This window comes from Rahnella rivi (assembly GCF_019049655.1).
Classification (GTDB): domain Bacteria; phylum Pseudomonadota; class Gammaproteobacteria; order Enterobacterales; family Enterobacteriaceae; genus Rahnella; species Rahnella rivi.
Genome location: NZ_JAFMOX010000059.1, coordinates 1 through 57,671 on the forward strand (window position 1 = coordinate 1; position 57,671 = coordinate 57,671).

The window sequence follows — 57,671 nt, forward strand, 5'->3', positions numbered from 1 at the left end:
CATTACTGCTGCAGCATATTTACTTAGCTTATTGCCGATAATTTCATCATCAAACTTGGCATTTTTTGGTTCGTTTTACCAAGAACAAGTTTTGATGATTTTCATTCCACTATTTATATTATCTACTTTTAAAGATAACATTCTCAATATTCTAATAGCATTTATTAGCATTACCGTCATTGCTTGTAGTAAGAGCCAGTTTTTCTACATCCCAATAATTGCTATCGCCTATTATTGCTTATTCAATAGAGGTCAGATTTTTATTAAGCTTCCACTAATGATTATATCTTTAGTTATGGCTATCTTCTGCATTATTGCAGCGACTTCTACCGTAACTTACAATAAATATCATTCTGAATATTTCGGCATTTACGAATATGAAAGATTAAATGGCATAGTTTTACCTGACGGCGTTGATGAATCCTGCGTAGGGATTGATGCGTGGGGAAATCGGTTTGATACAAGTAAAGGAGTAACTCAAACCGATATAGGTGAAAAATGCTTTAACCAACACGTTGATGCCAACTTTAAAAATAGTCTGTCTGAATTCATTAAGCACCCTTCAATAATATTCATGCTCCCATTTGATTCTGGAGTAAAAAGCCAATTAACTGAAAATTATTTTCATGTATACAAAGCCATGGATTTAATAATTAACAACAAAGGCTTTTACTATCAGTTAACATTGATGAAGGATTACTTATTCAAAGATTATAGGTTTTTAATTTTATTAGCCTCGCTCATACTTTCACTTTCATTCAGAAAAAATGAACTCTCTGGTTTACTTTTCATTGTCTCAACTATTGGGTGCTCTCAATTTTATATGGCTTTCTTTGGTGAAGGGTATAGAGACATGTCAAAGCATCTTTTCGGGATGAACTTCAGCTTTGACCTACTTTTATTCGTTTCAATAATATATATATTCAGATTTTCATGTAAGTCAAAATGAAGTGTTGCCACTCTTTTTGAGTGGCATTACCAATCAGAACATACAATTAAATCTCGAAGAAATTTCCTGTAATATGGGTATTAATCACCCATATTTACTATGCCCAATATCAAGTAATCTTCTGATGAATTAGGAGACGCATCAAAAATTAATCACTTTATTACCATCCGTAATGTTGTTGTGTTACCACCATCATTCGTCGTAAAAAAGCTGAATACCCCTGATACTCATCCAATTATGTTGACGTATTCCAGATTACATCGAACGTGCTGTCTGACTTTTAAAATTATTAGCTGACGAGGAAATGGCCCTCGAAAGACAATGCCACTGCAATCAGATTATGTGATTGTGGTAATTCGGTCTGAGTTGCTCGTAACTATAATAATACGAACAGGGTATGCTTTCGAAGCAATATAAGGAGCTCATGTACTCTTATATTTGATTGGTATCTTCTCAACCAAAAAATGTTGGCGGCCAATTTCCATCAGTATGAGTTCCACTAAAGATATAATTTTCTGTCACTTTAAAGCCTGAGCTATTGCGACTTCTGTCAAATGTACACTCTTCAATTGGATCTTGGCCTTTAGATTACGTAATTAAACATTTCAACACTGTACTTAACTGCGGTGATAGCTGTAGTTCCTGAAGATCTTGCTAACACACCTACACCGACATATTCATCACATCCTGATACGCCGCCACCAGTTTATTTCTGACCTGCACGCCCAGCTGTAATGAAATAGAGGATTTTTGCAGATCGACCATCACATCGTTGAGGCTGACGCCCGGCACGCCCATCTCGAGTTTTTCAGCCTGCAGTTTGGCGCTGTTTTGCGTCTCACTGATCTTGCCTAATGCCGCTTTCAGTTCGCTGGCAAAACCGGCTTCTGACGTGGTGTCGGTCTGCTTAACCGCGCCTGCCTGCACTGCAGTGGCCTGCATTTGCTGTAAAACACTCTCAATGCCTTGAATTGACATGCTTTCTCCGCTTAACGCTCTGTCGGTGACCAATGGGGTTCTTTCATGGAATGACACCCTATCACATCAGTTTTTTCCTAAACGCCATAATTGACCGCAAAAACCATGGCTTATCGGGCCATTAACTTTGCCCTGCGCGACAAATAATGGCTCACCTAGAAAATAGGCCTGCCTGTGTGGGGGTTTGAAAAATGTCACGCTTCACCGATTGCGCACCTGGGAGTCTGTTTTGTTAAGAGACAACATGAACACCACCGTCCAACAGCTAAATAGGGATCTTGTATGAGTTCCGCAATAGCCGGCGCAGAAAACCCTGGAAGCGGTTTCACTGCTCTGCTTAATCGCCTGCGCGCCAACCCAAAAGTTCCTATCGCCATTGCTGCTGCGGCAGCCGTGGCTATTGTTGTTGTTATGATGTTGTGGGCTAAGCAGCCTACTTATAAGGTGCTGTTTAGCAACCTCAACGACAAAGATGGTGGCGCGGTCGTCACCCAACTGACGCAAATGAATATCCCTTATCAGTTTTCTGATAACGGTGGCGCAGTCCTTATTCCCGCTGACAAAGTGTATGAAACACGTCTGAAACTGGCTGCGGCCGGTTTGCCGAAAGGCGGCGCCGTAGGTTTTGAACTGATGGATCAGGAGAAGTTTGGGATCAGCCAGTTCAGCGAGCAGATCAACTATCAGCGCGCACTGGAAGGTGAACTCTCCCGCACCATCGAAACGCTGGGCCCGGTCTCGAGCGCCCGCGTGCATTTAGCCATTCCGAAACCTTCTTTATTCGTACGCGAACAGAAAAACCCTTCCGCTTCCGTCACCCTGAATCTGCAACCGGGCCGCGCCCTTGATGATGGCCAGATCAACGCCATCGTTTATATGGTGTCGAGCAGCGTTTCCGGTTTGCCTCCGGCCAACGTCACCGTGGTCGATCAGAGCGGGCATTTACTGACGCAGTCAGACAGCAATGGCCGCGACCTCAATGCGTCACAGCTGAAATACGCCAACGAAGTGGAAGGCCGCCTGCAGCGCCGCATCGAAGCGATTCTGCAACCGGTGGTCGGCAACGGCAACGTGCACGCACAAATCACCGCGCAGATTGATTACGCCACCCGCGAACAAACTGACGAAAATTACCAGCCGAACGGTGCTGCGGATAAAGCCGCCGTACGTTCCCGCCAGCTCAGCACCAGCGATCAGATTGGCGGCTCTTCAGTGGGCGGCGTACCGGGTGCGCTGAGCAATCAGCCCGCACCGGCAGCGACTGCACCGGTGACCACACCGCCTGCGGCCAACACGGCTCAGAATCAGAATCAGAATCAGGCGGGCAACGCTCAGAACGGCGCACAAAACAGCACGGCGAACCGTTCAACGGTGCCATCGAACAGCCGTCGTGATGAAACCACTAACTATGAAGTGGATCGCACCATCACCCACACCCAGCACAGCGCCGGTGCGGTACAGCGCCTGTCTGCGGCAGTGGTCGTCAACTATCAGGTGGGAACGGATGGCAAATCCAAACCGCTGACCGATGAACAGTTGAAGAAGATCGACGATCTGGTTCGCGAAGCGATGGGCTTCTCTACCGAACGTGGCGATACGCTGAACGTGGTGAATACACCGTTCAACGAAGCCGCGGATGACACCGCAGAGTTGCCGTTCTGGAAACAACAGGCGTTCTTCGACCAACTGATCGATGCCGGTCGCTGGTTACTGGTGCTGATTGTGGCCTGGATACTGTGGCGCAAGATTGTTCGTCCGATGCTGCGCAAACAGCAGGCCGAGAAAGAAGCCATTGCCGCCGCTGCCCTTGCCGCTTCCATGCCACAACCTGAAGGCAGCAAACCGGTCAAACTCAGCACCGACGAGCTGGAGAAACGTAAACGTTCACAGCAGCGCGTCAGCGTCGAAGTACAGACTCAACGAGTACAGGAGCTGGCCGATAAAGATCCGCGTATCGTCGCCCTGGTTATCCGCCAATGGATGAGTACCGAACAACCATGACTATGACCGGAACTGAAAAAAGCGCCATTTTGATGATAACCCTGGGCGAAGACCGTGCGGTGGAGGTGTTCAAACACCTCTCCCCGCGTGAAGTTCAGCAAATCAGTGGCGCGATGGCGAATATCCATCAGATCTCCAACAAGCAGCTGGCCGAGGTCCTGAATGAATTCGAGGACGAATCCGAGCAGTATGCTGCGCTGAGTGTGAACACCAGCGAATACCTGCGTTCAGTGCTGACCAAGGCGCTGGGCGAAGAGCGTGCCTCGAGCTTGCTGGAAGACATTCTCGAATCGCGCGAAACCACCAGCGGTATGGAAACGCTCAACTTCATGGAGCCGGTGATTGCCGCCGATCTGATCCGCGACGAACATCCGCAGATCATCGCCACTATCCTGGTGCACCTGAAACGGGGCCAGGCGGCCGATATTCTGGCGCTGTTCGACGAGCGTCTGCGCAACGACGTCATGCTGCGTATCGCCACCTTCGGCGGTGTCCAGCCAGCGGCGCTGGCCGAGCTGACCGAAGTGCTGAACAACCTGCTCGACGGCCAGAACCTCAAACGTTCGAAGATGGGCGGTGTTCGTACGGCGGCAGAAATCATCAACCTGATGAAAACCCAGCAGGAAGAAGCGGTTATCGAAGCGGTGCGTGGTTACGACGGCGAACTGGCACAAAAAATTATCGACGAGATGTTCCTGTTCGAAAACCTGGTGGACGTGGACGACCGCAGTATCCAGCGCCTGTTGCAGGAAATCGAAGGCGAATCGTTACTGGTGGCATTGAAAGGTGCCGAGCAGCCACTGCGCGAGAAGTTCCTGCGCAACATGTCGCAGCGTGCTGCCGACATCCTGCGCGACGATCTGGCCAACCGTGGCCCGATGCGTATGTCTCTGGTCGAGAACGAACAGAAAGCCATCCTGCAAACGGTTCGCCGTCTGGCAGAGTCTGGCGAAATGGTAGTCGGCGGCGGCGAGGATTCTTATGTCTGATCCAATGAATGACCAGCCGGTGCCGGAAAAGAAAACCGCTGAAGAGCGGCAGACCGAGCGTCTTAACGCCCTGCCGTGGCAGCCGTGGCGGCCGGGCGATCTGGCGATGCCCTCTTTCGCCAGCCCGCTTGAGCCCTTGTTTCAGGAAGGTGAAGAAGAGCAGGACGACGGCCAGCCCAAGGTGCAGGTCGATCAGAATGAGCTGCTGAACCTGCAACGCCGCGCCGAACAGCAGGGTTTTCAGCAAGGTCTTGAAGCCGGTCAGAAACAGGGTTATGCCGCCGGATTTCAGTCCGGTCAGGAAGCCGGGCAACAGCAGGGTTTACTGGAAGGTCAGCAACAGCAGGCCGTTCTCACTGAACACTGGCAGCTTCTGGTGGCCGATTTCCAGCAAACGCTCGACGCGCTGGACAGCGTGATCGCCTCGCGCCTGATGCAAATGGCGCTGACCGCTGCCAAACAGATTTTAGGTCAGGCCCCGATTTGTGACGGTTCCGCCCTGCTCACGCAGATCCAGCAGCTGATCCAGCTGGAGCCGATGTTTAAAGGCAAACCGCAGCTGCGCGTTAACCCGGCTGATTTCGAGCGGGTCGAAGTGCAACTCGGCGCCAGCCTCAGTATGCACGGCTGGCGTTTGCTGGCAGATAATCAGATCCACAGCGGTGGCTGTAAAGTCAGTGCGGAAGATGGCGATATGGATGCCTCGATTGCCACGCGCTGGCATGAACTGTGCCGCCTCGCCGCGCCGGGAGATCTCGGATGACCGCCCGCCTGAGCCGCCTGCTGAAATCCCTCGACGATGCGGAAAAACGCATGAGCCGCACGCCTACCGTGCGCCGTTATGGCCGTCTGACCCGCGCGACGGGGCTGATCCTCGAAGCCACCGGCCTGCAGATGCCGCTCGGCTCCACCTGTCTGATTGAACGTCATGACGGCAAAGTGGTGCAGGAAGTAGAAAGCGAAGTGGTGGGTTTTAACGGCCAGAATCTGTTTCTGATGCCACTGGAAGAAGTCGAAGGTATTTTGCCGGGCGCCCGCGTTTACGCGCGTATTTCTCCCGACGGCCACATGGCCGGCAAGCAGCTTCCGCTCGGCCCGCAACTGCTGGGCCGCGTGCTTGACGGCAGCGCCAAACCGCTGGATGGCTTACCGCCACCGGACACCGGCTATCGCGCCGCGCTTATCACCCCGCCGTTTAACCCGTTGCAACGTACGCCGATCACCGACGTACTGGACGTGGGCGTGCGGGCCATCAACGCACTGCTGACCGTCGGTCGCGGCCAGCGTATGGGGCTGTTTGCCGGTTCCGGCGTGGGTAAATCCGTTCTGCTCGGCATGATGGCCCGCTACACCCAGGCCGATGTGATCGTGGTCGGGCTGATTGGTGAACGTGGACGTGAAGTCAAAGACTTCATCGAGAACATTTTAGGTGACGAAGGCCGCGCCCGTTCCGTGGTCATCGCAGCACCGGCCGACGTTTCGCCGCTCCTGCGTATGCAGGGAGCCGCCTACGCCACGCGCATTGCAGAAGATTTCCGTGACCGTGGGCAGCACGTACTGCTGATCATGGATTCCCTGACCCGCTACGCCATGGCCCAGCGTGAAATCGCCCTTGCCATCGGTGAGCCACCGGCAACCAAAGGTTATCCGCCTTCCGTTTTCGCCAAACTGCCTGCGCTGGTTGAACGCGCAGGGAACGGCATCAGCGGCGGCGGTTCGATTACCGCCTTCTATACCGTGCTGACCGAAGGGGATGACCAACAGGATCCGATCGCCGACGCCGCCCGCGCCATTCTTGATGGTCACGTGGTGTTATCGCGCCGTCTGGCGGAGTCCGGCCACTATCCGGCCATTGATATAGAAGCGTCGATCAGCCGTGCCATGACATCGCTTATCGACGACAACCAGTATTCCCGTGTACGAAATTTCAAACAACTGTTGTCCAGCTACCAGCGTAACCGTGATCTGGTCAGCGTCGGTGCCTACGCGGCAGGCAGCGATCCGATGCTCGATCGCGCCATCCGCTTGTACCCGCAAATGGAGAACTTTCTCCAGCAGGACATCATGGAACGCAGCACGTATGAAGACGCCTGTCTGGAACTGAACATGTTGTTCCCTGGCTAAGACATTACACACAGAACTATATCCATCAGCGTGCGCGCCGTATCAGGGCAAACAATGAAGGGTATGAGGAATATCGAATGGAAAGTTCATCACCATTGATCACCCTTTGTTCTCTGGCGCAAAAAGCGCTGGATCAGGCGACCAATCATTTGGGGCAAATCCGGCAATCGCATTCTCAGGCTCAGGAACAGCTCACCATGCTGCTCAACTATCAGCGTGAGTACCGCGAAAAACTGAACACCACCATGACCGGCGGAATTGCGGCCAATACCTGGCAGAACTACCAGCAGTTTATCGGCACGCTGGAAGTGGCGATTGAACAGCATCGCAAGCAGTTGCAGCAATGGGATCAGCGGCTCAATGCCGCCGTCAATCAGTGGCAGGATAAACAACAGCGACTGAATGCGTATCAGACCCTGCAAACCCGTGCCAGTGAACAGCAGCGTTCGCATGAGAACAAGATGGATCAAAAGCAGAACGATGAATTTGCCCAACGCAGCGCTTACAGGAAAAAAACGCTATGAATCTGAATATCTTGCCTGCGGCCGTCACCTCGGCGAAAACCACCGTTTCCGCCGCCTCCGCCAGCACGGCGTCGGATGCTGTCGCCACCGGTGATGTTTCCACGACCGGCGCCACCGCAGATTTTGCCAGCCAGTTGCAGGCGCAGCTGGGCGAAAAACTCGATCCTAAACTCGCCAGCCAGTTATCTCAGCTCGGCCAGAAAATCAGTGCCAAAGGCCAGATTCTGGACAAAGCCACGCTGACTCAGGCCGTGACCACCGGCGAAGAAGACGGCAGCCTGGCGCTGGACGACAGCGACCTGAGCAAAATGATTGCGGCGATCCAGTTGTTGCCCAACGGCAGCCTGAAAGGCACCGACCCTTCTGCGGTCAAAAATATCGCGCTCACCGATAAAGACAAAGACACTCAGGCTGACGACGCCACCTCCCTGCCGGTGCAGGCGCTGTTTGCCCAGCTCGCCGCGCAACAACAACCGGCGCAGCCACTGACCACCGCGACGGCGGCTTCGGCGCAGTCCGCCTTGTCCTCAGACACCGCCGATGCCGATAAAAAGAGTGCATTACTTGCCGGGCTGACCACCACCGCCTCTTCACTGCTGGCCGATGACGGTAAAACCGCCGTGACCGACAGCAGTGCACCGGCCACGGCCAGTACCGCCACCGCGCACGCGACAGGCAAAAATACCTCCGCCGCCAGCCCTGATTTTTCCAGCGCGCTTGCCGCGATGACCGCGGCTAACGGCAATGTCGCCGTGGCGGCACAGACCGACAGCCGCACGCCGGACAGCGCCCTGAACCTGGTGAACAACGCCGCGGTGGCCGTCTCTTCAGCGCCGGTGTCAACCACGCCGACCACCACCAGCGCCGTGACCGCGCCGTCCACGCCGTTGCTCAACGCGCAGCTGGGGACGCCGGAGTGGCAACAGCAACTCGGTCAGCAGGTGATGATGTTCAACCGTCAGGGGCAGCAGACCGCCGAGTTGCGCCTGCATCCGCAGGATCTGGGTTCCATCCAGATCAGCATGAAGATTGAAAACAACCAGGCGCAGTTGCACTTTGTCTCAGGCCACAGTGCGGTGCGTTCCGCCATTGAAGCCGCGATGCCTGATCTGAAAACGGCGCTGGCGGATAATGGCATCAGCCTCGGTCAGAGCAGCGTCGGCAGCGACAGCTCGCAGTGGCAACAGGCGCAACAGCAAAGTTCACAATCCGGTTCGCAGCAGGGGAACGCCTCAAGCTGGGCGGCCTTTAATGCCGGTGGCGTGAATGCCGCGGCAGACGCCCTGCCGGTGCCGGTGTCGCTCGCGCAGCGTCTTGGCGGTAACAACAGCGTCGATATCTTTGCGTAATTGTTCGCAAAATTGTTTCAGGTAGTTGCTGACGGTCAGTGTTCACTTAATTCAAACGGCAGAGCTGACCTTATTTTTCCCGCCTATTCTGACTATTGAACAACAGGATAAGCGGGATAATCATTTTCAGAATTGATCCGGCAGGTTGGGCTTCCCTCAGCTTATCTGCCCATACTTACAGGAAATCGCCTCATCCATGTCTGACTCCGCTCTCTCGGCCTCGCGCAAAAAAAAGCGACCGCTTTTAATGATTCTGCTTTTACTGGTGGCCCTTGGTGCTTGTGGTGCGGCGGGTTACGCCTGGTGGATGTTGCACAAACAGCAGTCAGCACCGGGTTCGCAGACCGCTGAAGTGAAAAAGAATGAGCCGCCGGTGCCGCCGATTTTCCTGGCGCTGGACACCTTCACCGTCAACCTGCAAACACCGGATAACGATCCTGACCGTGTGCTTTACATCGGCCTGACCCTGCGTCTGCCGGATGAAAAAAACCGCGCCATCCTGAATGAGTATCTGCCTGAAGTCCGCAGCCGCTTGCTGCTGTTACTTTCACGCCAGAAAACGTCGGATTTAGTCAGTGAAACCGGCAAGCAGCAACTGGTGCAGGAAATCAAACAAGTTCTGGACGTGCCACTGGTCAAAGGTCAGCCCCCACAGGCGATCAACGACGTGCTTTTCACTGCTTTCATACTGCGATAAACAAATTATGGGCGACAGCATTCTTTCACAGGCCGAGATCGACGCACTGCTCAACGGTGACAGCAGCGACAGCGCGGCTGAAACCACAAAAGCGAAAACGCTGGCGTCCGACGACGGCGTTAAACCTTTTGACCCCACGACTCAGCGCCGCGTTGTCCGCGAGCGTCTGCAGGCGCTGGAAATCATTAACGAGCGTTTTGCCCGTCATTTCCGTATGGGGCTATTTAACCTGTTGCGCCGCAGCCCGGACATCACCGTCGGGCCGATCAAAATTCAGCCTTATCACGATTTTGCCCGCAACCTGCCGGTACCGACCAACCTCAACCTGATCCACCTCAAACCCTTGCGCGGCACGGCCTTATTTGTGTTCGCCCCGAGCCTGGTGTTTATCGCGGTGGATAACCTGTTTGGCGGCGATGGCCGTTTCCCGACCAAAGTAGAAGGTCGTGAATTCACCCACACCGAACAGCGCGTGATTAAACGCATGCTGACGCTGGCGCTGGATGCTTATGAAGATGCCTGGAGCGGCGTTTACAAACTGAGCGTCGAGTACGTCCGTGCGGAATTGCAGATCAAATTCACCAACATCACCTCTTCCCCGAACGATATCGTGATCACCACGCCGTTCCACGTGGAAATCGGTGCGCTGAGCGGTGATTTCAACATCTGTATTCCCTTTAGCATGATTGAACCGATCCGTGAGTTGCTGACCAATCCGCCGGTCGAGAACTCCCGTCATGAAGAAAGCCAGTGGCGCGAAAATCTGGTGACCCAGGTTCAGCAATCCGAACTGGAGCTGGTGGCAAACTTCGTCGAAATTCCGCTGCGTTTATCTCAGATCCTGAAACTGCAACCGGGCGATGTGCTGCCGATTGAAAAGCCGGATCGCCTGATTGCCCACGTCGACGGCGTGCCGGTCCTGACCAGCAAATACGGCACCTTAAACGAACAATACGCTCTGCGCGTTGAACATTTGATCAACCCAATTTTAAATTCTCTAGATGAGGAACAGCCCCATGAGTGACACCAATAAACCGTCTGACGCCGGATCGGATAACGTTGACGATTTATGGGCTGATGCGTTTAACGAACAACAATCTGCGGGCAGCGCCAAAGCGTCAACCGAGGGTGTTTTCGCCGCGCTGGGCGCCCAGGAAGGAGCAGGCAGCTTGCAGGATATCGATATGATCCTCGATATTCCGGTCAAGCTGACCGTGGAGTTAGGCCGCACCAAGATGACCATTAAAGAGCTGCTGCGCCTGTCGCAGGGTTCCGTGGTTTCCCTTGACGGTCTGGCCGGTGAGCCGCTGGATATTCTGATCAACGGTTATCTGATTGCTCAGGGTGAAGTGGTGGTCGTGGCCGATAAATACGGCGTGCGCATCACCGATATCATCACGCCATCAGAACGTATGCGTCGTCTGAGCCGCTGATGAGCCAGACTGCCGCGACGGATTCCCCGTACCTTTCCGGGGCGGTGACGCCCGCCACTGCCCATGCCTCCGCGCCGGTAGTACCCGCCAGTTCCGTGCTGACGCAAGTCAGCTCCGTGCTCGGCGGTATTCTGCTGCTGATTCTGTTTATCGGCTGGGTGGCGAAACGGACCGGTCTGGCACCGCAGGCAAAAAATAACAGGCTGCTGAAAATCACGTCCAGCTGTCAGGTCGGGCGCAGTGAAAAAGTGGTGATTGTGGAAGTGGACAATACCTGGCTGGTGCTGGGCGTGACTGCCCACAACATCACACCGCTGCATACCCTGAGCGCGCCACCGGCCGATATCACGCCGGGCGCTGCTGCCGACAAGCCCGCTGATTTTCGTCAGCTGATGCAAAAAATGTTGAAACGTCCGGGAAAGCAGGCATGACCTTCTTGAGTTCCGTAGTTAACGCTGTCCGTCAGCGTCCTGTTCGCTTGCTTACCCGTTGTCTGCCGCTGCTGCTGCTCGCCAGCCCCGCCGCGTTTGCGCAATTACCGGGCATCATCAGCCAGCAAATGGCGAACGGTGCGCAAAACTGGTCATTGCCGATCCAGACGCTGGTCTTCATCACCACGCTGACCCTGCTGCCCGCGATGCTGCTGATGTGTACCAGCTTTACCCGCATTATCATCGTGCTGGGTTTACTGCGAAACGCCCTCGGCACGCCGTCTGCACCGCCGAACCAGGTTCTGCTCGGCCTCGGGCTGTTTCTGACCTTCTTCGTCATGGCGCCGGTTTTCGACAAGATTTACACCGACGCTTATCAGCCGTTCACTGAAAACAAAATCAGCATGCAGGATGCCATGGACAAAGGCGCTCAGCCGTTGCGTGAATTCATGCTGCGCCAGACCCGTGAAAGTGACCTCGCGCTGTACGCCCGCCTCGCCAACCTGCCGCCGCTGGCAGGCCCGGAAGCAGTGCCGATGCGTATTTTGTTACCGGCTTACGTCACCAGCGAACTGAAAACGGCTTTCCAGATTGGCTTCACGGTCTTTATCCCGTTCATGATTATCGATCTGGTGGTGGCCAGCGTGCTGATGGCGCTGGGAATGATGATGGTGCCGCCTGCCACTATCTCACTGCCCTTCAAACTGATGCTGTTCGTGCTGGTGGATGGCTGGCAGTTGCTGCTCGGATCGCTGGCGCAGAGTTTCTACAGTTAATTCATGCCGTTGCCTGATTTTATGGGCGTCAGCGTCGCCGCCAGTGCGGGCACTGCCGGCGGACAAAATGACACGTAAGCCCGCCCACGCAGGTTCACATTTAAAGAGAGATTTATGACTCCTGAATCGGTAATGGCGATTGGCAATGAAGCGATGAAAGTCGCACTTGCGGTCGCTGCCCCGCTGCTGCTGGCTGCGCTGGTCACCGGTCTTATCGTCAGCCTGTTGCAGGCGGCGACGCAAATCAACGAACAAACGCTGTCCTTCATTCCGAAGATCCTGGCGGTGGTAGCGACCATCGTCATCGCGGGTCCGTGGATGCTCAATCTGCTGCTTGATTACATGCGCACGCTGTTTTCCAGCCTGCCGTACATCATCGGTTAACCTATGGTTTCTTTCGACAGCACCCAGTTAGCCGGATGGCTGAGCATGTATTTCTGGCCGATGCTGCGCATTCTGGCGCTGATCAGCACCGCGCCGATCACCAGCGAAAAACAGGTGCCAAAAAAGGTTAAAATTGGCCTCGCGGCGATGATCACCTTTCTGATCGCCCCGGCACTGCCGGTTGTCGACACCCCGATTTTCTCCACCCCTGCGCTGTGGCTGACCATGCAGCAAATTATGATTGGTACCGCGCTCGGCCTGACCATGCAGCTGGCGTTCGCCGCGATCCGCATGGCCGGTGAAATCATGGGCCTGCAAATGGGCATCTCCTTCGCCACGTTCTACGACCCCAGCAACCGCCTGAACTCTCCGCTGCTGGCACAATTTCTCAACCTGCTGGCGGTGCTGCTGTTTCTGAGTTTCAACGGTCATCTGTGGCTGATTTCCCTGCTCGCCGACAGTTTCCACACCTTGCCGATAAGCCCCAATCCGGTGAATGCTCAGGGATTCATGGCCGTTGCTCAGGCGGGCAGCATCGTGTTCAGCGGCGGCCTGATGCTCGCCCTGCCAATTGTCACCCTGCTGCTGACCCTCAACATGGCGCTCGGCATACTCAACCGCGTGGCACCGCAGCTTTCCGTTTTCGTCATCGGTTTCCCGCTGACACTCAGCATCGGTATTCTCTCCATCGGTATGATGATGCCGCTGCTTGCGCCATTCAGTGAGCATTTGTTCAGTGAAGTGTTCGATAAACTGGTGTTAGTCATGAACCAGCTGGCGACCGGACGTTAATATGTATTTCGCGATGTCCGCGGGTGCTGAGGGTGTATTTATAAAGATTTGCAGCGTATATTCATGTGCCGGGTCATTTCGTGCCCATGGCTTACTTATTTAATTAAGATAAAAAGAAAATACAGGGATCAATTTTCTATGACGACTGAAATGGAAAATGACTTCACCTCAACGAATAAAGCCCTGCATTTTTACCGTGATGATGAGATGGACACGCTTAAGCTCCGTAAATTTTTAACGTCTCTGAATGCCAGTATTAAAATGCCGCTCCTCAGAGCAGAAGACGTATTATTTTACTTTGATGATACGGTGTTTGGCAGTGGCGATCGCGGCGTTGTTATTACCCGGAATGAAATGATTTGTGACTTAGGAAAAGCATACAAATGTTTCCGTCTTGAATTAAGCGATATAAAAGCCCTGTCGATAAGCGGCAGCCTGAATAAGACCATTAAAATTTTGACGCATCATTCAGCACAGCATAAGTTTACCCTGACTCAGTCCAATAAAGGCGCTGAAAAACTTTTCTATGTGTTGAACACGCTGATACCATAATCGAAATAAACGCAACAGAGTCCTCCCTGTTGCGCTTATTTTATCTGACGTTACATCATGCAAACTGTTTCAACCTAATTCCCTTTCCCTTTCTCCACATAATGCATGTCCCCGATTTTACCGACCGTAAACTTACCGTCTTTATACGTGATCACCGTGACGCTGGCGTTCTGTAATGGCGCACGCAGGTTTTCTTCAGGCGTCATCCCTTCGAGCATCGCCAGAATGGCCATGCCGTGAGAGACGATCAGCACATTGCCGCCGCCCTGTGCGCTGACTTTGCGGGCGATATCTGTCAGTGCGGCCTGCATACGCTGATGGACCTGCGCCGCGTTTTCGGTGGTGTGCGACAGATCAACCTCAGCCAGCGTATTCATCATGGTTTTCAGCGTCACCTGACCGTTATTCAGCGCCTGCGTCAGGGCAGCGAAATCTTTATAGCCGAGTTTTTTCGCCACCGGCTCCCACATCAGTAATTCATGTTCCCCTTCAAACGGGCCGAAGAAGGTTTCGCGCAGGCGCTGATCTTCGCTGACCGGCAGGGGTTGCCCGGCTGAGGCTAAGGCAATTTTTGCCGTCTGGCGCGCACGGCCAGCATCACTGGAAAAGGCAGCGGCAAAGTGAATGTCTTTCAGGCCACGGCCAAGTTGCTCTGCCACTTCCACCCCGGCGGAGGTCAGCGGCGTGTCTGACCAGCCCTGCGCCCGGTGCGCGGCGTTGAACAAGGTTTTACCATGACGGGTAACGTAAAAAGTCACTTCTCCCTTTTCACCGGCGGCCTGAACCTCAGGCGTCGCCGCCGACACCGTTACGCTGCTCAGGAACAGCGGCAGGCTGAAAGCCAGTAAAGAGAACAGCGTTTTCGTTAAGCTATTTTTCATAACAGCATCCTTATCGTTGAGGTTAATTAAAAGATTTTAAATTTGTAGTCCAGACGGAATTCCGCCGCAAAACTGTCAGTATTTTTAATATTGCCGTGGTGATCGACAATCGGGGCGGTGCCTTTATGTTCATACGTCCGGCCAGGGCCAATCAGGACGAAGAGAGACAAATCTTTCAGCTTTTTCGATGCCGGTTTCCAGACGGAATACAGGTTGAATTCCCCCTCCTGCACCGATTGCCCCTGATAATCGAAGAAACCGTAGTGGGTATTAATGCCGACTAACACCTCCCGAGTGAGCTTGTAACCGACGTCCAGCGACAGCACTTTTTCTTCGTCACGCATGTAATCGAGCCCCGCAGTGGTCATCGAGTTAAAGGTGCCGCGTGAATTTTTGCTCATGTGCCTCGGATACATGCCGATACCGCCGTCTTTGTTGGCGTCGGTATACGCCAGCCCGCCTTTGGTGACCCAGCCGTTGTGTTTCCAGGTCACATCGGTGGCGTAGTGATTCGCACGGGTGTCGAAATCTTTTTTGCTGTTCGCCATGCTGTTCCATTTATCCAGCCCTTCGGTCATGTATATCTGCACGCCATAAGACAGCGCTTTATTTTGTGTTATTTTCAGCTCGAGGCCATTTCTGCGCAGATAATCTTCACTCTCGCCATAGAAATACAGCGCGGTCAGATTGTCGGTTTTGACCTGAATATCACCGGTATAAATGGCGTTTATCGACTTTGAATCGCTGGTCTGAAAATCCACTTTATCCGGTGAGTCACGGTTTGATGACCGGGTGACGTAACCCAGACGTAACCGGTAGGCGTCGTAGGTAATATCCCCGCTCCAGCCCTGATACGTATTAGGCGCGGCACGCATCGATGTGGTTAATACGCCAAGTTTAAGCAGTTTCCAGCCGCCGTAGAGATTGGCATCCACTCCGCCTTCAGATAATTTTGCCTTGCCATAAATCTGACCGAGTTTATTGAAACCTTTCGCCTTACCTTCGTCGTTATACAAAATACCTCTCGACGCGAAATTATCGGCGGCGGCGAGTTTGATTACGCCATAATAAGACGCATCGACACCGATAATGTCGGAGAGATATCCCGACGTGTAATCCAGTGACAGCCCCTGCCCCCATGCCGAGTGAACGTAGCGTTTATCCGTTTCGCCTTCATTCAGGTATTTCCAGATATTGTGCGTACCGAATTCCAGCGAACTTTTTTTGATAAAATCCGTTTCTGCAATATCGTCGATCCCGGCACATGCCAGTGCGGGAACACAGAGAAGCCCCAATGCCAGTGCCCGTGCGTGCTTTTCCATAGCCTGTTTTTCCATTGCGTCATAACCCGAGGTAGAGTGATTTTTCTGGGTGCATTTATGACAGGCAAAAAAAAACCTGAACAGAAATCCCCCGAGGCGCGCGAGATTTCAGTTCAGGTTTTGCCTGCTGATGCAGTAACAATCCGGAGGCAAACATAGCGGGTTTACGAATCTAAAAACATGAAGACAATCCGCTTTTACGGATTAAAAAAAGGATTTGTGAACTCAGTCATGATTATTCCCCCCGCGTTAAATCAATAACCTCTCTGCCGGTAGCACGGAAGTAACCGATATATTTACACGTTTTTTTACCAGGGGCCGGGAATAACACCTGACGCTGTCAGGTTAATTACCGCGAAGCGTCATGACGAATTAATAACGCCATCACTTCATAGTGCGCGGTGTGCGGGAACATGTCGAAAAGCTGGACGCGCGCGATGCGGTATTCCGGCAGCAGCGCCAGATCTTTCGCCATCGTCTGCGCGTTGCAGCTGGAGTAAAGCACGGTGGAGGGCGCCATGCGGCTCAGATAATCACACAAGGTTTTACCGATACCGCGACGCGGCGGGTTCACCAGCACCAGATCGGGCACCTCGCCCTTTCCGGTGGCGAAACCGGTGGAATCGAGCGCCTGAAACTCAACGTTTTGCAGCCCCAGCCGCGCCGCCGATTCTTTCGCGCAGGAAATGGCTTCAGCACTGATTTCAATACCGGTCAGTTTCATCTGCGGCGTCGCGCAGTGCAGACCGAAACCGCCCACACCGCAGAATAAATCCCACATGCTGGCGATGTTACCGCACTCGCGCACCCAGTCGCGTGCCGTGGCATAGAGTTTTTCAGCCACCTGCGGATTGGTCTGGAAGAAACTTTGCGGGCGGATAAACAGCGGCACCTGGTTGAAATCCTCTTCCAGCCGCTGAACGTCGGTCAGCGCAATTTCCGTGTCGCCTTCGAGAATAGCCATGTGCACCGGCTGAAGATTGGCAGATATCACTTTCAGCTGCGGCAATTGCTGTTGCAGCCACGGCAGTGCGGCCCGCAGTTGCGCCAGTTTGGTGTCCGAGCGCAGAACAAAACGCAGCATCATGCCGCCGTCTTTCTGGCTTTCTGTCAGTAACAGGAATTTCAGTTCGCCGCGCTTAAGGGCGACGTTATACGGCGTCAGCCCGGCGCGGGCGATAAAGGTTTTGAGAACGGAAAATACCGCCGGAAAACTGGCCGGATAGAGGGGGCAATCGCATAAATCGACCGGCGTGCCGTCGCGGTGCAGCATGCCAAGCAACGGGCGTTCAACGCTGCCGCTGACCACCATTTTGGCTTTATTTCGAAAAGCGCGCTCTTCTCCGGTCACCGGTTCACACCATTCGCCCACCGGCAGCCCGCTCAGCAGATCGTGCAGATCTTGCTGTTTATCAGCCAGCTGGCGGGAATAGGGTTTGTCGAGCCACTGGCAGGAACGGCAGGTTCCTGCGGTGTAGAGTGCGCAATGCATGAAAGAAGTCCGGTCATCAGATGCTGAAAAAAACTGGCGCGCAGTGTACCACCACGCGGCCCGAAAGGCTCACTGGCAGCCGGACTTATTTATTTTCAGCCTTACGTCTGGAAAAGTAGCGCCGGCTGCTGGCAGGCAGAAAGAGCAACAACAGGATCGCCATATCGGGGATTTTTTGCTCCAGCAGCGCTAACAAGAATTCGCCCTGCGTTTCAACGTTAAAACGAAAGATACGTGGCCCGAACCAGTCAAATGACGCCAGCAACATATAGCTGACCACGATGGCCTGACAGCCGATAAACGCCCAGCGCCCCCAGCGGCGTGCACGCATCATGGCGTAAGCGGCACGGCATTCCACCAGAATAATCACCAGGCTGGCGAGCATGATGAAGCAATTGAGCCAGGATTCGGCGCTGACTTCGATAAAACTCATCAGCCCTGAAAAACCCATGGCATCGAGTAACAGAATGAATTCCAGGCAGCGCGTCGCCACAATGGCCGACGCGCCTATCATTACCGGAACGGGGATAAAAGAGAGTCTCATACTTCCTTGTTGTTTCCTTTTCTTATGGTATTCAACTGCTAATCCCCTGAATCATGGGTGTTGCGTCAAGGCGTTAACCTCGCGCAGCGCGCTGGATCTCCTTCACTCTTTGCTTTTCAGCCCGCGACATAAACCACCAGGCAACCATGCCGATGATGCCAACCACCAGCAGGATCAGCGTCGCCAGTGCGTTGATTTCAGGGTTGACGCCCATGCGCACGCTGGCAAAGACCAGCATCGGCAAGGTGGTCGCGCCCGGCCCGGCGACGAAACTGGCGATCACCAGATCGTCGAGCGACAGCGTAAACGCCAGCAGCCAGCCGGAAATCAGCGCCGGAAGGATCATCGGCAAGGTGATGATGAAAAACACCTTCAGCGGCGTTGCTCCTAAATCCATCGCGGCCTCTTCGATTGAGCGGTCCAGCTCGCGCAAGCGCGCAGACACCACCACGGCGACGTAAGCGCTACAAAACGTCACGTGCGCCAGCCAGATGGTGAACATGCCGCGCTCGGCGGGCCAGCCAAAGGCGTGCCCCATCGCCACAAACAGCAGCAGCAGCGCCAGCCCGGTGATCACATCCGGCATAACCAGCGGTGCGGTCAGCATAAAAGCAAAGCCGGTCGAACCGCGAAAACGCCTGAAACGCACCATCACCACCGCCGCCAGTGTGCCGACAATCACCGCCATGGTGGCCGCTGCCGTGGCAATCGTCAGGCTCATGCCCACGGCGTTGATCATCGCGGTGTCATGGAAAAGCTGAGTATACCAGCGGGTAGACCAGCCCGCCCAGACCGTCACGAGCTTGGAGCTGTTGAACGAGTAAATAACCAGCATCAGCATCGGTGCGTACAAAAACGTAAAGCCGATGATCAGAATAAGAATTCGCCACGGCGAACGGACAACCGGTAACTTATTCATTCTTTGTCTCCCAGCTCTTTGTTTTGATATTTGTGGAACCACAGGATCGGCATGATCAGCAGTAACAGCATGATCACCGCCACCGCAGAGGCCACCGGCCAGTCGCGGTTATTAAAGAATTCCTGCCACAAAATGCGGCCGATCATGATGCTGTCCGGCCCGCCAAGCAGTTCAGGGATCACGTACTCACCGACCGCCGGGATAAACACCAACATCGAACCGGCAATAATCCCGCCTTTGGTCAGCGGCATGATCACTTTAAAGAAGGTTTTCAGCGGACGCGCCCCCAGATCCAGCGACGCTTCCACCAGCGAATAATCCATGCGGGTCAGCGCCGTGTAAATCGGCAACACCATAAACGGCAGATAGGAATACACAATGCCGATGTACACCGCCAGATTGGTGTGCAGGATCACCAGCGGCTGATCGATAACGTGCAGCCACATCAGCACATTGTTCAGCACGCCGTTGTCTTTCAGAATGCCCATCCAGGCATACACGCGGATCAGGAACGACGTCCATGAGGGCAGGATCACCAGCAACAGCAGAATGTTGCGCGTCGAGACTTTACTGTGCGCCACCGCCCACGCCAGCGGGTAGCCAATCACCAGACATAGCGCCGTGGACACCGCCGCGACCTGAATGGATTGCAGATAAGCTTCGATATACAGCGGATCGTCGGTAAGCGAAATGTAATTGCCGATGTTGAGCGCGATATCCAGCATACCGTCCGAAAAGGTCACCAGATCGGTATAAGGCGGAATGGCGCGCGCCATTTCGGCAAAACTGATTTTAAAGACAATCAGAAACGGCAGTAAAAACAGCAGCAGGAACCACACCAGCGGCAGCAGGATCACCAGCTTGCGGCCATGACGTTGTTGCAGACGGCCCATCAGCGCGTTAAAGCCACCCGGAGGTTTACTGACCGGTTGTTCAGAGATTAAAGACATATTCAGCCCCTCTTAAACGGTCAGCACGACGCAGCTGTCGGCTTCCCAGCACAGGCGCACTTCATCGCCCCAGGTTGGCATGCCTTTGCGGAAACGGTGGCCGTTCTGCAACTGCGCGGTAATCATCTGTCCGCTGTGTAATCTGACGTGATAAATCGACAGATCCCCCAGATACGCGATGTTCACCACTTCACCGACCGCAAAGTTGCTGCCATCTTCCGGCACCTCTTCACAGAGCATGATTTTTTCAGGACGCAGCGCCACATACACTGGCACGCCGTCGGTCACCGACACATCCACGTCCACTTTCAGCGGATGCACCAGCCCCGGAGAGGTCAGGATCAACGCATCGTCCAGACGCTCTTTGAGTACGCCTTCGAACACGTTGACCGAGCCGATAAACTCCGCGCTGAAACGGCTGGTCGGATGCTCATAAATCTCTTCCGGCTCGCCGATTTGCACGAACTTACCGCGGTTCATGATGGCGATTCGCCCGGCCATGGTCATGGCTTCTTCCTGATCGTGCGTCACCATGACGCAGGTCGCACCCACGCGCTCAAGAATATCCACCACTTCCAGCTGCATCCGGTCGCGCAATTTTTTATCCAGCGCGCCCATCGGTTCATCGAGCAGCAATAATTTCGGACGTTTCGCCAGGCTGCGGGCCAGTGCCACGCGCTGACGCTGACCGCCGGAAAGCTGATGCGGCTTACGTTTGGCGAATTCCTGCATGTGCACCAGCGTCAGCATTTCTGCCACACGGCTTTTGATTTCCGCCGAGGGTAATTTGTCCTGCTTGAGCCCGAACGCAATGTTTTGTTCCACGGTCATGTGCGGGAACAATGCGTACGACTGGAACATCATGTTGATCGGTCGCTGATAAGGCGGCACCTGCGAGAGATCCACGCCATCCAGGACAATCTGCCCCTGCGTCGGCTGCTCGAAACCGGCCAGCATGCGCAGCAGCGTCGATTTGCCACAGCCGGATGCGCCCAGCAGAGCAAAAATCTCGCCTTTGTAGATGGTCAGACTGACATCATCCACAGCGGCCTGGCCGTCAAAAGACTTGGTTAAATTGCGGATCTCCAGTAAAGGCGTGAAACCTTTCTGGGACTTAGGCTGCGGGCGGGGAATAGCGTCGTTCACTCAGAGAAATCTCCGGTATCAGGTTAAAGCAGATTCAAATAAGCATAACAGTCAGGGGAAAAAGTGCCTGACCGCTACGCTCAAAATAGGGCCGGAAGCAAAACGTCAGCGGCCCCGCCATGAACAGGCGGAGCCGCTGAGAAGTCTTCCTGACTTTTAAACGGTATTATTTGCCCGTCTTAACCTTTGTCCATGATCTTGTGATCACGCGGTCAATCTTCGGATCCTGAACTTTCAGGCTGAAGAGTTTGGCCTGCACATCCGCTGGCGGATAAATGCCTGGGTTATTACGCACATCTTCGTTGACCAGCGGCGTGGCTGCTTTGTTGCCACTCGCGTAATACACGGTGTTACTGATTTGCGCGATGACTTTCGGCTCCATCAGGTAGTTGAGGAACTGATAGGCTTCGTCGAGATTTTTCGCATCCGCAGGGATTGCAAACACGTCGAAGAAGGCCAGCGCCCCCTCTTTCGGAATGCTGTACGCCACGTTCACGCCATTTTTAGCCTCTTTCGCGCGGTTAGACGCCTGCATCACATCGCCAGCCCAGCCAATCGCCACACAAATGTCGCCGTTCGCCAGATCGTTAATGTATTGAGAAGAGTGGAAATAACGGATGTTAGGACGCAATTTCAGCAACAGATCGTTCGCCGCACCGGTGTAATCAGAGGCTTTGGTGCTGTTCGGATCCAGATGCAGGTAATTGAGCACCGTGGCATAAATTTCTGCCGGGGCGTCTAAGAAGGAGACACCGCAGCTTTTCAGCTTCTCTAAGTTTTCTGGTTTGAGCACCAGATCCCAGCTGTCCACCGGCGCATCTTTACCCAGCACCGCTTTCACTTTTTCGACGTTATAACCGATACCGGTGGTCGCCCACAGGTAAGGAATCGCGTACTTGTTACCCGGATCGTGTTGCGCGACCATTTTCAACAAGTCTGGATCGAGGTTTTTATAGTTAGGCAGTTTGCTTTTATCCAGCGGCTGGAACACGCCCGCGGTCAGCTGGCGCTCAAGGAAACTGGCTGAAGGCACCACTAAATCAAAACCGGTGCTGCCTGCCATCAGTTTGCCTTCCAGCACTTCGTTGGAATCAAAGACGTCGTAAACCACTTTGATGCCGGTTTCCTTCTGGAAATCAGGCACGGTGTTTGGCGCGATATAATCGGACCAGTTATAGATATGCAGCGTTTTCTCTTCCGCAGACGCTGTGACGGACGCGGCCATTACCAGACCGGCGACAACACCCGATAACCACTTTTTACGCAGGGTGAACATCCGTTACTACCTCCAAGCCAGGGGAATATGTCATTGAATTTGCATCACTGAAATGGATACAAAACCCTTCACTACCAAGCCAACTGCCGGGCACGAAAATATGCATAGGCATTCAATGTTGGCGAATACGCTGCCTGCGAATTAACCGTTTGGTTTTACGACGTAATCACGCTTGATGCAGAGTCAGAAGCATAGCGCCTGCAACCCGCGTGTACCAGCCTCCTGAGACAAAACCGGCGTTTATCGATTAATTATGCAAATTTGATGTACAGCGTCTGGCATTTTAGCCATTAACAAAGTGAAATATAGGGCAACATCGGGTAAACAGCAGCATAACTTATCGCGAAAGCGAATAAAGGCAGCGGAGCCGTGGTTGTTACGGCTCGCAGGAAAGGATCTTTAAAGGAGAGAAAAAATTAAAAAAGGGATCAGTGCAGTAACGGCAGATTGACCGACGTGGCAGGTGCGCCGTCTTCTTCTTCATCACCGATAAACAGCAAGTCATTGGCATGAGCTTCGAGAATGATCATCGACATTTGCTCTTCTGCCTGTTGCAGGAAGAAGGAGAACTGCTCATGGGTCACGCCTACTGCTATTGTCAGCGACTGACAAACAATCAGCTTCGGTAAATTATCGTCCTGAATATCCACGAAGGCTTTGATGGTCAGCGAGCTGGCATTGATCGAGCTTAAATCAGCCACCAACGGGATCAGCGCCGTCGGCTTCACTTCGGCCAGCGCCGAGAACAAAATCACGTTGTCCACAATGTCGAGCTTGGCATCAAAAATGCCATCGAAATTCTGCATATGCGGCAGATGGAGAGCCTGACAGGAATCACACTCGAAAAAAGAAATGCCCAGCTGATCAAGCCAGCGCCGCAACAGCGCTAAATCAGGGACGATGAGCGAATCCATAGAATGCCTCACGAGTTCAACAACGAAAATAACCCCTTCCGTAATGCGCAGGGCCTTACGAAGGGGCGATAGCTTACGGAATTATGCCGGCCAGCGCTACGATCAAAACCGCCTTGATCAACATTAGGCCGATCAATTGAGAATTAGCCGCCGGATTTTAAGCGAAAACCCGGTTTCGCACGCTGTTCGATGTAATCGATCATCATCCCGGCGATGTCCAGACCGGTGGTCGTCTCGATACCTTCAAGCCCCGGTGATGCGTTGACTTCCATCACCAGCGGCCCGCGATGTGCCCGCAGAATATCTACCCCGGCGATATCCAGCCCCAGCGTCTGCGCGGCTTTCACCGCAATGTCTTTCTCCTGCGGGGTAATTTTGACTTTTTTCGCCGTGCCGCCGCGATGAAGATTAGAACGGAAATCACCCGATTTGGCCTGACGCTCAATGGCCGCGACCACGCGCTTTCCCACGACCAGACAACGAATGTCCCGCCCTTCTGCTTCGCGAATATATTCTTGCACCAGAATATGCGCATTCAGCCCGCGAAACGCGTCAATCACGCTTTCTGCTGCCTGACGGGTTTCCGCCAGCACCACGCCGATCCCCTGCGTGCCTTCCACCAGTTTCACCACCAGCGGCGCACCGCCGACCAGCGCGATGAGATCTGAGGTGTCGTCCGGCGCATTGGCAAAGCCGGTGATCGGCAGATCAATGCCTTCGCGCGCGAGGATCTGCATTGATCGCAATTTGTCGCGCGCGCGGGTGATCGCCACCGATTCATTGAGCGGAAAACTGCCGAGCATTTCAAACTGACGCAGCACGGCGGTGCCGTAGAAGGTGATCGCCGAGCCGATGCGCGGGATCACGGCCTGGTAAATATCGAGCTGCCGTCCGCGATAATGCACGCTGGGCGCGGCGGGATTAATGTTCATATAACAAGACAAAGGATCGATGATGTCGATCTCATGCCCCCTGCTCTGCGCCGCTTCCCGCAGACGTTTGCACGAATACAAAGACCCGTCACGGGAAAGAATAGCAATCTTCATCCGACACTCCGTCGCCGTTTAGCGCGTTGCCCAACCTTGCTTATGCAATGCGTCCAGCATAAACGGACGCTGTTCCTTTTTCAGGGTACGAACGATCAAATCACTCCAGGTATCACGGCGTGCATTGCTGTCACGCTGCAAATAATACTGACTCAGCGCTTCGTCATATTCCGCCAGCACCTCTTTGTCCAGCGGCTGATAGCTGTTTTCATGCACCAGCATTGACTGCGGCATACGTGGCTTCACCTGATGATCCTGCGCCGGTGTACCGATGCAAAAACCAAACAGCGGCATGACAAATTTAGGCAGTTTCAGCAGCGCCACAACATCTTCAACCTGATTACGAATGCCGCCGATAAACACGCCGCCCAGCCCAAGTGACTCAGCCGCCGTCATCGCATTTTGCGCCATCAGCGCGGTATCCACACACCCCAGCAGCAGTTGCTCGGCAAGGCCCAGCTCAGCCTGCGGATTGATTTGCTGGTTACGGTTGAAATCAGCGCAGAACACCCAAAATTCAGCGGCGCTGGCAACGTATTTCTGACCTCCGGTATAGCCCACCAGCTTTTCACGCAGTACCGGATCGGTGATACGAATAATTGAAGAGCACTGCAAAAAGCTGGATGTCGATGCGCCCTGTGCCGCCGCAATGATGGCTTTACGCTGTTCATCTGACACAGGCTGATCGGTAAAAGCACGGATGGAACGGTGGGAACGCAGGAGATCGATAGTCGGTGTCATGAAAAATCCTTGGACTAAAAAATAAAATACATCAGCGCTCAATGATTGATGCTGCGCACGCCCTTTGCAAGTCTGGCGGCATCAATTGCTTTAACAATGTGCTGTCGTAAAAAATGGCTTTCTGTTCATTTGGATAGGTCAAAGGTATCGGACTGACAGGTAATTCCTGCTTTTTTTTATGGTTTGCAACAGGCATAGTAGCGACATCAAAAAGGTGATGTAGTTAACAAAACGAATCGTTTCCTTTTCATTCATTTTTAAAATCAAACAAAGGAGTCTCCATGTTTGCAGTAATTTTCGGGCGTCCTGGCTGTCCTTATTGTGTCCGTGCAAAAGAGTTGGCTGAAAAACTGACTGAAGAACGTGATGATTTCAACTTCCGCTACATCGATATCCATGCAGAAGGCATCACCAAAGCCGATCTGGAAAAAACTGTCGGCAAACCGGTTGAAACGGTTCCACAGATCTTCCTCGACCAGCAACACATTGGCGGCTTCACTGATTTTGAAGCTTATGCGAAAGAGCATCTGGCATTGTTCAGCAACTGATCCGGCGTTATCAGACGATCAGTCAAAAAAAATAAGATGACACACAGCATAAAGGCGCTCACTGAGCGCCTTTTCTTTTGGCTTTTACTTACCGCCAGCTCAGGAATGTCTGAACTGGCGGTAAGCCGTCATCAGCAAATGGATCAGCATCGCACCCAGCACGCACCAGAAAATGGCGCTGGTGGCATAAGCCAGCTCCTGCACCGGCGGGCGTATGCGGGGGAAGAACGCCCAGCGCAGCAGAAAACATAAAGGTATAGAAGTCAGTCCGCCGACAAAAGACGAGAATATCGGCGACTCCCTGGCGATCATTGCCGTTAACATGCCGGGCAGCAAAAATAAAAGCAGGCCGTATTCAGGACCAGGCCCGGTGTTTCTGACCACGACCCAGCTATTTTTTAAAGAAATAAAAATCACGATAAAACAGAGACAACACAGAACCGGGGCTCTGACCTTGCGCCAAAGTGCCATTTTACTTCCTCCATAAAGTTGGCGAGTTTTCACAGGCTTTGATGAATTGCATTTGATGCGGTTTTTTACCTGACAGAGCCTTCTGGCTCACTTCCCTGACGCGCCACGCAATCCCGCGTAACACAAATTAGGCGTTTACATCATTTTATCCGGGCTTTTCTCTGGCTGAAGAGACGTTCTATGATTAAAATGACGCCCGAACCCTGCTTTTCCCCGTCGTCTGCACTGTGCACACGCGGAGTAAACACGCAGGAATGTTCTCTTTCTGAATTTATCCTTTACATTCTCCCATATCAAGAATTTGTTGGTAAACAATAAGTTATCCTTGTGAATATAAACGTCGCTAGTTTGTTAAACGGGAATTACATCCTGTTATTATTTGTAGTTTTGGCGCTCGGTCTGTGCCTCGGAAAAGTGCGTCTGGGCTCCGTTCAGCTGGGAAATTCTATTGGCGTATTAGTGGTTTCCCTGCTTTTAGGCCAGCAGCATTTCAGCATTAATACCGAAGCGCTCAATCTTGGTTTTATGCTGTTTATTTTCTGCGTGGGCGTCGAAGCCGGACCCAACTTTTTTTCGATTTTCTTTCGCGACGGCAAAAATTATTTCATGCTGGCGCTGGTAATGGTCGGCACCGCGATGCTGCTTGCGCTCGGCCTTGGACGGCTGTTTGGCTGGGACATCGGCCTTACCGCCGGTATGCTCGCCGGCTCCATGACCTCCACGCCGGTGCTGGTGGGTGCGGGAGACACGCTGCGCAATACCATGGGCGGCAACAAAATGCTCGGCCCGGAACTCGACAATCTGAGCCTCGGCTATGCACTGACTTATCTGATCGGGCTGGTCAGCCTGATTTTCGGCGCACGCTATCTGCCAAAACTGCAACATCAGGATTTACCGACCAGTGCGCAGCAAATCGCCCGCGAACGCGGTCTGGATACTGACAGCAAACGCAAAGTGTATTTACCGGTAATCCGTGCCTATCGCGTCGGGCAGGAGCTGGTGGCCTGGGCGGATGGCAAAAATCTGCGTGAACTGGGGATCTACCGCCAGACCGGTTGCTATATCGAGCGTATCCGTCGTAACGGGATTTTAGCGACACCTGACGGCGACGCGGTATTGCAGGTCGGCGATGAAATCTCACTGGTCGGCTACCCTGACGCGCATTCCCGGCTCGATCCGAGTTTCAGAAACGGCAAAGAAGTCTTCGACCGCGATCTGCTGGATATGCGCATCGTGACTGAAGAAGTGGTGGTGAAAAATAACCACGCGGTGGGTAAACGCCTCAGTCAGCTCAATCTGACCGATCAGGGCTGTTTCCTGAACCGCGTCATCCGCAGCCAGATAGAAATGCCGATAGACGACAGCATTGTGCTTAACAAGGGTGACGTGTTGCAGGTCAGCGGCGATGCGCGCCGTGTCAAGAGCGTGGCAGACCGCATCGGGTTTATCTCGGTACACAGTCAGGTCACGGATTTGCTGGCCTTTTGTGCATTCTTTATTGTCGGCCTGATGATTGGCCTGATCACATTCCAGTTTAAGAACTTCACCTTCGGTATCGGTAACGCGGCAGGTCTGTTGTTCGCCGGTATCCTGCTCGGCTTCCTGCGCGCCAACCACCCTACTTTCGGCTACATCCCGCAGGGGGCGCTGAACATGGTGAAAGAGTTTGGCCTGATGGTGTTTATGGCAGGCGTCGGCCTGAGCGCAGGCGCGGGCATCAACAACGGTCTGGGGGCTATCGGCGGGCAGATGCTGATTTCGGGGCTGATCGTCAGCCTGGTACCGGTGATTATCTGCTTTATCTTTGGTGCGTATGTTCTGCGCATGAACCGCGCCTTGCTGTTCGGCGCAATCATGGGGGCGCGAACCTGCGCGCCTGCGATGGAAATCATCAGCGACACCGCCCGCAGCAACATTCCTGCACTGGGTTACGCCGGAACCTATGCTATCGCTAACGTATTACTGACGCTGGCCGGGACACTGATTGTTATCATCTGGCCGGGGGCGTGACGTAAGTTATTGATGCGTAATGTGGAAAAAGAAAATCAATAATTTTTTTAAAATTTTGCCACATGAAACGAACTTTTATAGTGGGAAGCAGTCTTAATTAGTGCCACTGCTTTTCTTTGAAGTCCCCAAATTTGGAGAGCCCGTCAATCCCGCCTCGTTAGGTTCAAGATTGATGGGTTTTTTCTTTTCTGCTTTAAAATCAATTATTTACCATCAGATAACGCCCTGCTTCGTTGCCTTGGAGACAGGTAAACTTCGCCTTTCAGGCGTTTCTATGACGGCCCGTCGCTCAGTCATACCCCTCTTTTCCCATTGAGATAAGCCACACCCCTTTCCTCCCTACCGGCCAGATTGGAGACACTGGAATACCCTGCTGTACAAAATCCTTTTTCATGTTGAGGCTTACAACTCTCGTCATGAGATAGATCACCGCACTGCAAATTTTCAACGAACGAATAAAAAACGTCTTTGGCAGCTTTTGCTCTGCCATCAATAAATCTACACAGCGCTGCGTGCGACTAACGCGGGTTAGTGTAGGCAAAAAAAACGGCTTCCAGTCGAGGAAACCGTACGTTGTTAAGCTCTAAGTAGGGCTATACGCAAACAATTCGATAGAGGGGATATATTCGATCCCATCAGAGGTATATAAGACTGAATTTGTAAAGTCGTAAATTCTTCCAGTGATTCTTACTGTTACCAGACGGCCAATTTTAGTCACTTTTGCTTCGCTGCTATCTGATGTAAGAAACGGAGACATTTCCCCCAAGGCTTTTAAGGGATTCTCAGCTATCTTTCCCGACAAATAGTAGCGATAGACTTCGGAAACGGTAGCACCTCCACCCTGATATTTCGTTACGTAGAGCCACGTATTTTCGTTTAATTTCTGCGATTTAAATAGTGCATCGTCATAGGGCGGACCAGTGTAATGCTGATAAGCCACATAGCTTGCCACTAGCAGTAATAAAACAACGGTTACTACACGATGAACCCATTTAATAACCATGCTGTTTGGCATAATCAATACCTTGTTTAATCCATCTTTGATCAACCGGATCATCTCCATATGGCGCTACGCCATGCCAACTGCTCCATTCTTTTCTAGAGGTACCCGCCATACTTTGTGCAAATCCACCGCCCATTAGTAAAATATCTGGTGGGATACCTGCAACATATCCTGTAGCGCCATAATTAAAATTACCAAAATCAGACAGTTTTCTGTTCTGTTGCTTATAGTCCCATGGACCTCGGTTTCTTACCTTTTGATAAAACCAGTAATAAGTTGCCGGGGTTGCCATTCCCTTGCTCATGCCACGCGCTTTTGCTTCCATAATATTTTTATTCAGAAGACTAAACCCAGCATTTGGCATTATAGGAATAATAGCCATAAAGAGTTTCCCTACGCTGTTTTACGCTCATTCCATGAGTCAGAAAAAATGAGATTTCCGTCGCAGTGTTTCCATGTGATTTTTTCGTAACGGAATTCTATCTGCTCCAAGTGATTTTGATGGAGGGCAGCAGGGTCTTTACAATCGTGCATCACGGGCGCAACTGATACCACACGTACATTTTCTAACAGCATGTTGAAGTATTCGACCTCCTGTCCTGCATCATTGATGTTGTACCATTTGAGTTCCGCAGATTTAAGCGTCTGACCGGTAGCAACAGCCTTATACAAATATGTTGAGGAACTATCAAATCCCTTTTTAAGAATAAATGCACCATGAATACGATTGCCTGTTATTTTTCCCGTATTATTATCAGTCGGGGTATATAGCCGATGACTGAATGCAATCACCTCTACGCTACCTTCTCGCCCAACTACATCTACAGACCCTTTAATACGTGCTCCGCCATCATCTTTCAAAAACAAATAAGCTGGAATAGCCATTATAGAACATCCTTTTTCATTTAAAAAACTGCGGTTATTGTAAATCCAATTTAATCAGTTTTAAAACTTTCTAGGGAAAAATAAACTGCCGCGCGCCAATTAGCAGAGCACTCACTGAACAGAGAGTCGCACAGAAGGGAGAGCTGTTATGAGTGAAGGGTTTTTATTTTTCTGTTCTGAATCACCCGAAATCAATTTCTTAATACCTGGCAGCCGGTTAAATGGCGGCAGAAAAATGCCGCATTTCATCTCTTTCCGTCAGCCGTTCTTTGGCTCACCATGTCGCCGCGTCCATTCATCCGCCACGTCACCCAGGCTTTTGGGTGTGTCATTACGGATCCACGCCATGAAATCCCGATCAAAGGTAAAATCCTCACCGCATTCCTTTTTTAGAAAGCGTCTGACATTTTGGGTGTTCTTATAGCTCTCATTCACGCGAGTCTGACGTGTTAATGGCTCACTGTGCCAGTCAAATACCATGCTTGTCTCCTGCGGGAGTTGCTCCCTTTCAATTCTCGATCACCCTGATAAGCGAACCGTCGATATCAATCATTACGCCCATTTTCATGCCCCATGACTGGGTTTCTGGCAGATGAACGCACGGGCGTGAATGGGGATCTTCGCCAATACCGGCAGCCTTGAAGGCAGCAAACATTTCATCGACATTATCCACACGCAGGCAACAACTGAACCAGCTGGTTTGCGGATCAAGATCGGTATGCAGGAAAAACTCCAGCGTGATGCCGCCGCGAACCATGATAAGCCAGCTGTCATCGACGTAGGTCGTCGTAAAACCCACACTGCCGTAGAATTGTTGGGTGTGTTCGAAGTTACGGGAAGGAAGATTGGGTGTCGCGTGATCGGTCATGGCGGCCTCGGCTAATGACAGGTTTATCAAAGGATAAGCCATGATGCCTCAGGTCGCGCGGGAATTAAACGCTTAAGAGAAACGCTGAATGCCATAAAACAAAAAACCCTTCCCGACCGGGAAGGGAATCAGACACAGCAGACTAACAGGCCCGAATTAAATCTGGGCAAAAGGGTTTATCAGAACTGATAAACCAAACCTACCGCCACAATGTCATCGGTGTTGATGCCAGCGTTGCGGGTAAAGCGGGTGTCATCCATCAGGTTGATTTTGTAATCAACGTAAGTGAGCATATTTTTGTTGAAGAAGTAAGACGCGCCGACATCAACATATTTGGTCAGGTTCTGGTTGCCATAACCCTGGATGTCTTTGGCGTGAGACTGCACGTATGCCAGGGATGGACGCAGACCGAAATCAAACTGGTACTGTGCAACGGCTTCGAAGTTCTGCGCTTTGTCTGCATAACCGTAAGCGGTGCTGCCTGCTTTACCGAAACGGTTGGCGTTGTAGCTCTGGGTGTACATCGCTGCCAGGTAAACGTTGTTGGCATCGTATTTCAGGCCGCCGCTGTAAGCCGTTGCTTTATCGCCGTCACCGAGGATCGCCGGGTTGTTACGGCCATTTTGTTCGTTAGTACGGTCTGACGCCATCATTGCTGCAGCAGCACTGAAGCCTTCGCCCAGATCATAGGTCACGGACATGCCGTAGCCGTCGCCGTTTTGTGCCAGTACATCACGGCCATTGTTGGTTTCAGTCGCGCTGCCGTTTTTACCCTGATATTGCACTGCAACATCCAGGCCATCGACCAGGCCGAAGAAGTTCTGGTTACGGTAAGTCAGCACACCGTTCGCACGCTGGAACATGAAGTTGTCTGCGCCGTAGGTATCGCCACCGAATTCTGGCAGAACGTCAGTCCATGCTGCGACGTCATACATCACGCCGTAGTTGCGGCCATAATCCAGTGAACCAAACTCGGCGAATTTCAGACCCGCGAAGCCGACACGTGTGTAGTTATTAGCATCTTCGCTTTCTGCTTTGTTCAGTGCAGCCTGATATTCCCACTGGCCGTAACCGGTCAGTTCGTTGTTAATTTGTGTCTCACCACGCAGACCAAAACGCATATAAGACTGGTCACCGTCTGAGCCATTATCGCTGGAGAAATAGTGGAGGCCATCAATTTTGCCGTAAAGGTCAAGTTTGTTGCCGTCTTTATTATAAATCTCTGCAGCGCCTGCAGTGCCGGCCATCATCAGAGCGGGAACAACCAGAGAAAGTACGCGTAATTTCATCATCAATATCCTTGATTAATTTATAAACTATAATTTTTGCCATCGGGCAGTATTAATTACTCGCTACTGTGAAGCTTTATATCTTCTTCAGGTCCTGAGCAGATGGACGTCAAATTAAACGAGGATAAGTTCCGTTGCAACCAGAAAATATTTGAAATAAATTCCGTTTAGGAATGATTTAAAAATATAACGACTGACCTCAATGTTATTAACATCGGCTGTTATATGAGTGGATAATTTATATAAGACTTTTCCAAACCACCCATTAAAACACTTTACTATCAGTAAGATAAAACCAAATAAGTCCCTCTTTTTTATTATTACATTTTGCAAACACCTGGCGAAATAAATGCTAATTATCTTAATCAGATTATTATTACCTGCCACAAGTATTGTCAGGCAACTTATTAGAAGTGTAAGTTTTTGTATAGATCCGGGGCTGACCTTAACGTTATTATTGCGATTCAAACTAAAATAATTTACCAAAATGAATACAGTGATCCGGTGAAATAATCATTATTCACTTTCAACGCCAGGGTTACGGAATTAAAAAAACCACCTTGCCGGTGGTTTTTTAGACTCTTTCTGCCCTGTCAGAGATTACATAATACGAACGAGGTGCTTATCTTTGCCCCCTAAACGTCCGTCAGTCTGATTCCATTCTTTTTCATACGCCTGATAGGCAAATACAAAAGCCTGATGTCCGTCTTCAAAATTCTGATCGGGACGTTTGTGCCAGCCAGAATAAGCGTCGTAGCGTAAAATTTCATACACGCCTTCCACCGGACGAATAAGGTAGGTGTAATGCTCACAAAACTCCGGCGCATAGGGAATATCTTCCCCTGCTTCCAGAGTGATGAACAGACCGCCGAGACGTAACTTAATCATTGATTTCCTTTTTCATGATCCACAACCGGGTGGTTTGCGTGGCGGTCACATAGGTATTCTCCGTCACCTGATGCATCCCCTGACGCTGATAAAACCCGATAGCGGGCAGATTGCTTTGCAATACATCCAGCCACAATACCGGCTGCCGGTGCGCTCTGGCAGCGGCTTCTGCCGCGGCAAAAAGCTGGCTACCGAGTCCCCGCGAACGGCTGTCCGGCGTGAAATAAAGTTTGCAGAGTTTCGCTCCCCGGCCTTCTGCCTGATCCAGCGGTTGATCGAAATGCAGTTTCGCAAAACCTGCAACGGCGCCCTTTTCCACCGCCATAAGCCAGCAGTGGCCGGGGTCGTCTAAACTGCCCAGCATCTCTTCATCGCCAAAATCCTGCGCCAGAAAGGCTTCCAGCTCGTCGCTATTGTGCCACAAACTGCCGAAATAGTGGCGGTACGTCTCCCTGCCCAGCGTCTGCAGGGTGATCAAATCCTCAATACCCGCCTGGCGGATCTCCATCAGGTTGCTCTCCCTTATCTGCTTGTCTGTATGCGGTTCACGCCAAAATTGACGGGCAATAAGGCGTATTTTTATAGGAGTCATTCCCATGACGCAAAACATTTACGTTGGTCAGGGTTTCTGACCTGCTTAAGGTTTCATTAAGTTCCCGCTCATAGAATCACCGGCATCGGGAAACTATACGGCACGTCAATGAGTTTGATATTCAGACGATCCCCCCTATATCTTCACGGCAGCATAAACTATCGTGGAACCCACTTTTAGATGTGTTGTCAGTGATTTACTGGCACATTTTTAGGGCTTTTTTGGCCTTTTTTTGATGAGGGTATGTTTATGGAGCAGTTGAACCATCTGCTTTTTTTATGGATTAACGCCACACCGGCTTCGCCGGAAGCACTGATTAAACTGGCAATATTTCTGGCGGATGATCTGATTATGATCGTCCCTCTGTTGATTATAGGTTTGTGGCTGTGGGGGCATCGCGAGCATATCGGTCAGCAACGTCAGCTGGTCAGCAAAACCGCCATTGCGCTGTTGTTCGCTATGTCGACGGCCAAGGCGCTGTCTGAACTCTTCCCGCACGCGCGCCCGTTTGTGGAAGGGTTTGGCTATAACTTCCTGCATCACTCACCTGACGACTCTTTCCCGAGCGATCACGGGACGGCGATCTTCACCTTCGCGCTGGCCTTCCTGTTCTGGCATCGTCTCTGGTCCGGCGCGTTGCTGATGGTCACGGCGGTCAGCATCGCCTGGTCACGGGTGTATCTGGGCGTGCACTGGCCGCTGGATATGCTCGGTGGATTCCTGGTCGGCATGCTCGGCTGCCTGTTCTCACAGCTGGTCTGGAATCTGTTCGGCGAACAGATTAACGCGCTGATGTGTAAAATTTACCGTTTCGGCTTTGCCTTCCCGATCCGCAAAGGCTGGGTACGCGGCTGAAAGAAAAATCCTGTTCGACGGACAAAAAAAAGCGAGGCCACGTGAGCCTCGCTTTTTTATTGCGCTACGGTCATTACTTACCGAAAACGCTGCTGTACAGTCCGCTGATTTTCATCATCACGAAGTCCCAGATGCGGCTGAAGAAACCGCCTTCTTTCACTTCCTGCAAGGCAACCAGCGGGTGCTGATCGATGACTTTTCCGTCCAGACTGAAATCAACCGTACCGACCACCTGGTTTTTCGCCAGCGGCGCTTCGAGCTGAGGCGTGGTCAGGTGGAAGCTGGCTTTCAGGTTTTTCAGCTGGCCCTTCGGCATGGTCAGTGACGCATTTTCCGCGACGCCCAGCGGCACCATTTTTTCATCACCGAACCAGACGCGCTGGCTGGTAAAGGCATCGCCGGCTTTGATCGGCGTCAGCGTTTCATAAAAACGGAAGCCCCAGGTCAGCAGGCTTTCACTTTCATTGAAGCGGATACGGTCGCTCGGCGCGCCCATCACCACGGCAATCAGGCGCATCCCGTTAGCGTCACTCGCCGAAGACACCAGATTATAGCCCGCGCCGGAGGTGTAACCGGTTTTGATACCGTCCACGTTCAGGTTGGTGCTCCACAGCAGGCGGTTACGGTTAATCTGCTTGATGTGATTGAAGGTGAATTCTTTTTCTTTATGCAGCGCATATTCTTCCGGCGTATCCCGGATCAGCGCCTGCGAGAGCAGCGCCATGTCGGTGGCCGACGTGTATTGCCCGTCAGCATCCAGCCCGTGCACCGTTTTGAAATGGGTATTTTGCAGTTTCAGCTGCTCAGCGTACCGGTTCATCAGGTTAACGAAGGAATCCTGACTGCCCGCCACGTAATCCGCCAGCGCGATGCTGGCGTCGTTACCGGACTGGATCACAATGCCTTTATTCAGTTCTGAAACCGGCACGCGGTCGCCCGGTTTCAGGAACATCAGGGAAGAGCCGCGCAGCACCGGATTACCGGTCGCCCAGGCATCGTTACCGACGGAAACCAGATCGTCTGATTTGATTTTTCCGGATTTAATCGCCTGCCCGACCACATAACTGACCATGATTTTACTCAGGCTTGCCGGGTCGAGACGTGCGTCAGGATTAGACTGTGCGAGGATCTTCCCGCTGTTGTAATCCATCAGCACCCAGGATTTTGCATTGACCTGAGGGGCTACCGGGGCGGTGTCCGCCTGAGCGGCGGGAAGCGCCAGCAGCATTACTCCACCGCCCAGCGCGTAAATGAAAGTCCGTTTGAATTGGGAAGAAATTGTCATAGGTATCAGGGCTTTTGTCCGGGTAACTGAAATTTATCTTATCTTTCAATCAGATTGTGCAAGTCTGCAGGTGTAAAAACTACTGCTTTCCGGGGCTGGAATAAACCTAAATAGTGTAAAGATCTTAAGATTAGATGAGATTTCCGGCACCCGCCTCTCCGTTTCTGGCCGGTTCAGGCGCCTCCTGGCATGCGCTGGCGCATTATCTGAGGCTATTTGTAAACATACTAATATATAAAATATCTATAACTATAAACGCCTTACTGCCAGCAGGGCGCCAGGGTTTTGCGCGCAGCCTCGCAAATCAGACATTAAAATCACGAATAAACGCCTCGCTCTCACGTGCCACTTCATCCCGGATAAAATCGATAAACTGACCCACAGCGGCAGAGTGTTTTTTCCCTGCCGGCGTTTGCAGCTGCAATGTCCGCTGGCTGAGTTGTTCGATGTTGACGGATTTAACCCGCAGGTTGTCGCGCCGGGCTTTGTACATGATGGAAAAATGGCTGCACGCCACGATCGCGCCCGGCGTTTGCACCATAAAATCGTACAGCGTCGAAAACCGGTTACAGCTGACCGCGGGCTCAAGGAAAATGCCGCTCATCCGGCAGGACAGATCAAACAGCTGGCGGATGGTGCTGCCCTGCTCGTTCATGGCCAGCGGGTAAGGATGCAGATCGGTCAGTTGCAGGTCGCCTCCGGCCAGTGGGTGGTTCTGGCGCATCACCATGCGCACCGGTGCGGGAAAGGACGCCATGATATCCACACCCCGCTCCGCCACCAGGCTGAACTGTAATGCCAGATCCACGTCACCGCTATGGATCATCTCCGAGACGTCCCCCGCCGTTCCCACATTCAGATAAAACATCACGCCCGGATTAATAACGCGAAAACGTGAAAAAAGCTGCGGCAGCAAATCAAACGCCAGACCGTCGGTACAGGCCATGCGGATCACCGTGCGCCGCACCGCATTCAGCCCCTGAATTTCGGCAATGGCGTGTTCCATATCCATCATGCTTTTGCGCACATGGTTTTCCAGGATCTGGCCGGCGTCGTTAAGCACCATTCCGCGCGCGTGCCGCTCAAACAGCGGCGCACCGATCCGCTCCTCAAGGCGCTGGATCTGGCGGCTGATGGCCGACACCGCCACAAAAAGTTGTTTGCTGGCGCCACTCAGCGAACCGGTATTGGCGACGGCGAGAAAATAGCGGATCTCAGCGCTTTGCATGGTGGGGTTGCCTCATAAGTGTGCAGACGAGCATTACAATAAAAGCAACGCTAACTTGCAATTATTATTATTGTGGCAACGCTTACGCAGCGCTTAGAGTGAAACTGCTAAAAAAACCAACAATAAGATCACAAACACACAATAAGCAGGTTCCTCATGACAGCGGAAAATATCGTTGAACAGGCGTTAGCCTGGTTTGATCAGGGTGAATACCAGCGCATTCTGGCGCGCAGAGTGGCGATAGCCACGGAAAGCCAGAGTAATCAGCGGGATGATGAACTGGCCCGTTACCTCGATGAAGAGATTAAACCGGCGTTATCTGCGATGGGCTTCACGCTGCTCAGCGTTGATAATCCTCACGCCGCCAACCGGCCTTTTCTTATCGCAACCCGTATTGAAGACAGCGCGCTGCCCACCGTCCTCAGCTACGGTCATGGCGATGTGGTGTTCGGGGACGATGAAAACTGGCGCAGCGATCTTTCGCCCTGGGCACTGAAAGAAGAAGGCGACCGCTGGTACGGGCGCGGCACAGCCGACAACAAAGGCCAGCACAGCATTAATATCGCGGCGCTGGAGCAAATCTTCAAAGCACGCGGCGGCCGTCTGGGCTTTAACTGCAAGCTGCTGTTCGAAATGGGCGAAGAAATCAGTTCGCCGGGTCTGGCAGAACTTTGCCGCAACTATAAAGAACCACTGAGCGCAGATATCTTCCTCGCCTCAGACGGGCCGCGTCTCAACGCCGTCCGTCCGACCCTGTTCCTCGGCTCACGCGGCGCCGTCAATTTCCGTCTGACCATCAATGCGCGCGACAACGCCTATCACTCCGGCAACTGGGGCGGCCTGCTGACCAATCCGGGAACGCAGCTGGCCAACGCGCTGGCGTGTCTGGTGAACCAGCACGGTCAGTTACAGGTCGCGGCGCTGAAACCGCCTGCGGTCAGCGAAGCCATTCGCGACATCCTCAGCGACGTTGAGGCCGGTGGCGGCGAAAACGATCCGCAGATCGACCCTGACTGGGGCGAAGAAGGGCTGACGCCTACCGAACGCCTCTACGCATGGAATCAGCTGGAAGTGTTGTCATTCCTGACCGGCAATCCACAGCGCCCGATGAATGCCATTCCCGGCCATGCCACCGCGGTGTGTCAGCTGCGTTTTGTGGTCGGTACCGACTGGCAGCATCTGGCAGAACACGTTCGTGCGCATCTGGACGCCAGGGGCTTTTCACAGGTAGAGGTGGAATTCATGCGCGGCTCCCCGGCAACGCGCTTTGATCCGACTGACCCGCTGGTGGACTGGGCGCTGGACATCATGCAGCAGACAACCGGCAAAAAACCGGCGCTGTTACCGAATCTGGGCGGCTCGCTGCCCAACGATGTGTTCGCCGATATCCTCGGCCTGCCGACCTTGTGGGTACCGCACTCCTATCCGGCCTGCGGGCAGCACGGCGTCAACGAACACATGCTGATTTCGGTTGCCCGTGAAGGGCTGGCGATCATGACCCACCTGTTATGGGATCTGGGCGAAAGGGGCACAGCCCTGCTCAGTCAACATCACGCACATCACAACGCGCAAGCCGGAGTTGTTCAATGAGCCAGATAACTGCATCTTCAACCCCGCTTAAGGGAACGGCAGAAAAACCGAACCTGATGAAAACGTTGTTTGCCACCTGTATCGGCAATGCGCTGGAGTGGTTCGATATCGCGATTTACGGCTTCTTCGCCAGCTATATCGCCCACGCCTATTTTCCGACCTCAGATCCGACCGTCTCGCTGCTGCTGACCTTTGGCAGCTTCGGCGTTTCCTTCCTGATCCGCCCGCTGGGTGCGATTGTGCTGGGGGCTTACGCTGATAAACACGGGCGAAAAGCATCGTTACTGATGTCCATCAGCCTGATGATGATCGGCGGTCTGATCATTGTGGTCACACCGTCTTACGGCACCATCGGCATGGCGGCACCGCTGCTGATCCTGGCCGCACGCCTGATTCAGGGCTTCTCTGCAGGCGGTGAGTTCGGCAGCTCCACGGCATTTCTGGTGGAACACTTCCCCGAGCGTAAAGCCTTCATCGCCAGCTGGCAGTTTGCCACCCAGGGCGCGAGTACCTTACTGGCGTCGGCGTTTGGCCTGGGATTGTCTGCCATCCTGACCGAAACTCAGTTGCAGGACTGGGGATGGCGTATTCCGTTTATCTTCGGCCTGCTGATTGGACCGGTCGGGTTGTACATCCGCCGTCACATCAAAGAGTCGGAAAGCTTCCGCACTGCCGAGAAATCCGCGTCTCCGCTGAAAGAGATCGTCCGGGCGCAGAAAGGCCTGTTTTTCATCGCCATCGGGCTGATGGTCGTGTCAACGGCCATTAACTACATGCTGAACTATGTGCCGACGTATGCCACGAAAACGCTGCATCTGCCCGCGTCGGCCGGGTTTACCGCGACGCTGTCTGCCGGGATAATTCTGACGGTGGTGACACCGCTGATGGGATTATGGGCTGAAAAAGTGGGGCGTCTGCCGCTGATGTGGGGCTCACTGGTGCTGTTGCTGATCACCATCTACCCGGCATTCTGGCTGATGCTGGAATACACTTCCGCGCTGTCACTGCTGTTGCTTATCAGCTGGCTGGCGCTGCTGAAATCAGTGTATTTCTCCGCCGTCCCGTCGATGATGGCGGATCTGTTCCCGATCACCACCCGCGCAAGCGGTATGGCTATCAGCTACAACGTTGCCGTGACCGTGTTTGGTGGCTTCGCACCGTTCATCTGTACGCTGCTGATTTCCGCCACCGGCAGCAGCCTGGCACCGGGTTATTACCTGATGGTCGTCGCACTGCTCAGCGTCATTTCCCTGTTTAAAGCGCAGAAGTTACAACGCTAATCTGCCCTTCCCGCACTCAGCGGCGGCTACACCCTGTCGCTGAGTGTTACTTTTTTCCCTTCGCATAATTCTTCGCCGTGGCCTATAGTTTTAGCCAGTCATCATCAAAAAAAGTCCGTATTTTCATATTGAAAACAAGGGGTTCTGAATGATTACCGTATGGGGACGTGAAAACTCGACCAACGTCAAAAAAGTGCTGTGGATGCTGGATGAACTGGAGCTGGCGTATAACATCGTCAACGCAGGCGGCGCCTTTGGCAAGAATACTGACCCGGCTTATCTCGCTTTAAACCCGAATGGTCTGGTGCCCTGCTTTCAGGAAGATGATTTTGTCTTGTGGGAATCGAATGCCATTCTTCGCTACCTTGCCGAATGTTCCGGCAAACCGGAATTCTGGCCTGCCGATGCGCGGCATCGCGCCAGTATCGACAAATGGCTGGACTGGGCGAGCAGCTCGCTGATCGCCCCTTATCGTCAGGTCTATCAGACACTGGTGCGCATTCCGGAACCGGAGCGCGATATGGCGCTGGTTGCCTCGGGCATGAAGGTGTTTGAGAAATACTGGGCAATTGCCGATGCCGTACTGGCAAAGCAAAAATGGCTCTCCGGCGAAACGTTCGGGATCGGAGATATTCCGCTGGGGATTTATGCCTATTCCTGGTACTCGCTGAACATTGAGCGTCAGTCGCATCCGAACGTTGAGCGCTGGTATCAGCAACTGACGCAGCGCCCGGCCTTTATCAAACGCGTGATGATCCCGCTGAGTTAAGGCCGTTTCTTCGGGTTACCGGCGGGTCATCCGACCCGCCTTTTTCATGTTAAGCACCCGGCGCAATCTTCAGTAATTTGCCGTCACTCTCATCCGTCAGTACATACACAAAGCCGTCCGGCCCGGTCTGCACTTCCCGGATGCGTTCCTTGCGGTCTGTCAGCAACCGCTCTTCACCGGTGACTTTATCGCCGTCTACGGTCAGACGGATCAGTGATTCCCCCGCCAGCGCGCCGATAAACAGCGAATGTTTCCACTGCGGGAAACGCTCTGCGTTATAAAACGCCATCCCGCTCAGCGCAGGAGAGACTTCCCAGTAATAAATCGGATCAACAGCACCGTCGATTCGGGTGCCTTTCGCTTCCGGAATAGGCTGCCCGGAATAATTGATGCCAAACGTCGCCAGCGGCCAGCCATAGTTTTTACCGGGCTGCGGCAGATTCACTTCGTCCCCGCCGCGCGGGCCGTGCTCCGATTCCCATAAGGCGCCGGTCCACGGATTGACGGCCAGACTCTGCGGATTACGGTTGCCATAAGTCCAGATCTCCGGCCTGGCATTCTTGTCGTTAACAAACGGGTTGTCCTGCGGCACGCCCCCTTCCGGGGTCAGACGCAAAATCTTGCCCTGCAACTGGCTGAGATGCTGGGCGTTAATTCGCTGATTGTTGTCGCCGGTGGACATGAAGATATTGCCCTTCGCATCGAAGGCAATCCTTCCGCCGAGATTGATGCCGCTGCTGAGCGCAGGCTGCTGGACGAAGATCACTTTAAAGTCGTCGAGACTTTTGTTGTCAGACGACAAGGTGCCATATCCCAGCGCCGCATGGGGTTCGCCCTTCTCGCCGGGCTGAGTGAAGGTCAGATAGACACGCCGGTTTTTGGCAAAGTCAGGAGATAAGCGCACGTCCCATAACCCGGCTTGCCCGCTGACCCACACGCGCGGCACCCCCTTGAGCGGGGCCGACATTGCGCCGTCAGGCTGCCACAGGCGCATCTGCCCGCTGCGCTCGGTGATCAGCGCGCCCTGATTATCGGGCAGAAAAGCCAGCGACCACGGGTGATCCAGTCCGCTGGCAAGTTCAGTGACCTCTGCTCGCGCAGACGCCGGTGAGATGGGGGCTTTCGGTGCCGCGTTAACGTGGGTGGCCAGCAGGGCCAGTGCGAAAACGGGCAGTAAGGTGTCGCGGAAAGGATAAGTCATCAGGCTTCCTCCGGGGGCATCTTTCAGGTGTGTGCTTTTAGTCTAGGCCATGTCTCTGATTTTGCTCAAAGACTGCCCTCCTCCTATAACTAACAGGAATAACGCCGCGATGAAATATAATAACAACAAAGCATTCCCTCCTTCTTAACATATCGGTAGACTGCTCCGACAGAATAGACGTCTGGACAGACAGACTTCTGTACATCCTCATTCCGGAACGCCCATTTGGCGCGCCGAAACTATCCCAGGGTCATGCTGACATCGCTGCGATCATCTGCCGCACCGACGGAGTTGTTAAATAATGAAAAAAATATCCGCCTCTTTACTGGCACTGAGCCTGTTCTCCGCCCTCCCGGCATTCGCCGCGGATGCCACGCCAGCCCCTGTTCCGGCGGCGATTGCACAACATAATGGCCCGGTGCGTATCGCCATTGTGCGTAACCTCGGTTCTGACGATAACACCACTCAGTTTCTGGCCGGTGCCATCAAACAAGGCCGCGCGCTCGGCTTCAAGGTCGATACTTTTCTGAGTAACGGCGACGACGCCAAATTCCAGGATTTCGTCAATCAGGCCATCAGCCAGAAATATGACGGCATCATTCTCTCGCAGGGGCGCGGCCCGTATTCCGAGGCGCTGGTCAAGCGTATCGCGGCGGCGGGTATTGCCGTTTCGGCATTTGATACCGAAGTACCGGAAAATATTCCCGGCGTCACGGTAACCCGTCAGGACGACGCATCCCTGGCGAAAGCCTCCGTCGGCCAGTTGGTGAAAGATTTCAACGGCAAAGCCAACATCGTCAAACTGTGGGTGGCCGGTTTCCCGCCGATGGAACGCCGTCAGAAAACCTATGAAGCGATTCTGAAAGAAAATCCGGGGATTCATCAGCTGGAATCTATCGGCGCCGTGTCCTCAGACGTACAAGGCGACACCGCCAACAAAGTCGGGGCTATTTTAGCGAAATACCCGAAAGGCCAGATTGATGCCATCTGGGGTGCGTGGGATGCATTCAGCCAGGGTGCCTATAAAGCGCTGAAAGAAAATGGCCGTACTGAAATCAAACTCTACAGTATTGATGTCTCGAATCAGGACCTGCAACTGATGCGCGAAAAAGGCAGCCCGTGGCAGATGACCGCTGCGGTGGATACGCAGCTGATTGGCGCGGTGAACCTGCGCATCGTGGCGCTGAAAATTGCCGGTGAGAAAACGCCAGCCACCTATGAATTCCCGGCGCAGACCATTCCGCAGTCTCTGCTGCTGAGCCAGCCTGACGGCATCAACGTGACCGGATTGAGCAAAATTATTCCAGGCTGGGGAAAATCAGAAGATTTTACCGCGCCGTGGTTTGCCACGCTGGAAGCAAAGTACAAAAAATAACCCTCTGAAACCTCCCGAAACGGGAGGTTTTTTCACCCGTTCTCCGCTCAACTTTCCGCCTTTTGCCCCCTGCGATCACAGAAATAAAGAAACATAATTTCAGAAGCAAAAATCTCAATAGCCCTAGCCCCCGCCAACCGTTAAAACCTTACTCTCCCTTTTCATATGGACGTTGAAGCAATGAGTACAGAAATCCTTTCAGTCAAGGAAAAGATTGGTTATGGATTAGGCGATGCTGCCAGTCATATCATTTTTGATAATGTCATGTTGTACATGATGTTTTTCTACACCGATATTTTCGGGATCCCGGCCGGTTATGTCGGCACCATGTTCCTGCTGGCACGCGCACTGGATGCGATCTCTGACCCCTGCATGGGATTACTGGCCGACCGTACCCGCACACGCTGGGGTAAATTCCGCCCATACGTGCTGTTTGGCGCAATCCCGTTTGGCATCGTCTGCGTGTTTACGTACACCACGCCAGAACTGAGCATGACTGGCAAAATGATTTACGCGGCCATCACTTACACTCTGCTGACCCTGATGTACACCGTGGTCAATATCCCGTATTGCGCACTGGGCGGGGTGATCACCAACAATCCTGAACAACGCATCTCGCTGCAATCCTACCGCTTTGTACTGGCTACCGCAGGCGGCATGCTGAGTACCGTACTGATGATGCCGCTGGTGAATTACATCGGCGGGGAAAATCAGGCCGTGGGTTATCAGGGCGGCATCGCCGTGCTGGCGATTGTGGCGGCAGTGATGCTGGCAATCTGCTTTGCCACCACGAAAGAACGTATCGATCCGGGTAAACCTACCGGCACCATGCGCGAAGATTTGCGTGATATCTGGCACAACGACCAGTGGCGTATTGTCGGCCTGCTGACCATTTTGAACATCATGGCGGTTGCCGTGCGCGGCGGGGCAATGATGTATTACGTGACTTACATTCTGGGCAATCCGGTGCTGTTCGCCTGGTTCCTTGGCGTTTACTCCGTCGGCAACCTGTTCGGCAGCGCGCTGGCAAAACCGCTTACCGACTGGAAATGCAAAGTCAGCGTCTTCTGGTGGACCAATGCCATTCTGGCCGTTCTCAGCCTGTGCATGTTCTTCCTGCCGGTTAACGGCAGCGTCCTGATGTTTATCTTCATCTTTGTTATCGGCGTTTTGCATCAACTCGTGACGCCAATTCAATGGGTAATGATGTCCGACACCGTCGATTACGGTGAATGGAACGATGGCAAACGCCTGACCGGCATCAGCTTCGCAGGCACCCTGTTCGTCCTGAAATTGGGCCTGGCACTGGCCGGCGCCATGATCGGCTGGATGCTGGCAGGCTCGGGTTATCAGTCCGGCGCTGCCATCCAAAACAGCGCCACCATGACCAGCATTGTCGCGCTGTTCACGCTGGTTCCGGCAATCTGCTACCTGCTGAGCGCCATCATCTGTAAACGCTATTACATTCTGCGCACCCCGCTGTTGCGTCGCATCATCGACGAAGTCGCGCAGGGCATCCGCCGCAATCAGCAAGAATTTATGAAATGAATTGGAAGCAGTGTAAAAGGAGGGTTTTACCTTGAAAATTAGTGACGGTAACTGGTTAATCCAGGACGGACTCACACTCACGCACCCGTTACAGGTGTTTGAAGTGCAGAGAACGGGTAACGAGATGGTGATTTACGCCGCGCCGAAAGACGCGTCTGAACGCGCCAGCCAGCTTGATTCGCCAATGTTTACGCTGCGATTTTTCTCGCCGCAGACCGGCGTGATTGGCGTGCGCATCACTCACTTTGACGGCGAAGCAGACAAAGGCCCGCACTATCCGCTGATTCAGTCGGATACGCCGGAATTGCGCTTTGAAGACAACGACGAGTTTGCCGCGTTACACAGCGGTTCGCTGTCGGTGCGTGTGACCAAAGGCAACAACTGGACGCTGGATTTCCTGCGCAATGGCCGTCGTATTACCGGCAGCGTGGCAAAATCTAATGGTTACGTTCAGGACGGCAACAGCCAGAAAACCTACATGATGGAGCGGCTGGATCTCGGCGTTGGCGAAACCGTGTACGGGTTGGGCGAGCGCTTCACCGCGCTGGTCAAAAATGGTCAAACCGTTGAAACCTGGAACCGCGATGGCGGCACCAGCACTGAGCAATCCTACAAAAACATTCCGTTTTATCTGACCAACCGTGGCTACGGCGTGTTAGTGAATCATCCGGAATGTGTATCTTTTGAAGTCGGTTCAGAAAAAGTCTCTAAAGTTCAGTTCAGCGTGGAAGGCGAATACCTGGAGTATTTCGTCATCGACGGCCCGACGCCGAAAAACGTTCTCGACCGCTATACCCGTCTGACCGGCCGCCCTGCGCTGCCGCCTGCCTGGTCGTTCGGTCTGTGGCTGACCACCTCGTTTACCACCAACTATGATGAAGCCACGGTTAACAGCTTCATCGACGGCATGGCAGAGCGTGAACTGCCGCTGCATGTCTTCCACTTCGACTGCTTCTGGATGAAAGCCTTCCAGTGGTGTGATTTCGAATGGGATCCTCAAACCTTCCCTGACCCGCAGGGCATGTTGCAACGCCTTAAGGCGCGCGGGCTGAAAATCTGCGTGTGGATTAACCCGTACATCGGCCAGAAATCCCCGCTGTTCCATGAAAGCAAAGAGAAAGGTTATCTGCTCAAACGTCCTGATGGCCGCGTCTGGCAGTGGGACAAATGGCAAGCCGGCATGGGCATTGTCGATTTCACCAATCCGCAGGCCTGTGAATGGTACGCCGGGCACCTGAAACGCCTGGTGGATATGGGCGTCGATTGCTTCAAAACCGATTTCGGCGAACGTATCCCGACCGACGTCGTCTGGCATGACGGCTGCGATCCGCAGAAAATGCACAACCACTATGCGTTTGTGTACAACAAACTGGTGTACGAAACGCTGCAGGAAAAACTCGGCGAATCCGAGGCCGTGTTGTTTGCACGCTCCGCTTCTGTCGGCGCGCAGCAATTCCCGGTGCACTGGGGCGGCGACTGCTACGCCACCTACGAATCAATGGCGGAAAGCCTGCGCGGAGGTCTGTCGATCGGCCTGTCCGGTTTTGGTTTCTGGAGTCATGACATAGGCGGTTTCGAAAACACTGCGCCGGCGCATATCTACAAACGCTGGTGCGCGTTCGGATTACTGTCGAGCCACAGCCGCCTGCACGGCAGCAAATCCTATCGGGTACCCTGGGTCTACGATGATGAAGCCTGCGATGTGGTACGTCAGTTCACGCAGCTCAAATGCCGCCTGATGCCGTATCTCTACCCTGCGTCAGCGCAGGCCGCCAGCCACGGTACGCCGGTTATGCGCGCCATGATGCTGGAGTTCCCGGACGATCCGGCGTGTGACTATCTGGACAGGCAATACATGCTGGGCGATAACGTTCTGGTTGCGCCGGTCTTCAGCGAAGAAGGCGATGTGGATTTCTATCTTCCGCAAGGCCGCTGGACGCACCTGCTGAACAACGACGTCGCGGAAGGTTCGCGCTGGCATCGTCAGCAGCATGGTTTCGACAGTCTGCCGCTGTATGTGCGTCCCAACACGCTGCTCGCTCTGGGGAGCAATGATCAGAAACCGGATTACGATTACAGCGAGAAGCCGCAATTCCATCTGTTCGAGCTGGAAGACGGTGTGATTGCTGAAAGTCAGATTACGGATCTGCAAGGGAATGTGGTCTTTACCCTGAAAGTTCAGCGCACGGGCAACACGCTGACGCTGAACAGCGAAGGTAAGGCCACTGGCTGGACGCTGTGCCTGCGCAATATTCATCAGGTAGAGCATTGCGATCTCGCCAGCGCCTCTGACACCGCGCAAGGGATGATGATCACCCCTGAACACGGTAACCGCCAGTTCGTGATTACCCTATAAAACACTTCTACCCTGCCCCGGCGCTGATTAAGCACCGGGGCAGTTTATGCAAACCTTCTGTTTCAGCTCTCCTGATAAACGCCTTCACCATGAATGCTGCGGTATTCTTTTGGCGTCATTTCATAGCCTTTTCTGAACACCGAATAAAAATATTGCAGTGAAGGATAACCACACATTTGCGAGATTTCGTTAATGGAGATCGACGTCGCCGCCAGCAGATTACGGGCGCGGTCGAGTTTCTCTTCGTGGATAACACCGTGGATCGTCTGCCCCGTTTCATCTTTGAAACGCTTTTCAAGGTTTGAGCGAGACATGCCAATGGCATCCAGCACCTGTTCCACTTTGATCCCTTTACAGGCGTGGTAACGGATGTAATGCATCGCCTGGATCACCGCCGGATCACGCAGTGATCGGAAATCGGTAGAGCGGCGTTCAACCACCTTTACAGGCGGCACTAAAATGCGCTGCAACGGCAAATCGCGCTGATCAAGCAGCTGATGCAGTAACTTCGCTGCGCGGTACCCCATCTGGCGGGTGCCCTGCACCACCGAAGACAACGCGACCCGCGAGAGGTAGCGCGTCAGCTCTTCGTTATCAATCCCGATCACACTGAGTTTTTCCGGCACCGGGATGTTGAGGTGCTCACAGACCTGCAATAAGTGGCGGGCGCGGGCATCGGTGACCGCAATAATGCCGGTTTGCTGCGGCAAGGTTTGCACCCAGTCAGCCAGCCTGTTCTGCGCGTGTTGCCAGTTTTCCGGCGCGGTTTCCATCCCCTGATACACCACACCCTGATACTGCTCGGAGGCCACCAGGGCTCTGAACGCGTACTCGCGCTCCTGCGCCCAGCGTTTCCCGCCGGTATCGGGCAGACCATAAAATGCAAAACGATTAATGCCCTTTTCTTTCAGGTGCATAAACGCGGCTTCCACCAGCGCAAAGTTGTCGGTGGCGATGTAATGCACCGGCGGATAATCCTCTTCCCGGTGATACGAACCGCCGACGCCGACGATGGGCACCTTCAGATCTTCAAGCAGCGTCTCTATTTCGCGATCGTCGAAATCGGCAATAACGCCGTCGCCCAGCCAGTCTTTGATGTTATCTATACGACAGCGAAAATCTTCTTCGATGAAGATATCCCAGTCGCTTTGTGAGGCCTGCAAATATTCGCCCACACCTTCCACAACCTGACGGTCGTAAACTTTATTGGCGTTAAAGAGCAGCGTAATCCTGTAGCGTTTTTCAAACATGCCTGTTTCTCACCGATGATTACATTGACTAAAGCCTTGTTCCCCCACGCGGAGGAACAAGGCTAATTGCGTTGCTGAATAACACAACGGCAGAAGATCTGTGGATTCTGGATTGTGATTATGTGAGGTAAACCAGATTTCCCTTAGTCAGTGCCGGAAAATTCTGCATATCTCGCCGTATTTATGCCCGACGCTTGGTCGCGGAATCCATCCATACCGCCAGCAGCAAAATCGCGCCTTTGACGATGTACTGCCAGAATGTCGGAACATCGAGCATGCTCATCCCATTATCCAGCGACGCCATGATGAATGCGCCCATCACCGCACCGGCCACGCTGCCGACACCGCCCGCCAGGCTGGTACCGCCGATGACACACGCGGCGATCGCATCCAGCTCCGCGATATTACCCGCCGACGGTGAACCGGCACCCAGACGCGAACTGAGGATAAGACCGGCGATGGCCACCATCAGCCCGTTGATGGCAAACACCGCCAGCTTGCTGCGTTCGACGTTCACGCCCGACAGCCGCGCCGCCTCAATGTTGCCGCCAATAGCATAAATACGACGCCCGAACGACGTGCGTGACGCCATAAACATGCCGCCAAGCATCAGCGCGACCAGGATCAGCACCGGCGTAGGTACGCCACGGTAATCGTTGAGCAGATAAATCGCCCCCAGTGCCACAATGGCGGTCAGTGCCTGACGGGTCACGTCCGTTCTGGCGGCCGCCACCGGCAGCCCTAGCGCGCTGCGTTGTTTGCGTCTGCGCCACTGCCAGCCGATAAACAGCGCCAGCGCCACCGCACCGATCCCAAACCCAAAAGAACCCGGCAGATAACTCTGACCGATTAAAGACATCGCGGGCGTGGTCGGGGACACCGTAGTGCCGCTGGTAATGCCAATCAGAATGCCGCGAAATGCCAGCATGCCGGCCAGTGTGACGATAAATGACGGCACTTTGCGATAGGCCACCCACCAGCCGTTCCATGCGCCCAGTAACAGGCCAAGCACCAGTGTGACCGCAATGGTCAGCGGAAGCGGCCAGCCGAGCCAGACGTCAAATATGGCCGCCACGCCGCCCAGCAGCCCCATCATTGAGCCGACGGAAAGGTCGATTTCTGCGGAGATAATCACGAAAACCATGCCGACGGCCAAAATGCCGGTGATCGCCGTCTGGCGCAGCAGGTTTGAAATGTTTCGCGCGCTGATGTACGCGCCGTCTGTCGTCAGGCTGAAAAAAACAATAATCACCGCAATGGCGGCCAGCATCACAAAGACCTGCAAGTTAATATTTTTTAGCTTTTGCAGGGAAAAGACGGCATCCGGCTTATCCACCGGCGTGGCAGCCGCGGGGGTTCCTGGCTGGGGAAATTTAGACATGCGTTTCACTCCTCAATGCGGCTTCCATGACCTGTTCCTGACTTAAATTGTTGTTGTCCAGACAGGCTTTAACCTGTCCCAGATGCATCACCACCACCCGGTCGCTGAGCCCCAGCACCTCGGGTAACTCCGAGGAAATCACGATGATCGCCATTCCCTGCGCCGCCAGCTGACCAATCAGCTTGTAGATTTCATGCTTTGCCCCGACGTCGATACCGCGCGTGGGTTCATCGAGGATCAGGATTTTGGGTTTCAGTAACAGGCAGCGCGCCAGAATGGCTTTTTGCTGGTTACCGCCGCTCAGGCGTCCGATCGCCAGTTCGGATGAAGACGTTTTAATTTTTAGCTGTTTCACCGATTCGCTGATGGTGAATTGCTCCTGTGCCTCGCGCAAAACACCGCCGCTGCTGAACTGACTGAGCGCTGCCAGCGTAATATTGCTGCCCACGGCCATGACCGGCACAATGCCATCACGTTTGCGATCTTCAGGCACCATCGCCAGCCCGCGACGCATAGCATCACGACAGTCCGTGATCTGCACCTGATGACCTTCCAGCCAGACATCCCCCGACCAGCGCCCCGGATAGACACCGTACAGACACTCCATCATTTCGGTTCTGCCTGCCCCAACCAGCCCGGCAACGCCCAGCACTTCGCCCTGACGCAACGTGAATCCGGCGTTATCGACTCTTTTGATGTGACGGTTAACCGGATGCCACGCGTTCAGGTTTTCAACACGCAAAATCTCTGCACCGATCTGCCGGTGACGTGGCGGGAACAGCTCCGTTAATTCGCGGCCGACCATCATGGAAATGATCTCCTTTTCTGACGTACCGTCCGCGTTGCAGGTGGCAATGTGCCTGCCGTCGCGGATCACACAGAGCTTGTCAGAAATGGCTTTCACTTCAGTCAGTTTGTGGGAGATATAAATACAGGCAATATCGTGATGACGCAGATCCCGGATGATATCCAGCAGAATGGCCGTTTCACTTTCGGTCAGCGATGCGGTGGGTTCATCAAGCACCAGCAGGCGCACCTGTTTATTCAGCGCTTTGGCAATTTCCACCAACTGACGTTGCCCTAATCCGAGATTGCCCACCAGCTGATGAGGGTCGATATCCAGCTTCACCTGCGCAAGCATACGCTGGCAGCGAAGATACATTTTATCGGTGTCCAGCAGGCCATAACGGCCCCACTCGTTGCCGAGAAACATGTTTTCCAGCACGCTCAGTTGTTTCACCAGCGCCAGTTCCTGATGAATAATCGCAATACCTTTTTGTTCAGTGTCGCGGATGCCTTTCGCGCTCAGACGTTCACCGGCGAAATAAATTTCGCCCTCATAAGTGCCCTGGGGATAAATACCGCATAACACTTTCATTAATGTGGATTTCCCCGAGCCATTTTCGCCACACAGCGATAACACTTCCCCGGCAGACAGAGTAAGACTAATATTATCGACCGCTTTTACCGCGCCGAATTTTTTAGTGATATTACGCATTTCCAGCAACGGTGATTTTTCAAATTGTTCTGGCATAGTCAGTATCCTGATAAAAACAACACCACCGAATGAGAGGTGTTGTTTTCATAGATAATATTGAGAAATTAAAGATCTGATTTTTTATGGAAACCGTCAGCCACTACCGTGCTTTCAATATTATTTTTATCCACCGGAATAGGCGTTAATAAAAATGAAGGCACTTCTTTTTTACCGTTATTTAAAGTGGCGTTAGATTTAGGTGCTTCACCCTTACCTAACTGCACGGCAATTTCTGCCGCATCATTGGCCAGTTTGGTGATCGGTTTGTAGACCGTCATGGTTTGAGTTCCGGCTTCGATACGTTTGATGGCCGCCAGATCGGCGTCCTGACCGGAAATCGCCACTTTGCCCGCCAGCCCTTGCGCAGACAAGGCCTGTACCGCACCGCCGGCAGTGGCATCGCTGGACGCCACCACCGCATCAATTTTGTTGTTGTTGGCGGTCAGCGCATTTTCCATGATCTTCAGCGCATTTTCCGGCAACCACCCGTCAGCCCACTGGTCACCGACGATTTTGATTTTTCCGTCTTTGATCAGCGGATTTAACACTTTCATCTGCCCGGCGCGGAACAGCTTGGCGTTATTGTCCACCGGCGAGCCGCCCATCAGGAAGTAATTGCCCTGAGGAACGCGTTCCACCAGGCTTTGAGCCTGCAACTCCCCGACTTTTTCGTTATCAAAGGAGATGTAAAAATCGATATCAGCGTTGTTGATCATGCGATCGTACGCCAGCACTTTGATGCCTTCGCGCTTGGCTTCGGCGATAACATTACTCAGCACTTCGCCGTTATAAGGAATGATGACCAGCACATCGACGCCGCGGTTGATCATATTTTCGATCTGCGCCATCTGCGTTTCTTCGTTACCGTTTGCCGACTGAACAAAAACATCGGCGCCCAGCGTTTTGGCTTTAGCCACAAAAATATCACGGTCTTTTTGCCAGCGTTCTAAACGTAAGTCATCAATCGCCATACCTATTTTTATTTCTTTCGCCATGCCTGTCTGGCTGAACAATATCAACGCAGCACAGGCAGAAAGAATCATTTTATTCATTTTCATTTTTCAGACCTTTTATAAGAATAAGAAGAGGCAGATACAGAGAAACCGTACAGAAATGACACAGGGATTGTTGTCGCTGAATAATTAATCGGCAATTGCAGATTTTAATCACCGCGTTATGATTTTTTGTTTATTTCCGGAAGTTTGATGAAGATCATGGTTTGATTGTAATTCGACACTGATTAGTAATTTTATTATCGAGGCATCACGCGAAAGTCAGAGAAAAGCAAGATGAATGGGGTTAATTATGCGATCTACTGCACATTTAATAATTCTATTAAATTGAGTGTGAAATAACGTAATTGTTAGAAGAAGTCACAACTCCGAAGATAGGGCCTCAGCCTCCCAGTCCCGCTGGGCCCGTTTTCAAGGAGTTTTTCAATGCACGCATATTTCGACAAGCTGGATGCAGTTCGCTACGAAGGTGCTAACAGCACTAACCCGCTGGCATTTCGTCACTACAATCCTGAAGAAGTGATCCTCGGCAAAACCATGGCTGAGCATCTGCGTTTCGCAGCCTGTTACTGGCACACATTCTGCTGGAACGGCAACGACATGTTTGGCCCGGGCTCATTTGTTCGCCCATGGCAGCAGCCGGGTAACGAACTGGAACTGGCCAAGGCCAAAGCCGATGTGGCGTTCGAATTCTTCAAAAAACTGAACGTGCCTTATTACTGCTTCCATGACGTGGACGTGTCGCCGGAAGGCGCATCCCTGAAAGAATACGTTAATAACCTGGCGGTAATGACTGACGTTCTGGCACAGAAACAAGAAGCTACCGGCGTGAAACTGCTGTGGGGCACGGCGAACTGCTTCTCTAACCCGCGCTTTGGTGCCGGTGCAGCGACCAACCCGAACCCGGAAATCTACAGCTGGGCCGCGACGCAGGTGGTCAATGCAATGAATGCCACCCAGAAACTGGGCGGCGAAAACTATGTGTTGTGGGGCGGCCGTGAAGGTTACGAAACCCTGCTCAATACCGATCTGCGTCAGGAGCGCGAACAACTGGGTCGCTTCATGCAGATGGTGGTTGAGCACAAACACAAAATCGGCTTCCAGGGCACGCTGCTCATCGAACCAAAACCGCAGGAGCCAACCAAACATCAGTACGATTATGATGTGGCGACGGTGTACGGCTTCCTTAAACAATTCGGTCTGGAAAAAGAGATCAAAGTTAACATCGAAGCAAACCACGCAACGCTTGCCGGTCACTCATTCCATCATGAAATTGCGAATGCCATTGCGCTGGGGATCTTTGGTTCTGTTGATGCTAACCGTGGTGATCCCCAATGTGGCTGGGATACCGATCAGTTCCCAAACAGCGTTGAAGAAAATGCGCTGGTCATGTATGAAATCATCAAAGCGGGCGGATTCACGACCGGCGGCCTGAACTTTGACTCTAAGGTCCGTCGTCAAAGCACCGATAAATATGATCTGTTCTACGGCCATATTGGCGGCATGGACACCATGGCGCTGGCGCTGAAAGTGGCAGCACGAATGATTGAAAGCCGTGAACTGGATAAACACGTTGCGCAGCGTTACGCCGGCTGGAATACCGAACTGGGCCAGCAAATTCTGCAAGGTAAGATGTCCCTGGAATCCCTCAGCAGCATGGCGCAGCAAAATGAGATCAATCCTCAGCACCAGAGCGGCCAGCAGGAACGTCTGGAAAATCTGGTTAACCGTTATCTGTTTGGTTAATGCATAAGCAATGATTTACGCCCTGCCTGCCTCCGGTTCGCAGGGCGTTATTTATTTATGCAGGCATGAATGGGTTACCCCCTACTGACATAAAAAGGAATCTGGTATGTATCTCGGTATAGATCTCGGCACCTCTGGCGTTAAAGTGATTTTACTCAGTGAAGAGGGTCAGGTGGTTGCCAGCCACAGTGAGGCGTTAACCCTTTCCCGCCCGCACCCGTTATGGTCAGAACAAGATCCCGCCGACTGGTGGATAGCCACCGGCAACGCCATTTCAGCACTCTCGACGCGTCACCCGTTAAAACAGGTTAAAGCGATCGGGATCACCGGGCAGATGCATGGCGCAACCGTGCTGGATGCCGGGCAAAACGTCCTGCGTCCGGCCATTCTCTGGAATGATGGCCGCAGTTTCAGCCAGTGCCAGCAACTGGAAGCCGCCGTTCCTGATTCGCGCCGTATTACCGGCAACCTGATGATGCCGGGCTTCACCGCACCAAAACTGCTTTGGCTGCGTGAAAACGAACCGGCCTTGTTTGCCAAAATCGACAAAGTATTACTGCCAAAAGATTACCTGCGTCTGTTAATGACCGGCGTTTTTGCCAGCGACATGTCTGATGCCGCTGGCACAATGTGGCTTGACGTTGCCAACCGTGACTGGAGCGACAGTATGCTCGCCGCCACCGGCCTGACGCGTCAGCATATGCCTGCACTGTTTGAAGGCAATGAGATCACCGGCCAGCTGCTGCCTGAACTGGCCGCTCGCTGGGGCATGGATTGCGTGCCCGTCATCGCAGGCGGTGGGGATAATGCCGCAGGTGCCGTCGGCGTCGGTTTATATAAAACCGGACAAGCGATGTTGTCACTCGGTACATCCGGCGTCTATTTCGCGGTCAGCGACGGGTTCCTGAGTAATCCGCAGCAGGCCGTTCACAGTTTCTGTCATGCATTACCCGACACCTGGCATCTGATGTCAGTGATGCTCAGCGCCGCCTCCTGTCTTGACTGGGCCGCAAACCTCACCGGCACGGCTTCTGTTGCAGAACTTATCGCGCTGGCAGAGAACACGCCACCGGCAGATTCCCCGGTCTGGTTCCTGCCGTATCTTTCCGGCGAACGCACCCCGCACAATAACCCGAATGCCAAAGGCACCCTCTTCGGCCTGACCCACCAGCACGGTCCGGCGGATATCGCCCGCGCGGTTCTGGAAGGCGTCGGTTTCGCGCTCGCCGACGGCATGGATGTGTTACATGCCACCGGCCTGAAGCCGAAAAGCATAACGCTTATCGGCGGCGGCGCACGCAGCCCTTACTGGCGGCAAATGCTGGCGGATATCAGCGGTCAGACGCTGGAATACCGCACGGGTGGCGACGTCGGGCCAGCGCTGGGCGCGGCAAGACTGGCACAAATCGCCGAAAATCCGGGCAAACCGGTGGAGCAGTTCCTGCCGGAACTGCCGCTTGAACAGGTGCATCAACCCGACGCGCAGAGACATACCGCGTATGGCGCCCGCCGAGAGGTATTCAGGGAGTTGTATAAGCGGCTTGAAGACTTGATGTGATAGTGGCTTCAGCCAACTCTTCAACGTTAAAACCTTGGGCTTGCCGCCCAAACCGCCCTAAAGGGGCCAGGACGGGCCCCTCTCCCACGTCTTTTTAACTGTGCGCTGCTGCTTGCTGGCTTGTTTCAGTGGCTCCGGCTATTGCCGCAAAATCCGGCCGCTGCGCGCTGCATCAAGGTCAAGGTCGTGGGCGCCGGCCCACACCGGGTTAAGGGGCGTAAACGCGCCCCTTAACAATCCTGCGTTTTTTTAACTGCGCGCTGCCGCTCGCGGGCTATGTTTCAGGGGCTTGCGTTATTGCCGCAAAATCCCGCCGCTACGCGGTGCCCTCCGGTCGGGTTACAACCCGCGCAAACAGACGCGCGGTTTTCCACCTCTCCCTTCGGCGTGATTTTTGAGCGCGGCCAATGGCATTTCAAAGTCAAAGGAAATGTATTTGGTTTTGCTTTATTTTTCTCATCCCACTTCGCAGGTGGAGGGGAAAACCTCCGTTTTACATAGCCTCTGGCCGCACTCAAAACGACGTCGAATGAACGGTGAGAAACCGCGAGGGTGTTTTTTTCGAGCGGGTCCGAACCTGAAATGAGAGGACCGCGCAGCGGCGGCGTTTGCGGCAATAGGAGGAGCCCCTGAAACACAGCCAGCAAGCGACAGCGCGCAGTGAAAAGAGCCCGGGGTTCTTAGGGGTGGCGGCGATAAGCCACCCCTAAGGCCGGTGTGGGTGGCAACCCACGGTCTTGACCTTGAAGTTGAAGTTGAAGTTGAAGTTGAATTTAAACACCCCTCCCCCTGCTTAACACTTTCCCCGCGCCAAGACGCCCCCATTTGGAATACACTTCATTCCTAAATTTCATACTGAGTTATGTGGCACAGATCACATCTTAATTGTATGATGAATGCATCATTCAACTGGGTGAAACACCATGAGCAACGCAGTCTCTCTGGCATTTCAATATATTCGGGCGTTTATTCTGATTTACCTGTGTTTATTCGCCGGTAACGCCATTTCCTCTCTTTTGCCTCTCACTATCCCCGGCAGCATTATCGGGATGCTGATTTTGTTTTGCCTGCTCTCAACACAAATTCTGCCGTTTAAATGGGTCAAACCCGGCTGCAACGTGCTGATTCGCTATATGGCGTTGTTGTTCGTTCCTATCGGCGTCGGGGTGATGAATTATTACGAGCAGTTGCGTACGCAGTTCGGTCCGCTGGTGGTGTCTTGCCTGGTGAGTACGCTGGTGGTGCTGCTGGTGGTGGCCTATTGCTCCCACTATATTCACGGCGATCGCGGGACAATTAAGGAAAGCGCGGAGGAAAAAAATGATTGATATTCTGTGGTCTTTGCCGCTGACGCTGCTGGTCTTTTTCGCCACCCGCAAACTGGCGATCAGGCTCAAAATGCCGCTGCTTAACCCGTTGCTGATGTCGATGGTGGTGATTATTCCTTTGCTGCTGGTGACCAACATCCCTTACGCACGCTATTTTGCGGGCAGCAAGATCCTTAATGATTTGCTGCAACCCGCCGTGGTGGCACTGGCGTTTCCGTTGTACGAACAGCTCCACCAGATCCGCGCGCGCTGGAAATCCATTATCAGCATCTGCTTTATCGGCAGCGTGGTGGCGATGGTTACCGGTACCGCCATTGCCTTGTGGATGGGGGCAACACCGCAGATCGCCGCATCGGTATTACCGAAATCCGTCACCACGCCGATTGCGATGGCGACAGCGCAATCCATCAACGGTATTCCTGCTATCAGCGCCGTGTGTGTGATATTCGTCGGGATCCTCGGCGCCGTTTTCGGCCACAGTATTTTGAATCTGCTGAAGATCACCACTAAAGCGTCACGCGGCCTGGCGATGGGTACTGCGTCGCATGCACTCGGCACTGCACGCTGTGCGGAAATGGATTATCAGGAAGGCGCATTCAGCTCACTG

The 57,671-nt window shown here is 53.2% G+C and carries 55 protein-coding genes and 1 pseudogene (1 of these 56 running past the window's edge); 28 read left to right on the forward strand and 28 right to left on the reverse strand.

From position 1 onward, the window contains the following. A partial coding sequence (locus J1779_RS12130) for a hypothetical protein (RefSeq protein ID WP_217203874.1) occupies window positions 1-949 on the forward strand: 949 nt, incomplete at its 5' end. A gap of 663 nt (window positions 950-1,612) precedes the next feature. On the opposite strand, the gene fliE is transcribed toward J1779_RS12130, so the two are convergent. Continuing rightward, window positions 1,613-1,927 (reverse strand): flagellar hook-basal body complex protein FliE, encoded by a 315-nt coding sequence (gene fliE / locus J1779_RS12135; RefSeq protein ID WP_056769901.1) that lies wholly within the window; start codon window positions 1,925-1,927, stop codon window positions 1,613-1,615. Window positions 1,928-2,209: 282 nt separating this feature from the next. On the opposite strand from fliE, the gene fliF reads away from it, so the two are divergent. From fliF to J1779_RS12205, 14 genes are all read left to right on the forward strand, one after another. Then, entirely contained in the window at window positions 2,210-3,928 is a 1,719-nt protein-coding gene (gene fliF, locus J1779_RS12140; RefSeq protein WP_183847336.1) for a flagellar basal-body MS-ring/collar protein FliF, read from the forward strand. After that, entirely contained in the window at window positions 3,925-4,917 is a 993-nt protein-coding gene (gene fliG, locus J1779_RS12145; RefSeq protein ID WP_056769895.1) for a flagellar motor switch protein FliG, read from the forward strand. Before fliF ends, fliG begins: the two co-directional genes overlap by 4 nt. Continuing rightward, window positions 4,910-5,680, forward strand: coding sequence for a flagellar assembly protein FliH (gene fliH / locus J1779_RS12150; protein WP_217203875.1), 771 nt, complete (start codon window positions 4,910-4,912; stop codon window positions 5,678-5,680). Before fliG ends, fliH begins: the two co-directional genes overlap by 8 nt. Beyond that, a complete protein-coding gene (gene fliI / locus J1779_RS12155; protein ID WP_056769889.1) occupies window positions 5,677-7,041 on the forward strand; it encodes a flagellar protein export ATPase FliI in 1,365 nt (454 codons plus the stop codon). The genes fliH and fliI overlap by 4 nt, the downstream gene beginning before the upstream one ends. A 77-nt stretch (window positions 7,042-7,118) precedes the next feature. Then, the gene (gene fliJ, locus J1779_RS12160; RefSeq protein WP_056769886.1) at window positions 7,119-7,565 is read left to right on the forward strand and encodes a flagellar export protein FliJ; all 447 of its coding nucleotides are present in this window, start codon (window positions 7,119-7,121) and stop codon (window positions 7,563-7,565) included. Next, window positions 7,562-8,914 (forward strand): flagellar hook-length control protein FliK, encoded by a 1,353-nt coding sequence (locus J1779_RS12165; RefSeq protein WP_217203876.1) that lies wholly within the window; start codon window positions 7,562-7,564, stop codon window positions 8,912-8,914. The genes fliJ and J1779_RS12165 overlap by 4 nt, the downstream gene beginning before the upstream one ends. Before the next feature lie 196 nt (window positions 8,915-9,110). Further along, a complete protein-coding gene (gene fliL / locus J1779_RS12170) occupies window positions 9,111-9,611 on the forward strand; it encodes a flagellar basal body-associated protein FliL (protein WP_056769878.1) in 501 nt (166 codons plus the stop codon). A gap of 7 nt (window positions 9,612-9,618) precedes the next feature. Further along, complete coding sequence (fliM, locus tag J1779_RS12175) at window positions 9,619-10,635, forward strand: flagellar motor switch protein FliM (protein ID WP_056769874.1); 1,017 nt, start codon at window positions 9,619-9,621, stop codon at window positions 10,633-10,635. Continuing rightward, on the forward strand, window positions 10,628-11,044 hold the full coding sequence (gene fliN, locus J1779_RS12180) for a flagellar motor switch protein FliN (RefSeq protein WP_056769872.1): 417 nt from the start codon (window positions 10,628-10,630) through the stop codon (window positions 11,042-11,044). The genes fliM and fliN overlap by 8 nt, the downstream gene beginning before the upstream one ends. Further along, window positions 11,044-11,475, forward strand: a complete 432-nt coding sequence (fliO, locus tag J1779_RS12185; protein WP_217203877.1) for a flagellar biosynthetic protein FliO — start codon at window positions 11,044-11,046, stop codon at window positions 11,473-11,475. The genes fliN and fliO overlap by 1 nt, the downstream gene beginning before the upstream one ends. Next, complete coding sequence (fliP, locus tag J1779_RS12190; protein ID WP_056769869.1) at window positions 11,472-12,251, forward strand: flagellar type III secretion system pore protein FliP; 780 nt, start codon at window positions 11,472-11,474, stop codon at window positions 12,249-12,251. Before fliO ends, fliP begins: the two co-directional genes overlap by 4 nt. A 114-nt stretch (window positions 12,252-12,365) precedes the next feature. Beyond that, window positions 12,366-12,635: a flagellar biosynthesis protein FliQ gene (fliQ, locus tag J1779_RS12195; protein WP_056769862.1), complete on the forward strand. Its 270-nt coding sequence runs from the start codon at window positions 12,366-12,368 to the stop codon at window positions 12,633-12,635. 3 nt (window positions 12,636-12,638) lie between these two features. Next, on the forward strand, window positions 12,639-13,427 hold the full coding sequence (fliR, locus tag J1779_RS12200; protein WP_056769860.1) for a flagellar biosynthetic protein FliR: 789 nt from the start codon (window positions 12,639-12,641) through the stop codon (window positions 13,425-13,427). A 138-nt stretch (window positions 13,428-13,565) separates the two neighbouring features. After that, window positions 13,566-13,979 (forward strand): hypothetical protein, encoded by a 414-nt coding sequence (locus J1779_RS12205; RefSeq protein WP_217203878.1) that lies wholly within the window; start codon window positions 13,566-13,568, stop codon window positions 13,977-13,979. A 74-nt stretch (window positions 13,980-14,053) separates the two neighbouring features. On the opposite strand, the gene J1779_RS12210 is transcribed toward J1779_RS12205, so the two are convergent. From J1779_RS12210 to nfsA, 11 genes and pseudogenes are all read right to left on the reverse strand, one after another. Continuing rightward, a complete protein-coding gene (locus J1779_RS12210) occupies window positions 14,054-14,860 on the reverse strand; it encodes a histidine phosphatase family protein (RefSeq protein ID WP_217203879.1) in 807 nt (268 codons plus the stop codon). 26 nt (window positions 14,861-14,886) lie between these two features. Continuing rightward, a complete protein-coding gene (locus tag J1779_RS12215; protein ID WP_217203880.1) occupies window positions 14,887-16,182 on the reverse strand; it encodes an OprD family outer membrane porin in 1,296 nt (431 codons plus the stop codon). Window positions 16,183-16,531: 349 nt separating this feature from the next. After that, a pseudogene (gene rlmC / locus J1779_RS12220) lies at window positions 16,532-17,689 on the reverse strand (23S rRNA (uracil(747)-C(5))-methyltransferase RlmC); the annotation flags it as partial. Window positions 17,690-17,759: 70 nt separating this feature from the next. Further along, window positions 17,760-18,218 carry a YbjO family protein gene (locus J1779_RS12225; protein WP_056769846.1) on the reverse strand — a complete coding sequence of 153 codons (459 nt, stop codon included), beginning with the start codon at window positions 18,216-18,218 and terminating at the stop codon, window positions 17,760-17,762. A 73-nt stretch (window positions 18,219-18,291) separates the two neighbouring features. Then, window positions 18,292-19,137, reverse strand: a complete 846-nt coding sequence (gene potI / locus J1779_RS12230; RefSeq protein ID WP_217203882.1) for a putrescine ABC transporter permease PotI — start codon at window positions 19,135-19,137, stop codon at window positions 18,292-18,294. Continuing rightward, window positions 19,134-20,087, reverse strand: a complete 954-nt coding sequence (gene potH / locus J1779_RS12235) for a putrescine ABC transporter permease PotH (protein WP_217203883.1) — start codon at window positions 20,085-20,087, stop codon at window positions 19,134-19,136. The genes potI and potH overlap by 4 nt, the downstream gene beginning before the upstream one ends. A 12-nt stretch (window positions 20,088-20,099) precedes the next feature. Continuing rightward, on the reverse strand, window positions 20,100-21,233 hold the full coding sequence (gene potG, locus J1779_RS12240; protein WP_056769838.1) for a putrescine ABC transporter ATP-binding subunit PotG: 1,134 nt from the start codon (window positions 21,231-21,233) through the stop codon (window positions 20,100-20,102). A gap of 166 nt (window positions 21,234-21,399) precedes the next feature. Beyond that, window positions 21,400-22,509 (reverse strand): spermidine/putrescine ABC transporter substrate-binding protein PotF, encoded by a 1,110-nt coding sequence (gene potF / locus J1779_RS12245; RefSeq protein WP_122095037.1) that lies wholly within the window; start codon window positions 22,507-22,509, stop codon window positions 21,400-21,402. A gap of 428 nt (window positions 22,510-22,937) precedes the next feature. After that, window positions 22,938-23,423, reverse strand: a complete 486-nt coding sequence (locus J1779_RS12250; protein WP_056769832.1) for a YbjN domain-containing protein — start codon at window positions 23,421-23,423, stop codon at window positions 22,938-22,940. Between the two features lie 143 nt (window positions 23,424-23,566). Beyond that, on the reverse strand, window positions 23,567-24,469 hold the full coding sequence (rimK, locus tag J1779_RS12255; protein WP_217203884.1) for a 30S ribosomal protein S6--L-glutamate ligase: 903 nt from the start codon (window positions 24,467-24,469) through the stop codon (window positions 23,567-23,569). Between the two features lie 18 nt (window positions 24,470-24,487). Then, window positions 24,488-25,210, reverse strand: a complete 723-nt coding sequence (gene nfsA / locus J1779_RS12260; protein ID WP_217203885.1) for an oxygen-insensitive NADPH nitroreductase — start codon at window positions 25,208-25,210, stop codon at window positions 24,488-24,490. A gap of 281 nt (window positions 25,211-25,491) precedes the next feature. Here nfsA and J1779_RS12265 point away from each other — a divergent pair, with 281 nt between their 5' ends. After that, entirely contained in the window at window positions 25,492-25,758 is a 267-nt protein-coding gene (locus J1779_RS12265; protein WP_056769821.1) for a GrxA family glutaredoxin, read from the forward strand. Window positions 25,759-25,857: 99 nt separating this feature from the next. Here J1779_RS12265 and ybjM read toward each other — a convergent pair whose 3' ends face one another. Further along, the gene (ybjM, locus tag J1779_RS12270) at window positions 25,858-26,229 is read right to left on the reverse strand and encodes an inner membrane protein YbjM (protein ID WP_183847361.1); all 372 of its coding nucleotides are present in this window, start codon (window positions 26,227-26,229) and stop codon (window positions 25,858-25,860) included. A 327-nt stretch (window positions 26,230-26,556) separates the two neighbouring features. On the opposite strand from ybjM, the gene J1779_RS12275 reads away from it, so the two are divergent. Then, the gene (locus J1779_RS12275) at window positions 26,557-28,239 is read left to right on the forward strand and encodes an aspartate:alanine antiporter (protein ID WP_122095031.1); all 1,683 of its coding nucleotides are present in this window, start codon (window positions 26,557-26,559) and stop codon (window positions 28,237-28,239) included. A 583-nt stretch (window positions 28,240-28,822) separates the two neighbouring features. On the opposite strand, the gene J1779_RS12280 is transcribed toward J1779_RS12275, so the two are convergent. The 8 genes from J1779_RS12280 to J1779_RS12315 form a co-directional block, all read right to left on the reverse strand. Then, window positions 28,823-29,254, reverse strand: coding sequence for a hypothetical protein (locus J1779_RS12280; protein WP_217203886.1), 432 nt, complete (start codon window positions 29,252-29,254; stop codon window positions 28,823-28,825). After that, entirely contained in the window at window positions 29,232-29,624 is a 393-nt protein-coding gene (locus J1779_RS12285) for a polymorphic toxin type 44 domain-containing protein (protein ID WP_056769803.1), read from the reverse strand. Before J1779_RS12285 ends, J1779_RS12280 begins: the two co-directional genes overlap by 23 nt. An 11-nt stretch (window positions 29,625-29,635) precedes the next feature. Beyond that, window positions 29,636-30,127 carry an Hcp family type VI secretion system effector gene (locus J1779_RS12290; RefSeq protein WP_217203887.1) on the reverse strand — a complete coding sequence of 164 codons (492 nt, stop codon included), beginning with the start codon at window positions 30,125-30,127 and terminating at the stop codon, window positions 29,636-29,638. A gap of 258 nt (window positions 30,128-30,385) precedes the next feature. Further along, the gene (locus J1779_RS12295) at window positions 30,386-30,607 is read right to left on the reverse strand and encodes a DUF6434 domain-containing protein (protein ID WP_217203888.1); all 222 of its coding nucleotides are present in this window, start codon (window positions 30,605-30,607) and stop codon (window positions 30,386-30,388) included. Window positions 30,608-30,635: 28 nt separating this feature from the next. Continuing rightward, entirely contained in the window at window positions 30,636-31,037 is a 402-nt protein-coding gene (locus J1779_RS12300) for a bleomycin resistance protein (RefSeq protein WP_238485149.1), read from the reverse strand. 137 nt (window positions 31,038-31,174) lie between these two features. Further along, a complete protein-coding gene (gene ompC / locus J1779_RS12305; protein WP_122095019.1) occupies window positions 31,175-32,284 on the reverse strand; it encodes a porin OmpC in 1,110 nt (369 codons plus the stop codon). Between the two features lie 600 nt (window positions 32,285-32,884). Continuing rightward, a complete protein-coding gene (locus J1779_RS12310; protein ID WP_056769791.1) occupies window positions 32,885-33,172 on the reverse strand; it encodes a hypothetical protein in 288 nt (95 codons plus the stop codon). Beyond that, window positions 33,165-33,680, reverse strand: a complete 516-nt coding sequence (locus J1779_RS12315; protein WP_217203889.1) for a GNAT family N-acetyltransferase — start codon at window positions 33,678-33,680, stop codon at window positions 33,165-33,167. Before J1779_RS12315 ends, J1779_RS12310 begins: the two co-directional genes overlap by 8 nt. 333 nt (window positions 33,681-34,013) lie before the next feature. Between J1779_RS12315 and ybjG the strand changes: the two genes are divergently transcribed. Continuing rightward, on the forward strand, window positions 34,014-34,619 hold the full coding sequence (gene ybjG / locus J1779_RS12320) for an undecaprenyl-diphosphate phosphatase (protein ID WP_217203890.1): 606 nt from the start codon (window positions 34,014-34,016) through the stop codon (window positions 34,617-34,619). Window positions 34,620-34,692: 73 nt separating this feature from the next. On the opposite strand, the gene J1779_RS12325 is transcribed toward ybjG, so the two are convergent. Both J1779_RS12325 and J1779_RS12330 read right to left on the reverse strand, forming a co-directional pair. Further along, window positions 34,693-35,904 (reverse strand): serine hydrolase, encoded by a 1,212-nt coding sequence (locus tag J1779_RS12325; RefSeq protein WP_056769787.1) that lies wholly within the window; start codon window positions 35,902-35,904, stop codon window positions 34,693-34,695. Window positions 35,905-36,208: 304 nt separating this feature from the next. Then, entirely contained in the window at window positions 36,209-37,132 is a 924-nt protein-coding gene (locus J1779_RS12330; RefSeq protein ID WP_056769786.1) for a LysR family transcriptional regulator, read from the reverse strand. A gap of 156 nt (window positions 37,133-37,288) precedes the next feature. Between J1779_RS12330 and J1779_RS12335 the strand changes: the two genes are divergently transcribed. The 3 genes from J1779_RS12335 (at window position 37,289) to J1779_RS12345 (ending at window position 40,771) form a co-directional block, all read left to right on the forward strand. Next, window positions 37,289-38,722 (forward strand): M20 family metallopeptidase, encoded by a 1,434-nt coding sequence (locus tag J1779_RS12335; protein ID WP_217203891.1) that lies wholly within the window; start codon window positions 37,289-37,291, stop codon window positions 38,720-38,722. After that, the gene (locus J1779_RS12340) at window positions 38,719-40,002 is read left to right on the forward strand and encodes an MFS transporter (RefSeq protein ID WP_217203892.1); all 1,284 of its coding nucleotides are present in this window, start codon (window positions 38,719-38,721) and stop codon (window positions 40,000-40,002) included. Before J1779_RS12335 ends, J1779_RS12340 begins: the two co-directional genes overlap by 4 nt. A gap of 148 nt (window positions 40,003-40,150) precedes the next feature. Then, entirely contained in the window at window positions 40,151-40,771 is a 621-nt protein-coding gene (locus J1779_RS12345) for a glutathione S-transferase family protein (protein ID WP_217203893.1), read from the forward strand. A 49-nt stretch (window positions 40,772-40,820) separates the two neighbouring features. On the opposite strand, the gene J1779_RS12350 is transcribed toward J1779_RS12345, so the two are convergent. Next, window positions 40,821-41,972, reverse strand: a complete 1,152-nt coding sequence (locus J1779_RS12350; RefSeq protein ID WP_056769775.1) for a PQQ-dependent sugar dehydrogenase — start codon at window positions 41,970-41,972, stop codon at window positions 40,821-40,823. Window positions 41,973-42,273: 301 nt separating this feature from the next. On the opposite strand from J1779_RS12350, the gene J1779_RS12355 reads away from it, so the two are divergent. The 3 genes from J1779_RS12355 to yicI all read left to right on the forward strand — a co-directional run bounded on the left by J1779_RS12355 (window position 42,274) and on the right by yicI (window position 47,251). Then, window positions 42,274-43,347: a sugar ABC transporter substrate-binding protein gene (locus J1779_RS12355; protein WP_217203894.1), complete on the forward strand. Its 1,074-nt coding sequence runs from the start codon at window positions 42,274-42,276 to the stop codon at window positions 43,345-43,347. Between the two features lie 180 nt (window positions 43,348-43,527). Beyond that, the gene (locus J1779_RS12360; protein ID WP_056769772.1) at window positions 43,528-44,895 is read left to right on the forward strand and encodes a glycoside-pentoside-hexuronide family transporter; all 1,368 of its coding nucleotides are present in this window, start codon (window positions 43,528-43,530) and stop codon (window positions 44,893-44,895) included. A gap of 31 nt (window positions 44,896-44,926) precedes the next feature. Further along, complete coding sequence (yicI, locus tag J1779_RS12365) at window positions 44,927-47,251, forward strand: alpha-xylosidase (RefSeq protein WP_217203895.1); 2,325 nt, start codon at window positions 44,927-44,929, stop codon at window positions 47,249-47,251. Between the two features lie 62 nt (window positions 47,252-47,313). Here yicI and xylR read toward each other — a convergent pair whose 3' ends face one another. From xylR to xylF, 4 genes are all read right to left on the reverse strand, one after another. Continuing rightward, window positions 47,314-48,501 (reverse strand): D-xylose utilization transcriptional activator XylR, encoded by a 1,188-nt coding sequence (xylR, locus tag J1779_RS12370; protein ID WP_217203896.1) that lies wholly within the window; start codon window positions 48,499-48,501, stop codon window positions 47,314-47,316. Between the two features lie 181 nt (window positions 48,502-48,682). Beyond that, window positions 48,683-49,882 (reverse strand): xylose ABC transporter permease XylH, encoded by a 1,200-nt coding sequence (xylH, locus tag J1779_RS12375; RefSeq protein ID WP_122095009.1) that lies wholly within the window; start codon window positions 49,880-49,882, stop codon window positions 48,683-48,685. Next, on the reverse strand, window positions 49,875-51,416 hold the full coding sequence (locus J1779_RS12380; RefSeq protein ID WP_056769766.1) for a xylose ABC transporter ATP-binding protein: 1,542 nt from the start codon (window positions 51,414-51,416) through the stop codon (window positions 49,875-49,877). Before J1779_RS12380 ends, xylH begins: the two co-directional genes overlap by 8 nt. A gap of 68 nt (window positions 51,417-51,484) precedes the next feature. Next, the gene (gene xylF / locus J1779_RS12385; RefSeq protein ID WP_217203897.1) at window positions 51,485-52,477 is read right to left on the reverse strand and encodes a D-xylose ABC transporter substrate-binding protein; all 993 of its coding nucleotides are present in this window, start codon (window positions 52,475-52,477) and stop codon (window positions 51,485-51,487) included. Between the two features lie 381 nt (window positions 52,478-52,858). Here xylF and xylA point away from each other — a divergent pair, with 381 nt between their 5' ends. The 4 genes from xylA to J1779_RS12405 all read left to right on the forward strand — a co-directional run. Next, window positions 52,859-54,178 carry a xylose isomerase gene (gene xylA / locus J1779_RS12390; protein WP_056769763.1) on the forward strand — a complete coding sequence of 440 codons (1,320 nt, stop codon included), beginning with the start codon at window positions 52,859-52,861 and terminating at the stop codon, window positions 54,176-54,178. Between the two features lie 106 nt (window positions 54,179-54,284). Further along, window positions 54,285-55,736: a xylulokinase gene (gene xylB, locus J1779_RS12395; RefSeq protein ID WP_217203898.1), complete on the forward strand. Its 1,452-nt coding sequence runs from the start codon at window positions 54,285-54,287 to the stop codon at window positions 55,734-55,736. Window positions 55,737-56,659: 923 nt separating this feature from the next. Next, window positions 56,660-57,064, forward strand: a complete 405-nt coding sequence (locus J1779_RS12400; RefSeq protein WP_122095003.1) for a CidA/LrgA family protein — start codon at window positions 56,660-56,662, stop codon at window positions 57,062-57,064. Beyond that, on the forward strand, window positions 57,057-57,671 hold the 5' portion of the coding sequence (locus J1779_RS12405) for a CidB/LrgB family autolysis modulator (RefSeq protein ID WP_056769757.1). It continues 78 nt past the right edge of the window; the window shows 615 of its 693 coding nt (coding positions 1-615); it begins with the start codon at window positions 57,057-57,059; its stop codon lies off the right edge, out of view. Before J1779_RS12400 ends, J1779_RS12405 begins: the two co-directional genes overlap by 8 nt.

Coding starts and splice junctions, on each gene's coding strand:
- fliE (WP_056769901.1), bottom strand. CDS start 1,927: ATGTCAATTCAAGGCATTGAGAGTGTTTTACAGCAAATGCAGGCCACT.
- fliF (WP_183847336.1), top strand. CDS start 2,210: ATGAGTTCCGCAATAGCCGGCGCAGAAAACCCTGGAAGCGGTTTCACT.
- fliG (WP_056769895.1), top strand. CDS start 3,925: ATGACTATGACCGGAACTGAAAAAAGCGCCATTTTGATGATAACCCTG.
- fliH (WP_217203875.1), top strand. CDS start 4,910: ATGTCTGATCCAATGAATGACCAGCCGGTGCCGGAAAAGAAAACCGCT.
- fliI (WP_056769889.1), top strand. CDS start 5,677: ATGACCGCCCGCCTGAGCCGCCTGCTGAAATCCCTCGACGATGCGGAA.
- fliJ (WP_056769886.1), top strand. CDS start 7,119: ATGGAAAGTTCATCACCATTGATCACCCTTTGTTCTCTGGCGCAAAAA.
- J1779_RS12165 (WP_217203876.1), top strand. CDS start 7,562: ATGAATCTGAATATCTTGCCTGCGGCCGTCACCTCGGCGAAAACCACC.
- fliL (WP_056769878.1), top strand. CDS start 9,111: ATGTCTGACTCCGCTCTCTCGGCCTCGCGCAAAAAAAAGCGACCGCTT.
- fliM (WP_056769874.1), top strand. CDS start 9,619: ATGGGCGACAGCATTCTTTCACAGGCCGAGATCGACGCACTGCTCAAC.
- fliN (WP_056769872.1), top strand. CDS start 10,628: ATGAGTGACACCAATAAACCGTCTGACGCCGGATCGGATAACGTTGAC.
- fliO (WP_217203877.1), top strand. CDS start 11,044: ATGAGCCAGACTGCCGCGACGGATTCCCCGTACCTTTCCGGGGCGGTG.
- fliP (WP_056769869.1), top strand. CDS start 11,472: ATGACCTTCTTGAGTTCCGTAGTTAACGCTGTCCGTCAGCGTCCTGTT.
- fliQ (WP_056769862.1), top strand. CDS start 12,366: ATGACTCCTGAATCGGTAATGGCGATTGGCAATGAAGCGATGAAAGTC.
- fliR (WP_056769860.1), top strand. CDS start 12,639: ATGGTTTCTTTCGACAGCACCCAGTTAGCCGGATGGCTGAGCATGTAT.
- J1779_RS12205 (WP_217203878.1), top strand. CDS start 13,566: ATGACGACTGAAATGGAAAATGACTTCACCTCAACGAATAAAGCCCTG.
- J1779_RS12210 (WP_217203879.1), bottom strand. CDS start 14,860: ATGAAAAATAGCTTAACGAAAACGCTGTTCTCTTTACTGGCTTTCAGC.
- J1779_RS12215 (WP_217203880.1), bottom strand. CDS start 16,182: ATGGAAAAGCACGCACGGGCACTGGCATTGGGGCTTCTCTGTGTTCCC.
- J1779_RS12225 (WP_056769846.1), bottom strand. CDS start 18,218: ATGAGACTCTCTTTTATCCCCGTTCCGGTAATGATAGGCGCGTCGGCC.
- potI (WP_217203882.1), bottom strand. CDS start 19,137: ATGAATAAGTTACCGGTTGTCCGTTCGCCGTGGCGAATTCTTATTCTG.
- potH (WP_217203883.1), bottom strand. CDS start 20,087: ATGTCTTTAATCTCTGAACAACCGGTCAGTAAACCTCCGGGTGGCTTT.
- potF (WP_122095037.1), bottom strand. CDS start 22,509: ATGTTCACCCTGCGTAAAAAGTGGTTATCGGGTGTTGTCGCCGGTCTG.
- J1779_RS12250 (WP_056769832.1), bottom strand. CDS start 23,423: ATGGATTCGCTCATCGTCCCTGATTTAGCGCTGTTGCGGCGCTGGCTT.
- rimK (WP_217203884.1), bottom strand. CDS start 24,469: ATGAAGATTGCTATTCTTTCCCGTGACGGGTCTTTGTATTCGTGCAAA.
- nfsA (WP_217203885.1), bottom strand. CDS start 25,210: ATGACACCGACTATCGATCTCCTGCGTTCCCACCGTTCCATCCGTGCT.
- J1779_RS12265 (WP_056769821.1), top strand. CDS start 25,492: ATGTTTGCAGTAATTTTCGGGCGTCCTGGCTGTCCTTATTGTGTCCGT.
- ybjM (WP_183847361.1), bottom strand. CDS start 26,229: ATGGCACTTTGGCGCAAGGTCAGAGCCCCGGTTCTGTGTTGTCTCTGT.
- J1779_RS12280 (WP_217203886.1), bottom strand. CDS start 29,254: ATGCCAAACAGCATGGTTATTAAATGGGTTCATCGTGTAGTAACCGTT.
- J1779_RS12285 (WP_056769803.1), bottom strand. CDS start 29,624: ATGGCTATTATTCCTATAATGCCAAATGCTGGGTTTAGTCTTCTGAAT.
- J1779_RS12290 (WP_217203887.1), bottom strand. CDS start 30,127: ATGGCTATTCCAGCTTATTTGTTTTTGAAAGATGATGGCGGAGCACGT.
- J1779_RS12295 (WP_217203888.1), bottom strand. CDS start 30,607: ATGGTATTTGACTGGCACAGTGAGCCATTAACACGTCAGACTCGCGTG.
- J1779_RS12300 (WP_238485149.1), bottom strand. CDS start 31,037: ATGGCTTATCCTTTGATAAACCTGTCATTAGCCGAGGCCGCCATGACC.
- ompC (WP_122095019.1), bottom strand. CDS start 32,284: ATGAAATTACGCGTACTTTCTCTGGTTGTTCCCGCTCTGATGATGGCC.
- J1779_RS12310 (WP_056769791.1), bottom strand. CDS start 33,172: ATGATTAAGTTACGTCTCGGCGGTCTGTTCATCACTCTGGAAGCAGGG.
- J1779_RS12315 (WP_217203889.1), bottom strand. CDS start 33,680: ATGGAGATCCGCCAGGCGGGTATTGAGGATTTGATCACCCTGCAGACG.
- ybjG (WP_217203890.1), top strand. CDS start 34,014: ATGGAGCAGTTGAACCATCTGCTTTTTTTATGGATTAACGCCACACCG.
- J1779_RS12325 (WP_056769787.1), bottom strand. CDS start 35,904: ATGACAATTTCTTCCCAATTCAAACGGACTTTCATTTACGCGCTGGGC.
- J1779_RS12330 (WP_056769786.1), bottom strand. CDS start 37,132: ATGCAAAGCGCTGAGATCCGCTATTTTCTCGCCGTCGCCAATACCGGT.
- J1779_RS12335 (WP_217203891.1), top strand. CDS start 37,289: ATGACAGCGGAAAATATCGTTGAACAGGCGTTAGCCTGGTTTGATCAG.
- J1779_RS12340 (WP_217203892.1), top strand. CDS start 38,719: ATGAGCCAGATAACTGCATCTTCAACCCCGCTTAAGGGAACGGCAGAA.
- J1779_RS12345 (WP_217203893.1), top strand. CDS start 40,151: ATGATTACCGTATGGGGACGTGAAAACTCGACCAACGTCAAAAAAGTG.
- J1779_RS12350 (WP_056769775.1), bottom strand. CDS start 41,972: ATGACTTATCCTTTCCGCGACACCTTACTGCCCGTTTTCGCACTGGCC.
- J1779_RS12355 (WP_217203894.1), top strand. CDS start 42,274: ATGAAAAAAATATCCGCCTCTTTACTGGCACTGAGCCTGTTCTCCGCC.
- J1779_RS12360 (WP_056769772.1), top strand. CDS start 43,528: ATGAGTACAGAAATCCTTTCAGTCAAGGAAAAGATTGGTTATGGATTA.
- xylR (WP_217203896.1), bottom strand. CDS start 48,501: ATGTTTGAAAAACGCTACAGGATTACGCTGCTCTTTAACGCCAATAAA.
- xylH (WP_122095009.1), bottom strand. CDS start 49,882: ATGTCTAAATTTCCCCAGCCAGGAACCCCCGCGGCTGCCACGCCGGTG.
- J1779_RS12380 (WP_056769766.1), bottom strand. CDS start 51,416: ATGCCAGAACAATTTGAAAAATCACCGTTGCTGGAAATGCGTAATATC.
- xylF (WP_217203897.1), bottom strand. CDS start 52,477: ATGAAAATGAATAAAATGATTCTTTCTGCCTGTGCTGCGTTGATATTG.
- xylA (WP_056769763.1), top strand. CDS start 52,859: ATGCACGCATATTTCGACAAGCTGGATGCAGTTCGCTACGAAGGTGCT.
- xylB (WP_217203898.1), top strand. CDS start 54,285: ATGTATCTCGGTATAGATCTCGGCACCTCTGGCGTTAAAGTGATTTTA.
- J1779_RS12400 (WP_122095003.1), top strand. CDS start 56,660: ATGAGCAACGCAGTCTCTCTGGCATTTCAATATATTCGGGCGTTTATT.